General features: G+C 43.8%; 46 protein-coding genes (2 of these 46 only partly in view). 16 read left to right on the forward strand and 30 right to left on the reverse strand.

Going from position 1 to position 57671, the window contains the following annotated elements; translation table 11 throughout:
• Both DN068_RS06810 and DN068_RS06815 read right to left on the reverse strand, forming a co-directional pair.
• A protein-coding gene (locus DN068_RS06810) for a right-handed parallel beta-helix repeat-containing protein (protein WP_110998151.1) crosses the window boundary here: on the reverse strand, nucleotides 1-2567 show its 5' portion. It extends 1027 nt beyond the left edge of the window; only the first 2567 of its 3594 coding nucleotides appear in the window; its start codon is at nucleotides 2565-2567; its stop codon lies beyond the left edge, outside the window.
• A 252-nt stretch (nucleotides 2568-2819) separates the two neighbouring features.
• The gene (locus tag DN068_RS06815) at nucleotides 2820-3257 is read right to left on the reverse strand and encodes a VOC family protein (protein WP_110998211.1); all 438 of its coding nucleotides are present in this window, start codon (nucleotides 3255-3257) and stop codon (nucleotides 2820-2822) included.
• Between the two features lie 141 nt (nucleotides 3258-3398).
• Here DN068_RS06815 and DN068_RS06820 point away from each other — a divergent pair, with 141 nt between their 5' ends.
• Nucleotides 3399-5402 (forward strand): tetratricopeptide repeat-containing sensor histidine kinase, encoded by a 2004-nt coding sequence (locus DN068_RS06820; protein ID WP_165836306.1) that lies wholly within the window; start codon nucleotides 3399-3401, stop codon nucleotides 5400-5402.
• Nucleotides 5403-5825: 423 nt separating this feature from the next.
• Here the strand turns inward: DN068_RS06820 and DN068_RS06825 are convergent, their stop codons facing one another.
• From DN068_RS06825 to DN068_RS06850, 6 genes are all read right to left on the reverse strand, one after another.
• The gene (locus tag DN068_RS06825; RefSeq protein ID WP_110998153.1) at nucleotides 5826-6452 is read right to left on the reverse strand and encodes a response regulator; all 627 of its coding nucleotides are present in this window, start codon (nucleotides 6450-6452) and stop codon (nucleotides 5826-5828) included.
• A gap of 27 nt (nucleotides 6453-6479) precedes the next feature.
• Entirely contained in the window at nucleotides 6480-8558 is a 2079-nt protein-coding gene (locus tag DN068_RS06830; RefSeq protein ID WP_110998154.1) for a gliding motility-associated C-terminal domain-containing protein, read from the reverse strand.
• A 223-nt stretch (nucleotides 8559-8781) separates the two neighbouring features.
• A complete protein-coding gene (locus DN068_RS06835; RefSeq protein ID WP_110998155.1) occupies nucleotides 8782-10590 on the reverse strand; it encodes a tyrosinase family protein in 1809 nt (602 codons plus the stop codon).
• Nucleotides 10591-10626: 36 nt separating this feature from the next.
• Nucleotides 10627-11094 (reverse strand): hypothetical protein, encoded by a 468-nt coding sequence (locus tag DN068_RS06840; RefSeq protein ID WP_110998156.1) that lies wholly within the window; start codon nucleotides 11092-11094, stop codon nucleotides 10627-10629.
• Between the two features lie 12 nt (nucleotides 11095-11106).
• Nucleotides 11107-11550: a hypothetical protein gene (locus tag DN068_RS06845; protein ID WP_110998157.1), complete on the reverse strand. Its 444-nt coding sequence runs from the start codon at nucleotides 11548-11550 to the stop codon at nucleotides 11107-11109.
• A 109-nt stretch (nucleotides 11551-11659) separates the two neighbouring features.
• Nucleotides 11660-12412, reverse strand: coding sequence for a DJ-1/PfpI family protein (locus tag DN068_RS06850; protein WP_110998158.1), 753 nt, complete (start codon nucleotides 12410-12412; stop codon nucleotides 11660-11662).
• A gap of 170 nt (nucleotides 12413-12582) precedes the next feature.
• Between DN068_RS06850 and DN068_RS06855 the strand changes: the two genes are divergently transcribed.
• On the forward strand, nucleotides 12583-13275 hold the full coding sequence (locus tag DN068_RS06855; protein ID WP_110998159.1) for a creatininase family protein: 693 nt from the start codon (nucleotides 12583-12585) through the stop codon (nucleotides 13273-13275).
• 38 nt (nucleotides 13276-13313) lie between these two features.
• Here the strand turns inward: DN068_RS06855 and DN068_RS06860 are convergent, their stop codons facing one another.
• The 4 genes from DN068_RS06860 to DN068_RS06875 form a co-directional block, all read right to left on the reverse strand.
• The gene (locus tag DN068_RS06860; RefSeq protein ID WP_110998160.1) at nucleotides 13314-13742 is read right to left on the reverse strand and encodes a hypothetical protein; all 429 of its coding nucleotides are present in this window, start codon (nucleotides 13740-13742) and stop codon (nucleotides 13314-13316) included.
• Between the two features lie 61 nt (nucleotides 13743-13803).
• Nucleotides 13804-14349, reverse strand: a complete 546-nt coding sequence (locus tag DN068_RS06865; protein WP_110998161.1) for a hypothetical protein — start codon at nucleotides 14347-14349, stop codon at nucleotides 13804-13806.
• Between the two features lie 7 nt (nucleotides 14350-14356).
• Nucleotides 14357-14692 carry a hypothetical protein gene (locus DN068_RS06870; RefSeq protein ID WP_110998162.1) on the reverse strand — a complete coding sequence of 112 codons (336 nt, stop codon included), beginning with the start codon at nucleotides 14690-14692 and terminating at the stop codon, nucleotides 14357-14359.
• Between the two features lie 129 nt (nucleotides 14693-14821).
• Complete coding sequence (locus tag DN068_RS06875) at nucleotides 14822-15601, reverse strand: hypothetical protein (protein WP_123985263.1); 780 nt, start codon at nucleotides 15599-15601, stop codon at nucleotides 14822-14824.
• Nucleotides 15602-15816: 215 nt separating this feature from the next.
• Here DN068_RS06875 and DN068_RS06880 point away from each other — a divergent pair, with 215 nt between their 5' ends.
• Nucleotides 15817-16302 carry a hypothetical protein gene (locus tag DN068_RS06880; RefSeq protein WP_110998164.1) on the forward strand — a complete coding sequence of 162 codons (486 nt, stop codon included), beginning with the start codon at nucleotides 15817-15819 and terminating at the stop codon, nucleotides 16300-16302.
• 78 nt (nucleotides 16303-16380) lie between these two features.
• On the opposite strand, the gene ppk1 is transcribed toward DN068_RS06880, so the two are convergent.
• The 6 genes from ppk1 to rpsA all read right to left on the reverse strand — a co-directional run bounded on the left by ppk1 (nucleotide 16381) and on the right by rpsA (nucleotide 28582).
• The gene (gene ppk1 / locus DN068_RS06885) at nucleotides 16381-18423 is read right to left on the reverse strand and encodes a polyphosphate kinase 1 (RefSeq protein ID WP_110998165.1); all 2043 of its coding nucleotides are present in this window, start codon (nucleotides 18421-18423) and stop codon (nucleotides 16381-16383) included.
• A 20-nt stretch (nucleotides 18424-18443) separates the two neighbouring features.
• Complete coding sequence (locus DN068_RS06890; protein ID WP_110998166.1) at nucleotides 18444-19652, reverse strand: Pycsar system effector family protein; 1209 nt, start codon at nucleotides 19650-19652, stop codon at nucleotides 18444-18446.
• Between the two features lie 27 nt (nucleotides 19653-19679).
• The gene (locus DN068_RS06895) at nucleotides 19680-23339 is read right to left on the reverse strand and encodes a BamA/TamA family outer membrane protein (RefSeq protein WP_110998167.1); all 3660 of its coding nucleotides are present in this window, start codon (nucleotides 23337-23339) and stop codon (nucleotides 19680-19682) included.
• Nucleotides 23336-24190 (reverse strand): SdiA-regulated domain-containing protein, encoded by an 855-nt coding sequence (locus tag DN068_RS06900; RefSeq protein ID WP_110998168.1) that lies wholly within the window; start codon nucleotides 24188-24190, stop codon nucleotides 23336-23338. Before DN068_RS06900 ends, DN068_RS06895 begins: the two co-directional genes overlap by 4 nt.
• Nucleotides 24191-24207: 17 nt before the next feature.
• On the reverse strand, nucleotides 24208-26562 hold the full coding sequence (locus DN068_RS06905; RefSeq protein ID WP_110998169.1) for a hypothetical protein: 2355 nt from the start codon (nucleotides 26560-26562) through the stop codon (nucleotides 24208-24210).
• A 196-nt stretch (nucleotides 26563-26758) separates the two neighbouring features.
• Complete coding sequence (gene rpsA, locus DN068_RS06910) at nucleotides 26759-28582, reverse strand: 30S ribosomal protein S1 (RefSeq protein ID WP_110998170.1); 1824 nt, start codon at nucleotides 28580-28582, stop codon at nucleotides 26759-26761.
• A gap of 236 nt (nucleotides 28583-28818) precedes the next feature.
• On the opposite strand from rpsA, the gene DN068_RS06915 reads away from it, so the two are divergent.
• From DN068_RS06915 to DN068_RS06925, 3 genes are read left to right on the forward strand one after another with little or no spacing between them, the layout of a single operon-like run.
• Entirely contained in the window at nucleotides 28819-29535 is a 717-nt protein-coding gene (locus tag DN068_RS06915; protein ID WP_110998171.1) for a carboxypeptidase-like regulatory domain-containing protein, read from the forward strand.
• Nucleotides 29536-29540: 5 nt separating this feature from the next.
• Nucleotides 29541-29918 carry an energy transducer TonB gene (locus DN068_RS06920; RefSeq protein ID WP_110998172.1) on the forward strand — a complete coding sequence of 126 codons (378 nt, stop codon included), beginning with the start codon at nucleotides 29541-29543 and terminating at the stop codon, nucleotides 29916-29918.
• A 31-nt stretch (nucleotides 29919-29949) separates the two neighbouring features.
• Nucleotides 29950-30954 carry a hypothetical protein gene (locus tag DN068_RS06925; protein ID WP_110998173.1) on the forward strand — a complete coding sequence of 335 codons (1005 nt, stop codon included), beginning with the start codon at nucleotides 29950-29952 and terminating at the stop codon, nucleotides 30952-30954.
• Between the two features lie 625 nt (nucleotides 30955-31579).
• On the opposite strand, the gene asnB is transcribed toward DN068_RS06925, so the two are convergent.
• Nucleotides 31580-33487, reverse strand: a complete 1908-nt coding sequence (asnB, locus tag DN068_RS06930) for an asparagine synthase (glutamine-hydrolyzing) (RefSeq protein ID WP_110998174.1) — start codon at nucleotides 33485-33487, stop codon at nucleotides 31580-31582.
• A gap of 139 nt (nucleotides 33488-33626) precedes the next feature.
• On the opposite strand from asnB, the gene DN068_RS06935 reads away from it, so the two are divergent.
• Together DN068_RS06935 and DN068_RS06940 are read left to right on the forward strand one after the other, a co-directional pair.
• Nucleotides 33627-34382, forward strand: a complete 756-nt coding sequence (locus tag DN068_RS06935) for a tRNA pseudouridine synthase A (protein ID WP_110998175.1) — start codon at nucleotides 33627-33629, stop codon at nucleotides 34380-34382.
• 334 nt (nucleotides 34383-34716) lie between these two features.
• Entirely contained in the window at nucleotides 34717-34911 is a 195-nt protein-coding gene (locus DN068_RS06940) for a hypothetical protein (RefSeq protein ID WP_123985264.1), read from the forward strand.
• 83 nt (nucleotides 34912-34994) lie between these two features.
• On the opposite strand, the gene DN068_RS06945 is transcribed toward DN068_RS06940, so the two are convergent.
• The 3 genes from DN068_RS06945 to fusA form a co-directional block, all read right to left on the reverse strand.
• Complete coding sequence (locus tag DN068_RS06945; protein ID WP_110998212.1) at nucleotides 34995-35624, reverse strand: nitroreductase family protein; 630 nt, start codon at nucleotides 35622-35624, stop codon at nucleotides 34995-34997.
• Nucleotides 35625-35884: 260 nt separating this feature from the next.
• On the reverse strand, nucleotides 35885-36484 hold the full coding sequence (locus tag DN068_RS06950; RefSeq protein WP_110998177.1) for a TetR/AcrR family transcriptional regulator: 600 nt from the start codon (nucleotides 36482-36484) through the stop codon (nucleotides 35885-35887).
• A gap of 468 nt (nucleotides 36485-36952) precedes the next feature.
• Nucleotides 36953-39094 carry an elongation factor G gene (gene fusA / locus DN068_RS06955; RefSeq protein WP_110998178.1) on the reverse strand — a complete coding sequence of 714 codons (2142 nt, stop codon included), beginning with the start codon at nucleotides 39092-39094 and terminating at the stop codon, nucleotides 36953-36955.
• A gap of 411 nt (nucleotides 39095-39505) precedes the next feature.
• Between fusA and DN068_RS06960 the strand changes: the two genes are divergently transcribed.
• On the forward strand, nucleotides 39506-41008 hold the full coding sequence (locus DN068_RS06960) for a trypsin-like peptidase domain-containing protein (RefSeq protein WP_110998179.1): 1503 nt from the start codon (nucleotides 39506-39508) through the stop codon (nucleotides 41006-41008).
• A gap of 57 nt (nucleotides 41009-41065) precedes the next feature.
• Here the strand turns inward: DN068_RS06960 and DN068_RS06965 are convergent, their stop codons facing one another.
• Complete coding sequence (locus tag DN068_RS06965) at nucleotides 41066-42658, reverse strand: T9SS type A sorting domain-containing protein (protein WP_165836307.1); 1593 nt, start codon at nucleotides 42656-42658, stop codon at nucleotides 41066-41068.
• A gap of 294 nt (nucleotides 42659-42952) precedes the next feature.
• On the opposite strand from DN068_RS06965, the gene DN068_RS06970 reads away from it, so the two are divergent.
• Together DN068_RS06970 and DN068_RS06975 are read left to right on the forward strand one after the other, a co-directional pair.
• The gene (locus DN068_RS06970; protein WP_110998181.1) at nucleotides 42953-44089 is read left to right on the forward strand and encodes a beta-ketoacyl-ACP synthase III; all 1137 of its coding nucleotides are present in this window, start codon (nucleotides 42953-42955) and stop codon (nucleotides 44087-44089) included.
• Nucleotides 44090-44108: 19 nt separating this feature from the next.
• Nucleotides 44109-45038, forward strand: a complete 930-nt coding sequence (locus DN068_RS06975) for a hypothetical protein (RefSeq protein WP_110998182.1) — start codon at nucleotides 44109-44111, stop codon at nucleotides 45036-45038.
• Between the two features lie 310 nt (nucleotides 45039-45348).
• Here the strand turns inward: DN068_RS06975 and DN068_RS06980 are convergent, their stop codons facing one another.
• Nucleotides 45349-45618, reverse strand: coding sequence for a hypothetical protein (locus DN068_RS06980; protein WP_110998183.1), 270 nt, complete (start codon nucleotides 45616-45618; stop codon nucleotides 45349-45351).
• Between the two features lie 358 nt (nucleotides 45619-45976).
• Between DN068_RS06980 and DN068_RS06985 the strand changes: the two genes are divergently transcribed.
• Entirely contained in the window at nucleotides 45977-47368 is a 1392-nt protein-coding gene (locus tag DN068_RS06985; RefSeq protein ID WP_110998184.1) for a DUF58 domain-containing protein, read from the forward strand.
• 103 nt (nucleotides 47369-47471) lie between these two features.
• Here DN068_RS06985 and DN068_RS06990 read toward each other — a convergent pair whose 3' ends face one another.
• The 4 genes from DN068_RS06990 to pheT are packed head-to-tail and all read right to left on the reverse strand — an operon-like array spanning nucleotide 47472 to nucleotide 51418.
• Nucleotides 47472-48200, reverse strand: coding sequence for a DUF6048 family protein (locus DN068_RS06990; protein WP_110998185.1), 729 nt, complete (start codon nucleotides 48198-48200; stop codon nucleotides 47472-47474).
• Complete coding sequence (locus tag DN068_RS06995) at nucleotides 48200-48739, reverse strand: DUF6452 family protein (protein ID WP_123985265.1); 540 nt, start codon at nucleotides 48737-48739, stop codon at nucleotides 48200-48202. The genes DN068_RS06990 and DN068_RS06995 overlap by 1 nt, the downstream gene beginning before the upstream one ends.
• On the reverse strand, nucleotides 48732-49007 hold the full coding sequence (locus DN068_RS07000; RefSeq protein WP_110998187.1) for a hypothetical protein: 276 nt from the start codon (nucleotides 49005-49007) through the stop codon (nucleotides 48732-48734). The genes DN068_RS06995 and DN068_RS07000 overlap by 8 nt, the downstream gene beginning before the upstream one ends.
• Nucleotides 49007-51418 (reverse strand): phenylalanine--tRNA ligase subunit beta, encoded by a 2412-nt coding sequence (gene pheT, locus DN068_RS07005; protein WP_110998188.1) that lies wholly within the window; start codon nucleotides 51416-51418, stop codon nucleotides 49007-49009. Before pheT ends, DN068_RS07000 begins: the two co-directional genes overlap by 1 nt.
• Nucleotides 51419-51828: 410 nt before the next feature.
• Here pheT and dnaB point away from each other — a divergent pair, with 410 nt between their 5' ends.
• From dnaB to DN068_RS07025, 4 genes are all read left to right on the forward strand, one after another.
• On the forward strand, nucleotides 51829-53601 hold the full coding sequence (gene dnaB / locus DN068_RS07010) for a replicative DNA helicase (protein WP_110998189.1): 1773 nt from the start codon (nucleotides 51829-51831) through the stop codon (nucleotides 53599-53601).
• A 317-nt stretch (nucleotides 53602-53918) separates the two neighbouring features.
• Nucleotides 53919-55052: a cysteine desulfurase family protein gene (locus DN068_RS07015; protein WP_110998190.1), complete on the forward strand. Its 1134-nt coding sequence runs from the start codon at nucleotides 53919-53921 to the stop codon at nucleotides 55050-55052.
• A 305-nt stretch (nucleotides 55053-55357) separates the two neighbouring features.
• Nucleotides 55358-56158: a hypothetical protein gene (locus DN068_RS07020; RefSeq protein ID WP_123985266.1), complete on the forward strand. Its 801-nt coding sequence runs from the start codon at nucleotides 55358-55360 to the stop codon at nucleotides 56156-56158.
• Nucleotides 56158-56844: a hypothetical protein gene (locus DN068_RS07025; RefSeq protein WP_110998192.1), complete on the forward strand. Its 687-nt coding sequence runs from the start codon at nucleotides 56158-56160 to the stop codon at nucleotides 56842-56844. The genes DN068_RS07020 and DN068_RS07025 overlap by 1 nt, the downstream gene beginning before the upstream one ends.
• A 40-nt stretch (nucleotides 56845-56884) precedes the next feature.
• Here DN068_RS07025 and DN068_RS07030 read toward each other — a convergent pair whose 3' ends face one another.
• A complete protein-coding gene (locus DN068_RS07030) occupies nucleotides 56885-57196 on the reverse strand; it encodes an antibiotic biosynthesis monooxygenase (protein WP_110998193.1) in 312 nt (103 codons plus the stop codon).
• 135 nt (nucleotides 57197-57331) lie between these two features.
• Nucleotides 57332-57671 carry the end of a hypothetical protein gene (locus DN068_RS07035; protein WP_110998194.1) on the reverse strand. 2735 nt of this gene lie beyond the right edge of the window, so the window shows 340 of its 3075 coding nt (coding positions 2736-3075); its start codon lies beyond the right edge, outside the window; the stop codon is at nucleotides 57332-57334.

Here is a 57671-nt window from a genome sequence, read left to right on the forward strand (position 1 = left end):
CTAAACGATCCGCCTGCACATATAGTTGTGTCTGTTGGCTGTTGTAAAATAGCCGGTGGTGCTTTTACCATTAGCTTTACGGAATCTGAATATAAATTTCCACAGACAGCACTGGTGATAATCAGTTTATACCAGCCAGTATCGCTGAATGAAACCGACTTTGTATAGATAGTATTAGTCGCACCATTAATATTCACACCATTTTGCTGCCACTGAAAGCTGAGCCCGTTGGTGCTACTGAGCCCTGCAGAAAATGTTGCCGTACCATTCAGGCAGGTTGTCGCTGCAGTGGGCTGTGCTGTGATTGCCGGGAGACCGGTACATTGTTCATATGGGCCCATATCGATGGCTGTTCCTACCAGGCGGGGGCCATTGCCAAGATCCAGATCAGCACTCAGATTACCCGTGTAGAATGCATTACTAGCTGTGTTGATACAAGGACTTCCAACTAACAGTTTGAAATTACCTGCAGTAGTATCGGTAAACAGAGGATTGGTACTACCGGCAATATTTCCATTTGTTGTATCGTTTTGCCCTTCGATAAGACTGTATTGAGTCACCGCATTAGACGTGGCGATTGGGATCAAATAAATACCAACACCTGAACTGTTACCCCAGATGATGCTATTCTTTACTGTCACGTTGCCCCCCCACTGTAAAATACCGCCGTAACTAGCATTCTTATTATTACTAATAGTACAATTAGTAAAAACAGGAGCCGAAGAGGCTATGTCATAGACCGTTCCCTGGGTGCCGTAATTGCCATTGAACAGACAGTTGGTAAAAATGGAAGAAGAAGAATCGTTATAAACGCCGCTACCCATAAATGCGCTAATGCTAAGACCATTATACGAAATTTTACAATCGGTAAAGGTGGCTGGCGAAGCGCTTATATTGCAAATGCCCGCGCCATAACCCGCACCATTACTTGCAATGGTGCAACGGGTAAACACCGGGGCTGAGGAATTTTCATTACAAATGCCGCCACCATAAGAGCTCGTATAATATTGTTGCAATGCGTTATTCCCGGTAATTGTACAGTTGGTAAATGTGGGCGAAGAAAAATTTCCGTTGTAGATGCCGCCACCGAAATTTGGATAACCGTTGGCGCCAGCCGTGTTGCTGCTAATAATGCAATTGGTAAAAGACGGTGAGGAATGATTGATATTTTTCACGCCACCACCATATTGGTTAGCATAGATCGCAGTAAGGTTTTGAGTAATGGTACAATTGGTAACAACAGGCGAAGAATAGTTTGTACAGATCATTCCACCGCCTTCGTGCAGCAGACTGCCGACGTTGTTACCGATCGTGCAGCCGTTAATAGCCGGGGCGGAGAAAGAATCAAGATAAATAGCCCTGGCGTTATGACTAAACGTGCAACCGGAAATGACTCCGGAGGTGCGACTATAATTAAGTGCATTTCCTCCGTTGTAATTAAAGACGCTATTGGTAATCGTTGGTGAAACATTAGCGCATTGGAAGCCAATGTATGCACTGTAACTGATAGAACAATTATCAAAAACTACACTGGAGGAAGCAAAAGCTGCTATTGCCATCTGGCCGCTATTACTATCAACTGTACTGTTGGCAATCATCAGCAGAGACGAAGAATCATCCCAGACAGCCGCGCCCTGAGCGCCTGAATTTTTATTTATGACCGAGCCGCTAATGGTCGTCGAAGATTTATGAGTTAGGATTCCGGCACCCGCGTTATAACTATAGTAAAGATTGTATGACGAATTCAATCTAATAACACTGTTGACAATGTTGACAGAAGACAGATCATTATAAATTCCGCCGCCCGATCCCACGTTCCCTATAATGTTACAATTTGTCATAGTCAGCGAACTTTGCATATTATATATGCCGCCGCCAAGCGCTGAAGCGGTGAGCAAATTCATCGCGGCGTTGTTAGTCAGCCCACTTCTGACTAAATTGAGCATAGACTGGTAGTTAGATATTCCAGCCCCCTGGTTGGCGCTATTACTGTCCACGAGGCAATTAACCACGATTAGCTGACTACCACGACAGGCAATGCCGCCTCCTGCAGATTGAACAACGTAATTGCCATTTACCGATGTCGAATCCAATCCGTCGGCATAACCGTGTTTTATAGCGAAACTATTAAGCACCGCCGTTCCCAGCGAACCGGACGCCACAACTACATGGTAGGCGTTATCAGTATCGCTCCCAACTATTCCCAGATCTCCGGTCAGAACTGTCAGATTAAAAATAGAATCCCGCTGGGTGACTGCGGTTTCTGTACCGGTAAATCCACCGTACAGTTGCACATCTGCTTTTAGCACAAAAGCGTTGTTGCGGTTGTTGACACTAATGGTGCTTACATTGTTGGCAGGATGTGTTGGCTTGTATCTTCCATTCACCACCCATATCTGATCACCGGCGGAAGAAAGATTGATCATGGCCTGGATGTCATTGGATGCGTTCGACCAGGACGAACCATTTTGCGAACCTGCACCAGAGACTGTTACGTAATGTATTGCAGCGCGGGATATATTGGCAAACGCCAGTAGCGCAACCAGATAGAGTAATTTTTTAAGCATAGATTGCTACTTTAACCTTAATCACCGAATATATTTCAATTCCGGCCGGGCGAAAATAACAAAGTTGTGCGGTATTTTAATTCCACCAATACCGCTTTAGATCATTGTGTGGCTGGATTTCAGCAGCGAGCAAAACAAAAGGCCTGAATCGCTTCAAGCCTTTATGTTGTGTTTTCCTTTTATTGTCAATATGACTTCGAGCACTCATGATAGCGCTGCAATCTTCAAGCTTTTCGCTTTTGGGCTCCTTAACTATTGTTGCGGATTCATTACGTTAAACATCCAGCGGATGCCGAAACGATCTTTGCAGGTTCCCCAGTAACCCCAGAATTCATCATGCGGCGCAACGGCATCGGTAGCGCCTTCAGCCAATGCATTATATAATTTATCCGCTTCTGCTTTAGAATCCGGACTCAGGCTGATCGTAAAGTTGTTGCCTTCTACCAGTTTCTGACCCATGCTCGGCAGCACATCAGTTGCCATGATTTGTGTACCACCCAGAATCGGCAGCGATACGTGCATCACTTTATCCAGCTCAGATTCCGGCAATGGCGGCACGCCTTCTCTTGGCGGCGCATCTTTCATACGCATCATCGGACCCGCAAACTCAGTTCCGAAAACCTTTTTATAATGGTTAAATGCTTCTTCCGCATTACCTGCGAAGTTCAGATAAATGTTAGTCTGTGCCATTTTTTTTTGTTTTTATTGATGATTTTTGATTGTTTCAAATATCGTAATATCCCGTCAATATCGAACCAACATAGAAAGAAAAAATCAGGATTTATCACCTACTTCTCTTGCCTATCCCACATCAAAAAATTATATTTAAAAATGGCTTTACCGACCCTGAAAAATAGTATGTTTTGGACAGCGATCCTGCTGCTGTTTTTCTATTGCGTACCACTGCGTGCGCAAATTCAGGAAACGCCTACCGCGCATGCCTGGTATGCCGATACGGCCTATATATCAGCCCTCTGCACGAAAGCAAAAGCATTCGAAGCAATCAATACCGACAGTGCGCTACACTTCGCCGCAGAAGCCGAACGGATCAGCATCAAAGACCTGTATTATTTTGGAATGGGCGCTGCGCTCCAACGCCAGGCGTCAGTGCACACCATAAAAGGCGCGTATGACGATGCACTGGAGTTAAATAACCGTGCTATTGAATATTTTGTCTGGAGTGCAAAAAAAGGTGAAGGAAAATCGCTCACACACTGGTCTGAAGGAATTGTAAGCACACTTTCGGCATCCGCTAATATCTACCTCACCCTGGGGAATCCGGACAAAAGCATGCAATTGTTTTTCAAGGCACTGCAATTAATAGAGGCCACTGATAATGATCAATACACATTGGCATCTATCTACAATAACATAGCCGGCGTTCACCTGGCCATCAATCAATACGATCGTGCGCGGCCTTATCTTGAAAAAACCGTGGCGATTGCATCAAACAGCCAACCGAACCCCACGCTGGGCATCGCTTTGAGCAATCTATCGCTGGTGTGGCGAGATAAAGGCGATACCACAAAAGCGATGATATATGCGCAGGCCGCCATGAACATTGCCCGTAAAAGTGGTGACCCCAGACAAATGTATGGAGCGTGCATGATGCTGGGTGATCTATACCAGATTAAGGAAAATGATTCCGCAATTCACTATTTCCAGCAAACGATAAAATACGGAGAACGCCTCGGCGCATTTGAACGCTGTGCATCCATTTTTAAAACCGGCAGTACTTATGACCATTTTAAAGATTATAAAAACGGCGCAAAATACCTGAATCGCGCACTGGAAATTGCGGATAGTACTTCTGGCCGCAGACTGAAACTTCATATTTATGATGATCTGTATCGTCACTACTATTTTCTGAAGCAGTATAAGGAAGCCGTGGAATATCAGTATGCCTACTCAGCGTTAAAAGACAGTATTGACGCGGAGAAAAATGCAGCTGTGATCAATCAGCTCGATATCCGCTATAAAACTTCCCGGAAAGATCAGGAGATACAGCACAAACAGATGCTGATTGCAAAACAGAATGCGAGTATAGACCGTAAAAACCGTGTGATTACTGCGGTGACAGCTTTCATTGCAATACTGCTCTGTCTGTTCTGGCTGCGTCACCGTACGTATAAATTCCGCCAAAGAGAACAGACACAAAAGATAACGGAGCTTCGCCAGGAAAAAGAAATTGCAGTGCTCAAAGCCGTTGCAGGAGCGGAAGAAGAAGAACGCAAACGGATTGCGCAGGAACTGCATGATGGTGTGTCGGGTACACTTTCTGTTATTAAAATGCGGTTTAGTGCGCTGGATGCAGACACGCAGGCGGGCACTAAAGAAACCATTCAACTACTGGATAGTGTGATCAATGACATCCGCAACACCGCGCACAATCTGTCGCCTGAAATGATTCTCAGTGAAGGATTACAGGAGGCTGTTACATTCTTCTCAAATGCGGTGAATCAAAGTCAGTCGATACGTATCGGTGTACAGTTTTCGGGGGATATGCAACAATTGCCTCCTGATTTCCAGTTATCAATATTCCGTATTATTCAGGAACTGATTCAGAATGTGATCAAACATGCGCAGGCGAAAAATGTACTCTTGCAACTTGGCTTCTGGGAAAATTTATTCAGTCTTACGGTTGAAGATGATGGAATTGGTTTTGATGCGACGCTGCGTGAATCTAGTTATGACAACACCGCAACTCGTCCACGTAATGGACTGGGACTTGTAAATGTACGCAAACGTGTGAAAGCGCTGCACGGCGAACTCAATGTTGACAGCATTCCGGGCAGCGGCACTACGGTGTATATTGAGTTTGATCTTTCGAACTAAAAGGTGAATGGTCAATTGTGAATGGTGAATGCTCGTGTTTTATTTTTTTGTTACGCTACTGTTATAATACACCGGCGTTTTAAACACGAAATCAGGTTGCGAGGTCGGTGAAAAACTTCCCGCAATGACCTATATTTTGGAACGAAAAAACGCACATACTAAAGCGCAAAATCAGACTACCACTTCGTTCTGCTGGCTTCATCGTCATGACCGTTTTCTGCATGCTTGCGATATAAACCCCGTAACCAACAAGCGATGGGTCATTGAAGACGAGAACGAGATGTAGCAATCTGATTTCGCGAAGGATTAATTATTGTTGCTTTTTATTGTTCAGGGCAAAACCCGGGTTCAATTTGTTTTGTCTTACCGCTCAGGCCTGCCTATTTTCGACGTTAACATCTGATGTTTCAACATTCGTCATCATTACCAAATGCCCATATCCATTGCGGCTTTCACGAGCGTGACTGTATTTTTTACGCCGAGTTTTTGCATCAGATGGAAGCGATGATTTTCTACGGTTCTTTGACTGAGAAATAACAGCTCTGCAATCTGCTCGCTGGTATGCCCTTTAACGATCAGGCTGAGTACTTCTTTTTCACGTTGCGAAATTTTCTGTACGGATTGATCTTTCAACGAATGCGCATCGTTGAAATGCGCGGCCAGTGTGGGATCTATAAATCGTTTGCCGGCATATACGGTTTCAATCGCCGTACGCAATGTTTGTTTATCCGTATTCTTGAGCAAGTAGCCGGCAACACCGATTTTTAGTAATTTTTTTAGGTAAATAAAGCTGTTGAAACCCGTCAGAATCAATATGGTTACTTGCGGATATAATTCGGTAATCTTTTCTGCCAGCGTATCTCCGGTCATATCAGGCATATGGATATCCAGAATCAATACATCGGGCAATTGTTGTTTCAGTCCTGCCAAAGCCGCTACTGCACTGTTGTAAGACGAGATTACTGAAATATGAGCCGCGTCCTGCAACAAAGTAATAAGTCCACCCGCAATCATTTCGTGGTCGTCAACCACACTCACTGTTATTTTCATCGTGATAAATTTAAGAGTTTTCAGGGGCTAGCGGATCAATGTGATATCGCCTTTTCGCTCTACTTTTTGGCGATACTGGCTATCAAAAGACATTACATAAAAATAGGTCCCTATTTCAGCCGGGCTGCCATTGAATGTGCCGTCCCAACCGTCTTTTATATTATATCCCACGTATACAAGCTGCCCCCAGCGATTGAAGATCTGTATCTGGAATCCTCTGGTTTCACAAGATGCGATGGCATGCAGTTGGTCATTTCTACCATCGCCATTTGGTGTAAAAGCATCCGGGATAAATACCGGACAGTCACAAGGCTGATAATTCATCGCTACGGAATACATAGCCGTACAGCCATTCAGCTCGGCAGTGACGCTATAAACGCCAGCTTGTTTGACGTAGTATTCCGGACCAGTATGTCCATCCTGCCATCGATAAGTCATTCCATTGTCCGTCGGCAAACTAATGGTATCAATATCGGCAGTACAAAGTACTTTATTAGGTCCAAGATCCACTACAGGTAACGGATTTACAGTAACGTCAATGGTATCTGCCGCCGTGCATCGCCCTTCTGTAACATGCACCGAGTATTCACCTGTTTTATCAACGGTAAGTGTTGAGGCATTGCTGCCGTTATTCCAGAGATAAGTTGCGTTGGTGCTCGTTACATCCAGTACTATTTTTTCTCCTATGCAAAAAGTTGTGTCGTTGCCGAGGACTACATGTAAACTACTTGTGTCTACATGAAAAGTATCGGTCTGCAGGTGGCAGAGATCCCAGCTTCTCACCCAGTATATCCCTTGCTTGCTTACATCAAAAGCTGGTGTTATAGACTGGTCCTGCCAAAGATAATGGTCTCCCGGCCAGGGACATTGAAGGGTTGCTAATTCTTTAGGGCAAAGCAATGTATCGTGACTATATTCAGCGGTATCGCGATAAGGCCAGTTTACCTTTTGCGGAAATGCCATTCCTGTAGTTGCATTACCATTGAGATTAACGGCATTCGCTACGAAATTACACGCCGCTCCGGCACCATTGGGATTGGTAATACAATCCATTCCACTGAGCGGGATACTATAGCTGCCCACATATATTTTACCGTCGGGCGCCAATCCGACATCGCCTCTCAGAAAAGAGGAAGAGACATTGTATTTAGATGCCGTTATGGCCGTAAGCGTAGGTGCACTAAGGTCATATTGATAAACACCGGAAGCTAGTTCCACCGCATAAAGTTTTGTGTTGTCGGGCGAAAAACAGATTCCGTAAAAGTTATTGAAATCAAAATTAAGATCGTAGTCAATCAGTTTACAATTACCTACTATGCCCGTCGCTGTGTCAAAACTATAAAGTTCTACGGCGGAAGCAACATCCTCGCCCGGCGTAATAGAAACGGTGAAATTGGTGAGTCCGATCAGGCTGTCGTTTGACGACGCCTTCATCACACAGGTTTGGTAAGCGTACAATCCGGTATAGTTTCCGGTTTTGGAATACACCGGGCTGCTGACACCTGCGCCGGTAATGCTGTATGCTTTGAAAACATTGGTATCACGCATGTGCGTGACCAGCCACACATTGCACCGTCTGCCGGGAAATGTGGTAAGCGCAGTCGCAAAACCGGAATCAACGACCACATCTTTCTGCCCCGGCACCACATCACCAAGACCATTATTAAGCGTAACGTCTACGACTGAGTAATAAAGTTTATCATCCAGCTGATTATCCCACGCACCTGGCCAATCGAAGAAATACTGCGCTACATAAAAAACGAAATAGCGATTACTGTCGGCGACAGATGGAACGATAGCTACATTCTGCGATTCATACGCATACGTCTGACCATTCATCAAACCATTACCGTTGGGCATCACATTGTTGTTGCGATCCCATATTTTTAATCCATCACTGTAAAATAAAAGGTTACCGTTTCGGTCTGCCACACTCGCAGCCCCCGCAAGACTGCCGGACATGCTGCTCGGAAATTGCGTGAGCGTATTCCCGTTAAAATTGAAGCCGCCGAGATTGGCGAAAGTCCAGATATTATTTTGTTTCTGGGCCGCAGCCCAACCATGCACCAACAGCAGGCAGACGAATAAAGCAATAACCCTTTTCAAGTATTCAATTTTTTATACATTCAAATTTACTCTGCGCTTGAGGCGGATTCGGTGAGTAGTTGTACTCAATTAAAGAAAAAGTTAAAAATCAGCTGACAGCGTACAATTGACAGTTGACAATAGCTCAGGTGTTTGTCAAGGTTTTTGCCATTTAAATAAAAAATTGCCGGCCTCGCTGTACGAATACAAGCAAGACCGGCAACAATAATACCGTTTCTAAAAACTAACTGATCTGAAGATTGAAAGCGCCGCTATGAATCACAGCTGGTGCTGCAGGAGAAGCTTTAAAGGCCATTGCTTCAAGCATCGGTCCGCCAGGTTCTTTTCTTGCACTCAACAACCTGTTGGCATTTGCCTGGTTTGCTACAGTAAATTTGGCGAACTCTGTTTCGTTACCAGAACGTCCATTGATTTGCACATCAAAAAGTGCACGGTCTATTTCGTCTTCGGTAAACTGATACAGCGTAAATGATGCCGATACTTCAAGGTGCGTCATACAGTTTCTGCAAGCTACGACACGCCATCTGCTCAGTACCGGTTCACTGCCTAAAAAATGGCGCACACCGTCGATCGTTGCATAGGCAGAGAGCACAAAAGAACCGTCAATTTTTGCTCTGTTGATACCGCTGATGCGCAACACCTTATCACTTTTGTGTTCTTCTGGTTTAGCGCCTTCCAAATTCGCAGTTTTCAATTTCGACGCCGGCTGGTCTGTATTATCCAGCGATAAATTATCGTAGGTAAAACCAAGCTGGTCTTCGATGTCAAATGCATCGCTGGAACGATAGTATCGCTCCTCACCATTCTCCTTCATTTTAAAAGGGAACAGCGGTGAATCCATGGTCAGTTCTTCCGTTGGTTCATACCCTACCGGAGGTTGCTGACCGTCACCACTATTATCAGTTCCCGGATATCTGTTGCCAGAATAACCCGGCACTTTAAGATCCAGTTTACCCGTTGATTTATGCTTCACCTGCCACATCCAGAAAATGCGATCCACATTGCAATGATGGAAGAAGAAAATCGGATCGAGACCCGCTGTTTCATTTTCCCCCATATCACCGTTTGAATTTGCAGGAACATTCGGATTCGGAGAGGTAGTATTCGCATCCTGTCCCGGCATATTAATACCGCCTACAGAAAGGTGGATGCTGCCATGTGGCGATTCAAGCGACTGCGCAACGACATTGTTATACTTCACATTGTTCCATTCATTTCTCGAAGTATTATTAGAGAACACCGTGTAGCAAGGAGCATCGAGCGTTTGTTTATAACCGTCATAAACACCGCCTCTGAATTTACCTACTGGCGTCATCGGATTATTAGGATCAAATCCATCTGGTATCTCTAACGAACCGTTTAACCAGCCTCTTACATTATCGTTGAGCAATTTGGTCGTCAGCTTTACATCAATCGTATTTGTTCCCGGAATAAAATACGCGCTGTTGTTCAATTCGGCAGCTGCACGGTCGGTTGGTCTTCCTACCAGGCCAGACAATGGATAGCGTACTGTTTCATAACCTTTGGGTTTAGAATAAGACTGTACTTCCACAAAATCTTGCAGCGCTACCGGCAACGTAAATGACCGCAACGGATTTGGGATCGTCGCACCGGTAGAAAACGTAAAATATTCGTCCGTAAGAATTGGCGGAACACCCAGAAATTCGAGCGTGCCGTCTGGTCTGGTTATTTTATAAGTCTGATCCCAATAAGGCAACATCACGCTTTCGCAACCCGGTACGCTTTGTAATGCTTTCTCCAGTTTGAACAGATATACTCGGTGCCAGGTTGGAAACAGCACGTTTCCGTGATTGCAATAGCCGCCCCAATAGCCACCGTCATAGGCACCTCTTCCAACAAAAGGCTCTCCGTGATAACCGCCAAGCGTCATAAAAGAATTAGGATCATCCGCAGGCAATGCCTTTATAAATTGCCAGGCCACCATCAGCTTCTCCAGCTCTTCGGGTTTACCGTTTTTAAAATCATTGTAAATGTCCTGGAGTGAACGACGTACTCTAAGTGTTTTTTTCATGTGTGATTCTATCTTGTTTGTGTTGAAAATTCCAGCTTACTGGAACTGACTATTTTTTGTGATTGAAAATAATGGTCTGCTTCGCGATAAACTATTCAACAGTGAGCCTGAAATGATCAATATCATTCCCGACATCAGCAACCATTTTTCGGTGGTGAAAAACATTCTGCAAACGAGCAGCGCTACCGCACCTGCAAGGCTGAGCAAAAACGGCGCATAGCCTGCACGCGCTGCTTTGCGGTACAGAAAGAACAGGTGAATACCCAGAAAACCAAACAGCACCGGAAGCAACCAGCCCATGTAAGGCAGTTTGGCTATACTGACCGATCCGAACATACTCAGATACGCAGCCCAGCAAAGCGGGCACTTCGGGAAGAATGCAATAAGCACACTCAGCAAAGTGGAAAGTACCGGATGTGTTTTTACTTTTTTTTCCGGGATTGTTTCTACCAATGTTTTCTTCTCAGCGCAACAACATTTTTGAGGTTGGTTTGATGTGTTCATGGCATCCCATTTTTAGCTGCCCTGATAAACTGCAAAAAAAGAAGCTACTACACCAGCCGGATTCGTTTTACCGTCGCCACCCGGATGAGCGATAGCGCGGGTAACACTGCCCACCAGGGCAGGCACCTGATCAACGCCTTCTGGAATATGCGGCACGACATAGCACAGGTAGTCATATATCCACGGTGCGCCGCTTACAACTCCGCTGCCGCGAAACCACAGCGTTGCGGGATTACCGAGTTGTACCGAACCCTGAAGTTTAAGCTCCCAGCCTGGTCCGCCAATGGTGCCGGTGAGTGTCCCGTCCGGGTGTGTTACCAGCTTTAAAATTCCTTGTCCGAATTCCGGGCAATAAGTGTTGTCGCCCTGTGTGAGATCATGGGAAAGATCGGGATCATTTTTAAAGCTTCTATAAGCCCAATGTCCTGTTCCCAAATACTGATTTGTGATTGCCATTCTTTTTGTTTTTATGGTTAGGAATAGATCTATGCTCTTTTCTCCGAGGCATTAATTTGCTTCAGTGAACTATGTTAAACGATATGTGATAAAGGAATCTTGTTGCTTGCTAGTTAGGCGCGCGCATCGGGCATGTTGGATTGTACACCATAATATGCGCAACAGAATCTGCTACTGTCTGACCTTCAAACTGCGTCACAAGGTAAAGTGCACCGTCTATGCCAGAGGTAATGCCTGCAGTCGTTACAATGTTGCCCGCGGGTACATAACGCACTCCTCCAACCACGTTAACCTGCGGATACATTTGTTGCATATCACTTAATGCGAGATAATGCGTGGTCGCCGTTTTGCCGTTAAGCAAGCCGGTCTTGCCGAGCAAGATGCCACCGGTACACACCGACATTATTTTTACACTACTGTCAGTGGCTTGTTTTTTTACCCAGTTCAGTGCGGTGCGGCTAAATGTAGAATCTTTCAGTAAACCCTCAATGGTGTTCATAGGCGCACCCGGCAATACGACGACGTCCGGCTTGGGACAATCATCAAACGTAAATCGTGGTTGTATGGCTGTAACGCAATCTTCAGTGTAGACAGTCGATCTATCGGCGGCAACCGTGTAGACATAGTACTTGTCGACAACATAGTTGGTTTTCAGAAAAACATCGATCGGACCATTCATATCTACTACTTCAACGCCGTCGTAGATGATAATTGCTACTCTTTTCTTTCCCTCGTAGCTAGCCGTATCGCATGGGGTGCGTTTGCCGGCCGAAGGGTCTTTTGCATTTGCCTGATCTGAATTGCCATTACAGGCCATTAATGCCATTGCACAGAGCAACAGCACGCTTAACGTGTTTTTCATGATAATGGATGTGTGGGTGGTGATACTCTTAAATACTACTTCGAATGTAAATATTTTACAAACAAAAATCAATAGCAAAAAAAGGATTAATAGTTGACAATGGACAGTTGACAGTTACAATTAGCCATTCACCATTGCCATTTCCCGTTTCAGTTTTCCTACCTTTAAACATGCATTTCTCTTCCGCCAACTGGCAACAAATCGAAGCATACCTTCAAAATGATGATCGTTGTATTCTCCCGGTAGGATCAACGGAACAGCATGCGTATCTAAGCCTGAGCACCGATAGTATTCTTGCAGAACGCATTTCGTTAGACGCGGCGCTACCGCTTGGCATTCCTGTTTTACCGACAGTCAACTATGGTGTAACACCTTTGTTTATGGCCTACCCCGGCACCATTACCATTCGTCCGCAAGTGATGATTGAACTGGTAAATGATATATTGGATTCACTGGCGCGACATGGATTCAAACGCGTGCTCATCGTCAATGGACACGGCGGCAATATCGACTTTCTAAATGAAGTGCTGCTTCAATCGAAATCAAAAAACATTCAGGTAAAACTGCATCATTGGTGGAAGGCGCCACTTACAATGCAGAAAGTACTCGAGACTGATCCTGTGGCTTCGCATGCATCCTGGATGGAAAATTTTCCCTGGACACGCATCGGAAATGTGCAGCAACCCGCGCATCAAAAAGAGGCGGTAGACATCGTGAAATTGAAAACGCTTTCGCCTGAAGATGCGAGAATGCTACTTGGCGATGGTAATTATGCGGGCTTTTATCAAAAACCAGACGCTGAAATGCTGGAGATCTGGCATGTGGCGGTCAATGAAACAAGGGCTTTGCTTGAAAACTGGTAATCAATAAAGCCATTGGTATAAAGTAGCGTCATAGCATGCTACGGCTCTACATCACCGGAAAAATTTTTCTTCGTGAAAAAGATAAAACCACCCAGGTTGCCCAACAGTAAAATGAAATATTCAAGTCTGAAATCTTCCGCTTTAGGAAAGGAATAGCCAGTGTTTAATGCTTCAAAATAATTGCCGATCGTCAGCCCATCATAGAATGAATGCACAAAAGCACAGGCACCGATGCTGATCACAATTGCCAGAATTGTTTGAATAGCGCGTCTGGACTGTGGTAATGAAAGCGATAGCAAATATGCGGATGCTACAAACAAAAATGCAGGCACAAAATAAATAAGCGGTATCACCACAAAGCTGAATCCCTGGTCGAATTTGGAATGCTCATAACGCATCGCATACTTTATTAAAAAGTAAGTGAACACCAGAATTAACGCTATTGCAAAACGGGCTTTTCTGCTCATGATCGTCTAAAGTTATTTCCCAAGGCGAAATTAAGATAGCGCAAATCGCCCAGCTCAAAGACTATTTCGCAATTCTGTAATAAATCGTATCAATTTTCATCTGCTTCATCAATGCAGAATCTCTGGCATTCAGACTCTGTAATACCACCATTTTTCCATCATTTGCTTTTGACGGACTGTCAAGCATAGAAAACGCAAAACTGCAAGTCATAATAATGGCGGCTCCAAAAGACAGCACCTGTATTACAGAACACCAACGCACTACCCGACTATAAATCGACAATGTTTCGGGCACTACATGAGGAATCTTTTTACGTGGATCCGATATTCCGGAATTTCTTTTGTCCGCATTTTCATTAAACGTATTTATGGTGCGGATATCAAGCGCGCCGGTTAAATTCATCAATGCGAAAATCCCGAAAATAATAGCAACGACGTACAAGATAAAGATGAGCTTCAATGTGCCACGGTTGTCATAACCATTCAGCTTGTCCATTCCGCCGATCCCGAGTGTAATTACCGCCACAGAAAGCGTAATGATCTGCTTGATCAGATCAGCTGCAAAATCAAATGCTTTTTTCTGGTGTTCCTGCATCTCCGGCATCATTAAAGCTTTAGCAGAAAGGAAAAAAGCCGGGACAAAAAATACTCTTGATATCGTTAAAAATCTTCACTGAAATCTCTGGTGAGTACCGACTTTCATCCTTTGCTTTTTCTATCATTCTATCTATGAGAATGGATAATTTTATTTCGGTGAGATGCCTTACTTCCATGGTGAGATCATTCTCAAACATTTGCCCGATTCCTTGTTCTATATAAGTTTTCAAAACTGGCTCTGTTGCCTGGGAAATAGCTACATCAGCCCTCGCGCACCGGTCGAACACACCCGATAAAAGATAGTCGATATAGGCTTGCTGAAGATTTGTTTTCAATGGCGTCTGAAAATCCATAACAGGGATATTTTAAACCAAAAGCTATGAATTTTATCCATTCAACCCAATTATTTTATGACGTTTATACATTACATTATAAATCAATAAATAACTACAGAAATTTTTGTGCAAAAACGGGTGCATTCATTAGTCATGCTTTTTATCTGGCACAATAAACTCTTTCGCAAACGATTCGTACCAACCGCCTTTTTTCAGCAGATAAGTGAATAGTTCAAAGATGCTCCATCGCTGCGGTGTCATACGGACTACTGTATGCGTTCTCTTTCCGCCTCGATCGGTCCAATGTATTCCTATCGATTCCTTATAAAATCCACAACCACTATGCACAATAGGCGTCAAATCCCAGAATTCATGATGCCTTGCAAATTCATCAAAGTCATACCAGTCTTGTAAAGGCAAGTATTTTCGTTCTTCTTTTTTCTTATCTAATTGCCGGCCCGAAATCAAATACTGTGTATAAACAAGTATCGCTGTATCTGATTTTCTACAAAAAACTAACACATCAAAAGCTAGTTTTCCCGATGTCGAATTTCCATATGAAAGTTGAAAGATTTCATCCGCGTCGATACTGTCTATACCGGGAGGACCGATGATATTCATTTGCGATTTTGCCATGCTGTCCAACCGCAGTGATTCCAGTCGCGTTTGTTGAAAATCCCGCAAAGACGCAGTATCATTTCTATAATAAGCCTTGAAAAATTTGTAATCCCGCTCGCCCATCCGGTAGTAACCTCCATCATCATAATCCTTGAAATAATCCAGCACTAGAGAATCACGTAACGTGTGATGGTCATCACATCTGCAATCTTTGCAGGAACTGCACCATAACATAATTAATGAAACACAAACCATGATCCATGGTCTTAAGATTGTAGCGACGGATTTGATTGGATTTACGGATTTCATGAAGCAAACAAAATAAATGAATTTAAGAAAAACCGACCATTGGTCCGTTACTGTTGTTTCAAAACTTTCATGGCTTGACAGCACGCTGGAAGCGGGATCCATAGCCAAATTACCGGCATGCCGCTTTAACTTTTTAACCGATTAACTTATTAACGTTCTGAGAACACTATGTATTATTAAAAATTTTAATTAAATTAAAGTTAAAATGAACCGATATGAGCAATTATCCCAAAGAAATCGCGGTATTTCATCAGACAATAGAGCGCTTAAAAGGAATCGGAAATGTAGAAAGCGGGATTGAAACGCTCGACGGAATAGAAGGCGATGAACTCAGCAACGCCGAATATCATAACCTTCCAATTGCCACTTTATTGAGAACAGACGGCGGTATTGAAGATGAAGTGATCACCCAATTTGAATTTACGATTGACAAATCGCCTGAAAGCCTGATCTCGCTGGAATTTCTTTCCTGGTTCGTGCGCGATAAATCAAGCGGTGGTATTCCTGTTCAATTGAGAACATTCGCGTTTCCGCCGCAAACACCCGATGGCATTCAGCTCGGTCAGACGCTAAAGTTTTGCATTGATTATTTCATCGAAGATGTAAGCGAATCACTTCAGCCGATTTTAGATAAAATATCTGCGTTGAATAACTCTTTAGAACTTGCGATCCAGATTTATAATATACCGACAAAGAATTGAGCTACCACACTTATCAGTCGGAGCGCAGTCGAAATCCGCCTGTGCTCCGCATCTTCCAACTCGCATATGAACTCACCTTTAGGACTTGGGGCTAAGCTTCTTATAAATTGCCTCCTGCGCTGCAATCCGCTCACCATTCACTTCTGGCATTACCATTTCCCCTGCACTATTAATTAGTCTTGCCTGCACGTTATCGGCAAGCTGTAAATGAATGATCTCGCGAATTTCCTGTTTCAGTTTTTCATCCTTCAACGGAAAAACCGATTCAATACGGCGATGCAGATTGCGCACCATCCAATCGGCAGAACCGAGATAAAACGCTTCCTCACCGTCATTCCCAAAAATGAATACCCGCGCGTGTTCCAGATAACGATCTACGATACGTCGTACGGAAATATTTTCACTCATACCAGGCACACCGGGCACCAGACAACAAATGCTGCGCACAATGAGATTGATTTTGACACCCGCGTTACTCGCTTCATACAGCAGATTGATCATTTCTTTTTCCTGAAGATTGTTCAGCTTAATGGTGATCTCTGCTTTCCGCCCCGCCTGTTGATGCGCCATTTCTCTACGGATCATTTCCTCGAAACGATCCTGCATATTAAACCGTGCAACCATCAGCTTTTGAAAACGAATAAAATCATATTCTTCCGGCTGTTGGCGTGACGGCAAATAAGCAAACAACAGATCTACATCCTGCGTAATCTCTTTGTCAGTCGTCATTAACACATGATCTGTATAAAATCTTGCGGTACGTTCATTGAAATTTCCAGTAGCCAGCAGCGCGTAGTATTTGCTCTTCCTGTCTTCCTTCCGCTTCACCAGCGCTAGTTTCGCATGCACTTTCATATTCGGAATGCTATAAACAATCCGCACTCCAGCCGCTTTCATTTTCTTCGCCCAATTAAGATTATTGGCTTCGTCAAATCTTGCTTTAAGCTCTACGAAAGCTGTTACCTTCTTACCATTCTTCGCAGCACTGATCAATGTGCTCGCAATCTGAGAATCTGCTGCAACGCGATAAAGCGTCACATAAATTTCGGTTACATCCGGATGAATAGCTGCTTCGTTAAAGAAACGGAGTATGTAATCATACGATTGATACGGCAGATGAATCAGTAAATCCTGGTCTTCGATCGCTTGCAATACCGATACTTTGTTCTTAAGCACCGGATGCGGCAAAGGCGGCATAGGCGCATATAGCAGCGACTTGCCTTTGGGATTCGGCAAATCAGCAAGATCTTTCAGATTATGATAACGTCCACCGGCAACCATTTCCGCATCAGTAAGATGAAAATAGGTTTTAATAAAGAATTGTATTTCTTCCGCCATTCCTGATTCGTAGAGAAAACGCGTAGGCAAACTGGTTTCCCGTTTCGAAATCATCTGACGAATTTCATCTTCGAGTTCTGCACTCGTTTCATCCTGAATTCCGACATCGCCATTCAGCGTCATCTTAAAGCTATAGACGCTTTTGATCTGTTTTCCTGGAAAGGCATATTGTATGTTCTGACGAATAGCATCGTCTATAAAAATGATCTGATGTTTACCCTCTATATCTGGCAATGACACAAAGCGACCAACAGCTTCCTGAGGAATATTTAATACCGCATACTGAACCGATTCATGATTCTGCAACTGTATAATAAAATAAAGTCCATTGTTATGCAGCATTACAGGCTCATTACCTTCCAGCAATACCGGCTGCAGGTAAGACAAAATCCTGGTATGAAAAAGGTCGTTGATTATCTGCTGATGCACCGGAGCAACGACTTCATTATAATACAGATGAATATTCTCTTTTTGCAGTGCAGGCAATAATTGCTGCGTCAGAATGCGACCAAAATCTTCCTGTTGTTCCCGAACCATCTGCTGTATTTTCTGCAGTAGCGCTTCGTCGGATTGTTCTTCTGTTGCCAGCGCCGGATTTTCCCGCAGTGCCAGCAATGACGGATATCGTACCCGGAAAAATTCATCCAGATTAGATGAAAAAATAGACAAGAAACGAACACGATCATAGACCGGAACATTTGTATTTTCTGCTTCCTGTAACACGCGGTGATTGAATTGCAACCAGCTTATATCTCTGTTGAAATATTGATATCCCAAAGCCATAATTAAATTTCAGGCGCTTATTATCTGATGATGATTGCCAAAACAAATGAAAGAGACGAAATGACGAAGCCAAACATGAATACATTGTAAGCTATACGCAGCAATTTATACTTGCGACCAAGCACCACACCCAGATTATAAATATCGCGTGTCATGCTGCCATAAAGGAATTCAGAGTCTTTCATCATTTCATTAATACCCCATTCATAATCGTCAAGACTCATCCTATAAAAATTTCCGAAGAACAAAAGATTGGCGCGCTTGCTGGTAATATCTTCTTTGGTAAAAGTGCCCTGCGTTACATTTGGCCGTGTCACCAGAATAGCAAACACAATTGAAATCAGCGATGTTGCCATCGTTAGAATCGCAGGAATAATGAGATTGGTATTATCCTCGAGCTTGCGGAACAATAAAGAAACCAGCACTGATACGATAATAGAATTGACTGTGATCATGATATGTGCTTTATTGTCTGCCATCTCACTCAGTCGCAGGTGATTGGTAGATGTAGTGCGGAACATAGTTTCAACGCCACGTTCCGGCTTCATCCCCTTGTCTTTCTTTTTATGTTCTTTATCCTTTTCTTTTCCTTTTATCTCGCTATTTGTTTCCATTGCTTTATGTTCCTTTTTATCCAGCTTTTCGCGGAGTTTTTTAATATTTTCTTCCTTGCCCTGCTGTAGTAAAGTGCGGGCATAATCTGTATGGTATTGCTGGCGTTGCAACATTTCTATATTACCCGCATACCATTTATCGTCGGGCAAAGCGCAACCAAGTCTGGCCTCTACTTCCTTGCGCACTTGTTTATTTGTCTCCTTAAAACGTTCCGTACCCATATGAAAGAGATCTGCATCACAAATAATCTGCTCTATCAGTGTATTGGGCGACTGCGGTAACCTCGTAGCCATAATACAGCCTTTCACTTTCATGATAAGCGACTCAGCAGCGTTTTGTTCCCGCAGCCATTTTTCTGCCAGTGCCGCGCCACGCATTTCATGTTGTTCGGCAGCACCTGTAAGGTATCCGACATCATGAAACCAGGCCGCCACATACACTGCTGTGTAATCTTCCTCCTCCAGCTGATAATGATCACTGATCTGCACGGCCGCCTGCACTACTCCTTCCACATGACCGAGGTTGTGGTACGGAAGCTGCGTTTCAGCAGGTGCCGTTGCGTACAGGTTGCGAACATAAGCTGCGACCAGGTCCATCAATGCGTTCGTATTCATGATTCGATTGTTTTTTCTGTTGAAAATTTAAAACCGGTACCCAATTCTGAAATAAGGATAAACACCTTCGGTAGAAAAACCGAGCATTGCATTAACCAGCAGCAATTTTGCCGGTGTTATATAAGCGCCAAAACCATAACCATCATGCCATTTAGCCGATGACTCGTCTTTCACCCAAACACGTCCCACATCGTTAAAACCAAGCACGCCTACCTGTCCAGGAAAAAGATAGGACGCAAAATCGAACAACTTAATCCGCAGCTCAATATTGTGGTACAACATCGAAGTCCCCGCAAAACGGTAGCTGCGAAAGCCGCTCAGATTCTCTTTTCCGCCGAGATACAAGTATTGAAAAAATTCGGGCTCCCCCATCAGCACACCACCGCCTATGCGGTTTGCGATCACAACACGCGGATCCATATGAAAGCTGATAAAGAAACGCATATCGGTCTGCAACACACCCACAGTCTTCTCTCCTTCGTTCAGCTGTTGTACACCCGCAAAGGTGGTACGCCAGAAAAATCCGCGCGTCGGTTGTACTTCGTCATTGCGTGTATCTATTTCGTAACCGGCATTCAGACCCAGATAAAATTTATCATTGAACAAATCATCTTCAGGGTGCTCTGCCTGATAGACATTGATATAACGACCTTCATTATCAGATTTATCCATCTTGAAATATTGCGAAGCAATCCCTGCAAAAACCTTTAAAGGTTTGCTCAGCTGACGTTGCAGATTGATCTGCGTACCAATCAGATTATAACGGGTTCGATAGTAACGAATGGCATCATCGCCTTCCTGATTAAATTCTGACTCATTACCGACACCAAAGAAATTGGAAGTATTGTCAGGCGCTTTTGCGTTGACATTAATATTGAGATCGTTCTTTCCGATCAGCTTTTTAAAGTCACCATTATAACGGACAAATGTTGCATCGGTAGCAAGCGAATGACCAATCATCAGATTATGCATCTGCGCATACGGCTCCTTGCGAAAACCTTGTTTAGTATACTTCAGACCAACCCCAAGTAACACCCCATCGTCGAGATTATAACCGGCGGTTGCCTGTGGCATCAATACATTATACTTAAAAGATTGTCCGTTAAATTCATTAACCGCATGATTGTCTTCCGTACGAATACTTGCCTGGCTCCGCGATGGATAATCGTTTTCTTTATCAGAACGATCGTAAATAACCAGTTTGGATTTATTGCGCAGCTCAGATACTACTCTAAAACTATCTTCACCGCCGCCGCCTATCATCCGCACTTTGATCGGAGATTTTTCCGTACCGCTCACTTCAAACACATCTTTACCACCACGACCGTATAAACGTACTTCCTTCGTTTCGCCCTTCTCAAACCTGCGTTCAAACATCTGATGTCCTGCCGTACCATCCTTTTTTATTTTGTAAACACTTACGGTTACGTCACCATTGTCTTCATGCACTATTTGAAATAATTCACGTTTATCTGACCCGGTTACATCTACAGCTTTTGCCAGGAAACGATAATATTTTAAACCTTCGGGCAATAAAATATCTCTACGCGATTTCAAATAATCTTCCGTCATCTTGCCGCATTCTGCATACACAGGCGCAGGCATTTGCAACACAGCTTCATGAATTATACTGTCAGTCATTTCCTGCTGCAATTGACCGATTACTTTCTTCCAATCTGCTTCATTCAGCTCGCGCAAAAAATAACGGTCAAAATAGCGGGCATTAAACATCGCACCTTCCACGTTTGGAATATTTGGTTTAAACCCTTGAAACTTCGGCATAATCCATTTACGCGCGGCAATCCATGGAATCACACCAGTATTCACAAAATAAGTCTGGTCGCGGTCGCGGGGAATCGGATAAAACTCATCGCGGCCTTCCTTATCTTCTTTTTTACCCCAGCGCCACTGGTCTTCATGCCGGTCCCAATCAGAGATCAACAGATCCAGCATACGTGCTTTCAGCACTGCTTTTTCGTCAATGCTATTATCGTTGTCATCTTCTAGTTTATCTAATACTTTCGGCGTATTGTAAGTCTTTTCATTCTTTCCGCCGCCGGGTTCCCGCTCTTCAAAAATGCAGACGCTTCCGCCAAAATCGTTTTCATACATCCCTAATGCCGGATCATGTGGCACGTATACGACCTGCGGTTCGGCATGCGGTACTTTCGCAGCTGTTGCCAATATAGGCACCGTCAGCGGAGCATAAGGATTGGCTGCAGAGATCTGATCCTGCACCACGTCTTTGGCTACTGTTTTGCGCAGGTCTTCAGGCAATGCTTTCTCAGGATCTTTTTGCAACGTACGCAACACCCATTCCTTGCCAGACGCGTCTTTCATGCGTAGCGACTTTGTCTGTTTACCTCCGCCTTTTTGCAATATGGTGAGCCCACCTTTTTCTTCGGTGATATGAAACACTTTCATGCTTACGGGTGTTGCCCATATTTTACGGTAATTTTCGCCAAACCAAAAGCGGTGTGCATTGCCGACCTGATCATATTCTGGCGCAATCGTCGCAATAATACTATCTGCAACTACCTCAGTGCCACTCACAGGAAGATTGGGACGCAGCGTTACAGGCTGGCGCGTAATTGCCGGCGACAAATAAGAAAATGCTTCTTTCGCTTTGCCGGATTCATCTACCTCATAAAAACGGATTTTTTCAGTGCCGTCTTTCATATAAAGTATCTCAGCAAAGCCCCGGCTGCTCGATGCAAACAATGTATTCTTTGCAGTCTTTACCCGTTCCTGATTAATACCAGAACCACTTACAATATAGTTACGGTCTTTATCACGAATCAATTGCAGGTTGTGATCGTGCCCCCCAACGAAAGTAACATCTGGTGCTACTGCCAGCGCATCTTCGATACCACTGATCATATCTTTATACACCGGATTTTTCAAATCCTGCACATTACCAAATCCGCCACGTACAATCGGATAGATGGAACCGAGCACTGGCAAAGGGATGTAAAGGTTATCCTTCAGATCTGTAAAGGGAAAGATATGCTGTTTCCAGGTGTAGTAACCGCCATGAATACCATGACTGCGCATCGGTTGATGTGACGCGAAAATGATTTTCTTATTCCGGTTACGATATGCGATATCGTGCAGCTTCACCAAAACTTCGTCGTTTGTTTTACAAGCGCAATCACTCTCAATGCCGGGCTTTTCATAAGGCTGTAACCACCATTGTGTATCCATCAGAATGATTACGGTACTGTCGTCAACCGGAATTTCCTCCGGCCCCGGACAACCATCTACCGGCAAAAAATGTACATTGGGCCATTGCCAGTCATTCACTAATTGTCCTTGTCGTTTGATTCGCTCCAGCCCCTCCTGGCCACTTTTCTGCCAGTCATGATTACCTGGAATTACGTAGACATTGGCTTTATAATGAAAAAACGGTTTCAGCTGTTTGGTGAGAATCTCGACGCTTGCTGCGTAATTCTTTTCGTCTTTATCAGGCAACCCTTTGGGGTAAATATTATCACCTACAAACAAAATCGTTGTATGCAGATCACCGCGATCAATCATATTAGCCAATGCATCGGGCACAATACTTTTACCATTGTATAATTTTCCGGCATCACCAATAATAAAAATCCGCTGTCGAACTTCTCCATCCTGCGCCACAACAGCATTCCAGCAAAAAAAGAAAATAACAATAAGTAGCGATCTTATCATGGACGACCATTTTTAGATTGATAAGGGAACACCACTATATTCGGTTGGGCATCAGCGGCTTCATTGGAGATATACATATTGCCTCTGGGATCAAATGCAAGTCCTTCCGCCTGGCGACAAAGTTTTGGATCCAGAAAATAAACACCTTTTACTTTGAGTGTTTGTTTATCTAGTACAACCAGCAATTTTTCTATCGAAGCCAAAACATATAATTCTCCGGTGATCGGATGAATAGCCGCAGCAGAGGGATGAAAGGACTTAAGTTTTATTTTGCCCACGCTCGCCACATCGCTCCATCTCACCTGAAAAACCGGTGCTGCTACAAATTGTTTACTAGCCAGGTCAAACGCATAGCCATAGGCCGTTTCTTCTTGATGATCTTTCTTCGCATTTTTTACGATGAGTACAATGCGGTTGTTGGCCTTATCCAGATACATCGCTTCAAACTCAGTTGTCTTGCCTTCGTACTTGTATTTATTTACGTCTTTAATCCCCACTCCGTCATAAGTCATCTCGTATAAATGGCCATCGCTGCGCAATACATACCAACGGTCATCTGTCACAATACATTCCTCGTAATCGCCTTTATCGCCGAATGGCAATTCCTCACGAATCCGGAATGCTGCCGTATCAATCACATAAACTTTCCCCTTTTCGTCATTGATGGCAATAAAAGCATGGATTTTTCGCTCATAATCCAGACCTGAAATTTCGTCAAGCCCCTTCTCAAGAATCACTTCCCTGGCCTGTTGCCAGGAATAGCCAGCAGGAACGGTTGGCTTCGCGCCAGTGTTAGCAGAACAATATGGCAGTAAAAAAAGTAGGAATAGCAGTAGGTAATTTTTGTTCATGGTTCAGTCGTTCATTGTCAAAAATTCAAATTAATAGTAGCACGCATTGCCTTCATTCCTGTAATGCCCTGCATTTTTTCCAGTTCAAGGAAACTAATATCGGGCAATAGCCGTCCTTCTTTAATCAGCTCCTGCAGCTGGGCACGATACGCAACTGCTTCCCGGTTATGTGCATACACAATGGCGATGGTTCCCGGCTGTGTAAGTCGCTCCTCACTGTTTAAGATACGCGCTTTATCGATTCTTTTTTTGATCACTTCATAGCGGATACTATAAGCGCCCTCCACATCAAACCGTTTTTCATCGATTCTGAAATTGATATTTACGGGATGCATGTGTGCAAGTATAAGCTGTGTGGTTGACAATTGATGGGGCAATTCTCCCTTTATACGATGCGCTGCGATGGCCATGTCCACCATCATACGCACCTGCCAGTTCTGTATTTTAAAAATGGCGTCGGTATCATAGGTCTGCCAGGGCGCAATGCTTTTTCCTGAATAAAGATTATACTCCCATCCATCGGTTTTGAATTTTTCAAGATAATGCGGAATGCTTTCCTGCAAGCGGTCTTCTGCTTCGTCTAATACAATTTTCAACGTCGCGTTAATGCGTTGCAGACTTTCTTCGTAGCTATTTCTCGCACGATAAAATATCCCCGTTTCTGTTGCAATTCTTCCTGCATAGTCGAGCGCTTCCTCTTCGCTAATGTAACTTCCCTCCTTCAACCGGCCGATAAATTGCAGACTATCGGTCTCTAGAAACTGTGTCAGATCCGCTTCTTGCTCTATAGTCAGCGAATCCGTAATCTGTGATTGCCAATACCGGATTTGCAGCAGCAGTTCTATTATTTCATCCTTGATCTCGTTTCCGTTTACATTTTTCAGTAAATGCGATAAATAATGAAGTTGATTCAAAAAGTCTGTACGCACAGCCGTTGAGCGCTCCTGCGACGAGTTTCGGATATCTACCGCTGCATAAAAAGGATAAAGATTTTCAAAGCTGATCGTTGGCGTAGCTATATCGGAAAAATCATGGCGGTTCCGTTGTAATGCGTGCCAGGCAATATCGTTAAACTTCCAGGCAACCGATGGTTGTATCGCAGTATATCGCTCTTTGATAAACGACTCCATCAGTTCCTTAAAATGATTTTGCTGATAAACGATAAACTCGCGGAACAATGGCAACACCTTTTCCATCTTGCGAACGAGATTGCCTTTGATGACAACCATGTTCTGGCTACCCACTTCGATCAACCCCATTAGTTTTTTCTGATGCCAGACAGGAAACACAGCGAGTGTCTGTAAGCCCATCCTGTTCAGCATCTCGGATTCATCTGATGTTTCACCGTCTGCGCAAATATTACGATACACAGAATGCTGAAATTTTTCTCCTGCAGATGCTATAAACTCGTTAAATAATTTTTCTCGCGCTGCCGCAGTATATCCATTTTGCAACCCGCGGAAAACAAGACTCGTTTTCTGAAAAATACGATCGTCATAAGCATAGCCTCGGTTCAGCGACACAACTGGCACCATACCAACTTCCAAACCTTCCTGTCCGAGATAAGAAAGTGTCGCATGCTTCATCCGTTCAAAAGCGTACACTTCATCTTGTGTATGCATATTGGCTACAATTTCACGTAGCGAATGCAACGCTTCTTCTTCGGTTACATCTTTCAAGGTGAAAATAAAAAAGCCCTCCATTCTGAATTGTTCCAGCGGAATCGGATGTTCCAGACAACGGTGAACAGTAAGAATATCTGTTGCATAATCGATCCATTCCTGCTGCAATGGCGGCAGCTCCCCATCTACTTTTATATCAACAAACTGCTTGTTGATGCTCATCCGGTAATAGGCTCTGATTCCCCCGGTTGCTCTGGTTTGAAAGATGGTCAGTGCTTCCCGCGGTTCTAACTCAGTAAGGCCGTAACATTTCCTCAGAATCTCCCGGTAGGTCATCCGGTAATTTTCTTCCAGGGTAGTTTCGATATCAAATGGTTCTAATCGAAAGGTATCGTCCGGATTAAAGAGTATTTGTTTGAAGCCGTCAGAATAACTGAAAAAACGGATGGGAGAAAGAATACCTATAGCGTCTTCAATTTCTGTATCACGCGGAAAAAGCGGAAAGAGATTGAGCTCTAGCAGATCCAGCACGTCTTTGATCTCTGAAAGTTGCTTCAGATCCGATATTGGATGTTTCAATCCCGGATGATCTTTAATTGCATCTCTGATCGATTCGAAAAACAAACGGTGCTCTTTGATCAGGCATTTGTCGAGATATGCCTCCAAAGCCCGTAAATAAGGCTCAAAGGAAAGATTGAATCTTATGATCGGTCCTTTCTGAAAAGTGGAATCAATGGTGAGGATTTCCATGACAATAAAGATACAAAACTCACCCCATCCCTAAAGGGTGTCTCACAGCGAGAAATACCCCATCCTAAAGGGAGTCTCATCGTGGGAAATATACTTGCGTCGGGAGTCCTCCTCCTTTGGAGGAGCTAGAGGAGGCAAAAAAAAACGCCTCCACAATGTGGAGGCGTTTTCAGTATTCTAAAAGTGGAGAACGTGATTATTTATTTTCACCTTCTTCTTCCGCTTTCTTCATTTTATCTTTCAGTGCAGCCAGTGCGCCGAGATCACCAAGTGTTGGTTTTTCTACTTTGCTCTGAACATTTTTCACTGCTTTTTTAGTATTCTCAGCGTCAGCTTTAGCTTCTTTCTTAGCAGCTTCTTTCTCTTCTATTTTACCTTGTTCCCAAACTTTGCTGTGAGATACCATGATACGCTTGTCGTTGCGATCGAATTCGATAATAGCGAAAGGCAGTGTTTCGTCAGCCTCTACATTGCTACCGTCTTCTTTACGCAGGTGACGTGCAGGTGCATAAGCTTCGAGGCCATATTGCAGCTGAACTGTAGCGCCTTTGTCATCTTTCTTAGTCACAGTGCCTTCGTGGATAGAACCGATTGGGAATACAGTTTCGAAAGTATTCCAAGGGTCGTCTTCCAGTTGTTTGTGGCCCAGTGCCAGTTTACGGTTTTCTTTATCGATGCTCAGGATTACCACTTCGATTTCATCACCAACTTTAGTGAATTCGCTTGGGTGGTTGTAGCGCTTGATCCAGCTCAGGTCGCTGATGTGGATCATACCGCCGATACCTGTTTCCAGTTCAACGAACACGCCATAAGGAGTGATGTTTTTCACGATACCTTTGTGACGGCTGTCAACAGGGAATTTATTTTCGATAGTTTCCCATGGATCTTCAGTCATTTGCTTGATAGACAGGCTCATTTTGCGCTCGTCTTTATCCAGCGTTACAACAACTGCTTCGTATTCATCGCCCATTTTGAAGAATTCCTTCGCATTGATTGGCTGAGAAGACCAAGTGATTTCTGAAACGTGTACCAGACCTTCTACGCCAGGCAGGATTTCGAGGAATGCACCGTAATCTTCGATGTTTACTACTTTACCTTTTACTTTAGCACCTTCTACGATTTCTGCAGGCAGATTATCCCAAGGATGCGGAGTCAGTTGTTTCAGACCGAGGCTGATGCGTTTTTTCTCATCATCGAAGTCGAGAACAACCACATTCAGTTTCTGGCCATTTTCCAACACTTCGCTAGGATGCGTTACGCGGCCCCAGCTAATGTCAGTGATATAAAGCAGACCGTCAACACCACCGAGGTCGATGAATGCACCGAAGTCAGTAACATTCTTAACAGTACCTTCCAGTACCTGACCTTTTTCCAGCTGGCCGATGATCACGCTACGTTGTTGTTCGATGTCGCTTTCGATCAGCGCTTTGTGAGACACAACAGCGTTGCGGATAGCTTCATTGATTTTAACAACTTTGAAGTCCATTGTTTTACCAACATACTGATCGTAGTCAGTAACTGGTTTAACGTCGATTTGAGAACCTGGCAGGAAGGTTTCGAGGCCGTAAACGTCCACGATGAGACCACCTTTAGTTTTGCTGGTGATAGTACCAGTAACAACTTCGCCGGTTTTGTAGAAATCAACGATTTTTTGCCAAGCACGTGCTGCGCGCGCCAATTTGCGGCTCAGGTGCAGGTGGCCATTGCGGTCTTCTTTTTCCACAACCATTACTTCCACTTCTTCGCCGATTTTTACATCTGGCATGTCGCGGAATTCGTTGAGGGAAACAAGTCCGTCAGATTTGAAACCGATGTTGATGATGGCGTCAGTTTTAGTGAGGCCTACAACTGTGCCTTGCAACAGTTCGGATTCTTCGATAGATTTGAATGTGCTATCGTACACTTTGTCGAGTTGCTCACGCTTTTCTTGTGGATAAGAAGCAACATTGCGTTTGTCAACACTCCAATCGAAATCGTCGTGAGCGTTGTTTTGTTGAGAAATGATTTGGTTTTCTTCCAAGTTTTAAGTCCTCCTTTTAATGGAAATTTTGAGCCGCGAAGGTACGCATATATCAGGAACGCAAAAAAAAATATTTCTAATCTTTTGATCTTAGCCCTCCAATTGTAACCCTACGGTCAATTTTAGCCAGTAAAGGTACACCAATCAACCCTCAATAGTTATATTTAATTATGATATCTCCCGTAGACCATATAAAATTATCAATACCAAACCCTTGCAGCGAAAACTGGAACGAAATGACACCCGACGAAAAAGGTCGTTTTTGCCAGAAATGTGCGAAGACGGTGATCGATTTTTCGCAATTATCAGACGAAGAATTAGTTACAATAATTTCACGGCAAAAAGGGGAACTCTGCGGCCGTTTTCTCGAAAATCAGCTTTCCCGGCCAATTGTTTTACTTCAGAAGCCCTCCTTATATAAAAGGTATAGCTCCGGAAAAATGGCTGCGGCATTTTTGCTATTGCAAATGTTTGTTTCGGATGCGAGAGCCCAAAAGAAAACAGCGCACACCACTCAAAGCACTCCAAAACCAGTTACGGGAATTATTACGATAAAAGGTGTACTGCTGGATTTTGAAACCCAAAAGCCGATTGTTGGCAGAAAGGTTTATTTAAATAATGACTCAACAAAAAAATTAAATACAACCACAACCGACCATAAAGGAAATTTCTCGTTAAAGGTTTCCGTTGCGCAACTAAATGGCGCTTTCCTTTCGTTTGATCAAAATAACCTGGAACATTTTATTCCGGACGAAAAATTGACTACATCGGGCAGCAATATAATTAGCCTCCGTCTTTATCAATATCTGGTTGTGAAAATGCCAGTGACAACCATTCGATATGTGCGACCATCTGATGAAAGGATGATGATTCAAGGGGCGGTAATCTCCGAACCAGGTCCGTCAAACTTTCGCAAACTGAATCAACTAAACCTCAAAAAAGAAAAACATTAATAGCGATGAAAATAATTTCAACATTATTAATTTCTTTTTGCTGCATTCCGGCCTTTGCTCAAAAGCATAACGCATCAACCAAAATTACACGCGCAGCAAGTTTTCGGGGAGATACTGCTATGTTTCAAAATTATATTCAGGATCACACCCGCTATCCGGAATATGCAAGAGAGCACGGTATCGAAGGAACTGTTATTACGAGAGCGGTCGTCAATGAAACCGGACAAATAGAACAGATCGCGGTACTCCGTGGCATTGGCGGCGGATGCGACAGCGAAGCAGCGCGTGTTGTAAAAGGAATGCCGCCCTGGCAACCTGCGTTATATCAAGGCAAACCGGTAAAAGCTGTCGTGGCCATCCCGGTTAGCTTCAGGCTCGAATAGTTTTTTTATCTTAGTCACACAAGTTAACCGCATGCAACTGGACGATCAGGAAAGGAAAACCGTAATTAAGGCACTGGAAGAATGGCAACGGACGGGCAAGTTATCTGTTGAACAAAAAACAGACCTGGAACAAACTTTAGAAATAAAGAACAATGACCGTCAGCAGATCGCACGATACTTTTTTATCATCGCCGTTTCCTCCATGCTGCTTGCATTCAGCTCCATTTTCATTGACGACAAGCTACTGGAAACCATCAAAAAATATTTCTCGCTCAGCAACCTCACCATTGCATTTGCTGTTTCTGCATTGACCATCGTCTGGTTTTATTATGTGCGTAAAAAACGCCACCTGCTGCACGAATTCACTTACGAAGTCTTTATGATCGTTGGTGCACTCGGTTCACTTACAGCCCTCGTTTATTTCTGTAAAGATTATACCGGCGTCGCGCACTACACTTTTGTTTTGCTATTGGCAACAACATTATTGTTTATACTTAGTACCGCTTTTCGTTCCATTGCGCTGTGGACGGCTGCCCTGCTTTCCTTCTGCGGCTGGTTTGGTGCGTTCACCACCTGGCAGGGACAAGACAATGCATTCTTAGGGATGAATTACCCGGTGCGGTTTGTAGTCTTTGGATTATTGCTATTGGGGATTTCCTGGCTGCAAAAAAGCATTGCGCGATTACAATTTACACAACGCATCACTTATCTCTTCGGACTCATCACATTTTTCACCGCCATGTGGGGTATGTCGATCTTTGGCAACTTCACACATTTCGATGCATGGGAACAAGTTCGTCAGACGCATGTACTCATCTACGCCATCGCATTCGCCATCGTTGGATTCGTAGCATTTTTCTTCGGCATCAAATACAAAGACGAAAACACTCGCGACTTCGGAATCTTCTTTCTGCTGCTCAATCTCTACACCCGCTATTTCGAATACTTCTGGAACACGATGCACAAGGGCATTTTCTTTTTGATTTTGGCGGGATCGTTTTGGTTGCTGGGAAAAAGACTGTTACGGAAGGGGTAGCTTTCTCTCGCAGCGCTCACGGAGGCACAAAGATGTTTTGGTGTACCCATTATTACGCGAGACTACTCCTCCGTCGAGGTGACAAACCCGAGTAAACTGAACGTCGTGCCTTTGTGTCTCCGTGAGAAAAATTTTGCGCCTTAACGTGAAGCAAATCGCGCTGGGAGTTCTCGTCCTTTCTCGCAGCGCTCACGGAGGCGCAAAGATGTTTTGTGCACACTTTATTAGGTGAGACCTCTCCTACGCGCCAATGACACATTTAAAATTGAGTTCAATTTCAAGGCTCTTAGTTTGGCAGCACAGTAGCAATGAAGCTCCATCGAGCGACCGTCTAAGCCACGGAGTGATCTGGCTTAGACTGCCCTTTTTTGCCTACTTTTTTTGGCATAAAAAAAGTAGGAGCATGATGGTTCGAAGCCAGATTTGAAGGACTATTGCTAAATCAAGGTGGTATTGTCTTTTGATTGTGGGCACCGAATAATTAGTCGAAGTGACAAACACGGGTATTAAATAATTCCGTAAAAACATAGCGCCGTGCCTTTGTACCGCCGTGAGCTGCTTCGACTCCGCTCTGCATGACAAATCACACAGAGAGTTCTCCTCCTTCAGAGGAGTTAGAGGAGGCCTAGAGGTATTTTTCCAGCCATACTTCCGTTGTGACAAGCTGCCAGATCTTCGAGAAGTAAATACTTTCACTTTTACGCGCCCACCATTTATCGGCATCAGAAAGATCAAGGATACCGCGTTGTTTCAGCTGATCTATTTTCTTTCGGGCAAAATCTTCAATAACGGAATTCTGCTGCAGCCACTGTTGTAACGGCAGTTCAAAGCCCTTCTTCGGCATCGAAAGATTTTCCGTAGTAATGTATTTTGAAGCTACTTCGCGCAGCAATGGTTTGTTTGTTTCACCGTTGTAACGGATATGCAAAGGCAGTTTAGCCACCCATTCAATCAATTCATGATCAAGCAACGGATAACGCATTTCCAGGCTGTGCGCCATTCCCGTAAGATCATCACGATAGACATGGTGCGCACCGATGTAATATTTCAGATCATAATAAAACAATGCTTCCGGAACGGACAAATTTTCAACCGCGGCATCAAACGGTAGAAGTTTCGCAACATCAGCTTTTCCTTTCAACATCCGTGCAATCTCACTGTAACGCATACCCAGTCTTGCGTGCGTGAAATATTTCAACACTGTATCGGTGCTCATGTAGTCGATTGCCTTCGTCAGAAATTCACCAACCGAAGGCAAAAATTTACGAATAGGAAAGATTTTTTTCCGGCGTTCCCATTCTCTATAATTCAGGTAATAATTGTAGCCGCCAAAAACCTCATCACCTCCTAATCCATTTATCACAACCTTATAGCCTTCTTTGTGCAAATAATCCGATGCCGCTAAACCAGGTTCCAGACTCACGTACGGCTCTTCGTAGTGCTGCAGCGAAGCTTCGAGATTACCGATGATTTCTTCTGGCTTGATGATGTGAACATGATGAACGATGTTCAGCTTTTTCGCCATCGCAATCGCCTGCGGCAATTCATCCATACCTTTTCCTGTGCCGTCAAATCCCAGCGAATAACTATGAAAATCGGGATGCTGTTTGGAACAAAGCGCTGTCAATGTTGTAGAATCAATACCACCACTCATCAACGAAGTCACAGGTACATCTGCCTGCATTTGCATTTGCACAATTTTTTGCAACCGGGCGTCAAGTGCTGCAACTGCATCTTCTTTCGAAATCTTCAATCGCTCGCCACCAACCGGAATCTGCCAATAGCATTGCTCTTCTACCCTTCCCGACCGCATATCGATCCTCATCCAGCAACCTGGCGGAATGGAATGAATATTTTCAAAACAGGTTTCAGGCGGAGCAGACGACTGATATAAAAAATTGCTGGCTAATCCCTGAAAATTAATACTTCTTTTTACCCAGGGCGCCTGCAAAATGGCCTTAATTTCGGAGGACCAGGTAAGCCCTTTTTCATCGCGATGGTAGAAAAAAGGTTTAATCCCTACTCTGTCACGAACCAGGAATACAGACTTTTGCTTTGCATCATAAATCGCAAATGCAAACATGCCATTCAGGTATTTGGGGAGCGAATTTCCCCAACGCCTATAGCCATGTAAAATGACTTCAGAATCACTTTCGGTACGAAAATGGAAACCGGCAGATTGCAATTCCTTGCGCAGTTCTTTGTAGTTGTAAATTTCGCCGTTGAAAGTTAAAACATGTGATCCGTCTTCGGAAAACATCGGTTGGTGACCGGCTGCAGAAAGATCAACAATGGAAAGTCTCCGAAAGCCGAAGCCCAATTTTGTTTTCCCGCCTGCGGCAATGGATTTGGTCTCATTTTTTACCGCGGCAATAGAATCAGTTCCGTGAAAATGTCCCAGTTGGTCCGAGCTATCCAGCAACATATAGCCTTCATCATCCGGGCCACGATGGCGGATCGCGAAAGTCATTTTTTCCAATACCGAAGCGTCTGCTGGTTCCTGAAACCGGACAAAACCACAAATACCACACATGAAATTAACTCCTGAAAATTCTATTTATTTGCACCGGCAATTTAAAAACCTGCCGGAACGACGAAAAACAGTGCCAAAATAGGCATTAATCCGCATAAAAAACGGAGCATCGTCGCCGGTATTATCAGGCAAGATTTTTATGAAGCGGTATTTTTTAGAAGTAATGTACAATGGTACGGCCTTTCACGGCTCGCAGCTGCAGGGCGATATTCCAACGGTTCAGTTAGCGGTCAATAAAGCATTGGCCACACTGATGCGCCGTCCTGTAGAAACATTTGGCGCCAGCCGCACCGATGAAGGCGTACACGCGCTGAGCAATTTTTATCATTTCGATAATGACGGAGCATTAAATCCGCAGTTGCTTTATAAAATGAACGCCATTCTGCAGGATGCCATTAGTATAAAAGCCATTTACGAAGCGCTGGATCCCGAAACCAATGCGCGTTTTGCTGCTACCAGCCGTCAGTACCGTTATCGCATTTACGGAAAGAAAAATCCGTTTCTACACGAAAGAGCCTTATATCATCCTTATCGTCTAGATAAAAATGTACTGGATCAAACAGCAGCCGCACTCAAAGAATACAGCAATTTCGAAACATTCTCCAAACGCAATACACAAACCAAAACCTTTATCTGCAACATCATGGACGCGCATTGGGAAGATCATGGTAATGAATTGCATTTTGTGGTAGAAGCCAACCGTTTTTTACGCGGTATGGTGCGGGGCCTGGTTGGTACACAATTGCAAGCTGGCCGCGGTCGTTTTGACGTCGACGGTTTCCGCAAAATCATTGAGGCGCAGGATTGCACCAAGGCAGATTTTAGTGTTACGGGGCACGGACTTTATCTGGAACAGGTTAAATATCCATCTGGTCTGCTCGTTCAAATTCAATAAAAGTCAATTCGGCAAAAGTTAAAGGGTTAATCCGTCAAAAAATAAACAGTTAAAAAGGTAATTGGATAAAAGGTTAAATCAGTCAAACAACGACCGATTTAACCCTTTGACACTTTAACCAATTAACCATTTTACACACCCAAAAAAACTTATTAACATTTTAACTCTTTAACCTATTGACATAGTTGGAAGATTCATATTTTCATTTTAATTTTATGTCAGTTTCCCCAGAACATATATTCATTGTAATCTTCCCATTTGAAACGTAGCAATTCATTATTATATAAACTACGAAATGGCTACGTACATTATTAAGAACACGAAATCACGAATCATGGCAGAAGATTCGTGGGAACTGGTAAAGCAAATGAACAAACTTTCTGCAATGCCGGCTGACAGCATCAATCAGTTTATGTCAGATTATGCACGACGGATCATGTTGCGCAACGGTAAAATGATCAGTACAAACGACATCAATCTATTCGTCACACACTTGATACAGATTGGCGAAATTGAGCAAGTACAATAAAAAATGCCCTCAACAATGTTGGGGGCATTTTCGTGTTATCAATCTACAACCGTATCAATGTTTTAATCTATTAACCTTTCAACTTAGTTCAGCGAAATCACCAATTTATCAGAAGCACGGCGCACTTTAGCCGCATTCGCAAGGAAATCAGCTTCTTCGTTACGATAGCCTAAAGGCAGCAATGTCACGCTTTTCAGACCTTTTTCTTTCAAACCTAACAGTGCATCCAGCTCATCACTATTAAAACCTTCCATTGGAGTAGCGTCTACTTTTTCAACCGCAGCAGCGGCAATAGCTGTACCAAATGCAATGTACGCCTGACGTGCAGCCCACTGGTGGTTTACATCCTGCGCACGATCCGTAACACGAAGCATTGTGTTTTTGAAATCGTTCAGCGTTTCCGCCGGAACACCGCGTGTTTCTATGATATTGTCGATATAGTCCTGGATATGACTTTCGTTGATTTCAGTCCATGCTGCAAAAATCAGCAAGTGCGAGCTCTCTGTAATCTGAGGCTGATTGAAAGCAACGGATTTGATTTTTTCTCTCAATTCAGGATTCTCTACCACAATAATAGAATAAGGTTGCAAACCCATTGAAGACGCCGACAAACGGGCAGCTTCAACGATTCTGTCTACTTTTTCCTGAGGAACAGCTTCACCGTTCATGCGTTTGGTGGCATAACGCCAGTTCAATGCTTGTAAGAAATCCATGTGTTTTGTTTTTGTTTTTGAAGAATTTTTATTGTTTAATTTTTGATGAGTTGAAATCCGTTCACCATAAATCAAGAACCATTCCAACCTATTAACGTATTAACTTACCAACTTTTCAAGACACCATTACAAAAGCTAACAGTGTTAATTTATTTGTTCTAAAAAAATGGCTCATCGCCATTCTTATTATTATCTTTTATGAAGGTTTTACACAACGACGTATTAACCTTTTAACGTTTCAACCTATTAACCGTCGACGTCTACGCCAAAGACGAGATGAATCCCGAAATCGCATCATCCAGCACCATTCTGTTCATCTCTTCTGATGAGTTCACATTGCCCATCATATTGATGGAAATCAGCCCATGCATAATCGACCAGTAAGTATGAAACTTCAAGAATGCATTCGTCCCAGGATTTTTACCCGCCAGGATTGCGTCCTGAATTGTAGAAATCACCAAACCCGAATAAGCCTGCAGTTCCGGAACTTTTTTCACTGTATCACAAGATGGCATACCCAATCCGTACATCAACTGGTAGTATTCGCGGTTATTAAACGCAAATTCCCAATACTTTACGGCCATTTCCCTCAGTTGATCTGCTGCTGTTTCACACTGTGATTTAGCAGCTTCCAGATCCGTTCTCAATATCACAAAGCCCTTACGGGTAAATTCGAGCAGGATTGCATCCTTATTTTCAAAATGGTCGTAGATCACCGGAACACTATATTCAATAGCATCAGCAATTTTACGAATAGAAAGTGAATGGACACCTTCTGCAGTGATCAGGTCCCATGCCGCATCTAAAATCGCGGCCCTCACCTCTTCCTTTTGTCGTATTCTTCTTTCTGCAATTCCCATATCGTCTCCTTTTTTCCTAACAGCGTTAGCAAAGTTAAATCGATTATTTGATTGACAAAGCTAATCTGTTTAATGGAAGGATAGCTAAAACTTATATCACAAGTTATAAGTTATAGGTTTTGAGTTATAAGTGCTCATTCGCAATTAATTCAATTAGGATTCACGGTTTACACCAACATCACAGCTCCGGTTAAACATAGTTGCGACGCTCCGTTCATCTTCAGTCTTACTATGGGCTTCCCGCTACGTGTTTTTTGCCATGATGCAAACGCGAAACCAGATTGCGACGTCGTCATTCTTCCTCCTTGCAACAACCCCTAAAACACAAAACTGTGCTGTTCAACGAGAAACCTTTTCAAACCCCGAGCAAACACTCGCTGGAAATTCTCCTCCTCTGGAGGAGTTAGAGGAGGCCCAATAAAAAAGCCGGTCCTTTCGGAACCGGCTTTTCAAATATTGAAACCTTAATTAGGCGTTTACTTTACCTTTTGTTTTTGCGATTACTTCTTCCTCTACGTTACGTGGAGCTGCAGCGTAGTGGCTGAATTCCATTGTAGAAGATGCACGGCCTGAAGACAGTGAACGGAGTTGTGTTACATAACCAAACATTTCGCTCAGCGGAACTTTAGCTTTGATCACCTGTGCATTGTTACGAGTATCCATACCTTCCAGCATTGCACGACGACGGTTCAGATCACCTGTAACGTCACCCATGTATTGGTCCGGAGTGATAACTTCTACTTTCATGATTGGTTCCAGGATCTGTGGCTTAGCCTTGCGACCAGCTTCACGGAAACCAGATTTAGCACAAAGTTCGAATGACATACCATCAGAGTCAACTGCGTGGAATGAACCGTCGAAGATACGCACACGCATATGTTCTACAGGGAAACCAGCCAGAGGACCAGTAGTCATTGAAGCTTCAAAACCTTTCTGGATAGGTCCGATGAATTCTTTTGGAATAGAACCACCGAAGATATCATTGATAAACTGGAAGTTACCTTTACCTTCTGCAAGGAAAGCTTCGTCAGCAGGGCCGATTTCGAACATGATGTCGGCGAATTTACCACGACCACCAGATTGTTTTTTGAACACTTCACGGTGTTGGATCATCATCGTGAATGCTTCTTTATAAGCAACCTGAGGAGCACCCTGGTTTACTTCTACCTTGAACTCGCGACGCATACGGTCAACGATGATTTCGAGGTGGAGCTCACCCATACCAGACAGGATTGTTTGGCCGGTGTCTTCGTCAGTTTTAACGCGGAGTGTTGGATCTTCTTCAACGAGTTTAGCGATAGCCATACCCATTTTATCAACGTCAGCCTGAGTTTTAGGCTCAACAGCGATAGAGATTACCGGTTCTGGGATAAACATGTTTTCCAGAACGATCGGGTGTTTTTCGTCGCAAAGAGTATCACCAGTTTTGATGTCTTTGAAACCTACAGCCGCACCGATATCACCAGCTTCGATGAAATCAATCGGGTTCTGTTTGTTTGCGTGCATCTGCATGATACGGCTGATACGCTCGTTTTTGCCAGAACGTACGTTCAGAACGTAAGAACCTGCATCGAGGTGACCAGAGTAAGCGCGGAAGAACGCCAGACGACCTACGAAAGGATCAGTCATGATCTTGAACGCCAGGGCAGCAAATGGTTCTTTTGCATCTGGTTTACGGATGATTTCAGCACCAGTATCAGGATCAGTACCTTGGATCGCTTCGATATCTACAGGGCTAGGCAGGTAGCGGATTACACAATCCAACATTTTCTGCACGCCTTTGTTTTTGTAAGAAGAACCACACAGCATTGGGATAATGCTCAGGTCGATTGTTGCTTTACGAACTGCTTCGTGGATTTCATCTTCAGAGATGCTGTTCGGATCTTCGAAGAATTTCTCCATCAGTTGGTCGTCGTATTCAGCTACTGCTTCTACGAGCGCTGCACGCCATTCGTTAGCTTCAGCAACCATGTCAGCTGGAATTTCACCTTCAGTGTAAGTCATACCCTGAGTTGCGTCATCCCATACGATTGCTTTCATGGTGATCAGATCAACTACACCTTTGAAGTTGTCTTCAGCACCGATAGGCAGCTGCAGTGGAACTGATTTTGCACCCAGCATGTCACGTACCTGCTGAACTACCATCAGGAAGTCTGCACCGATACGGTCCATTTTGTTTACGAAACCGATACGTGGTACACGGTAACGGTTTGCCTGACGCCATACTGTTTCAGACTGAGGCTCAACGCCATCTACAGCTGAGAACAAAGCAACCAGACCATCCAGTACACGCATAGAACGCTCTACTTCTACAGTAAAGTCAACGTGACCCGGAGTATCGATGATGTTGAATTTGTATTTTTTAGAATCTGCAGTCGGGTTACCCTGGATTGTAGGGAAGTTCCAAAAACAGGTTGTTGCGGCAGAAGTGATCGTGATACCACGCTCTTGCTCCTGAGCCATCCAGTCCATTGTAGCACCACCCTCGTGTACTTCACCAATTTTGTGGTTTACACCAGTGTAGTAAAGGATACGTTCAGTAGTAGTGGTTTTACCGGCATCGATGTGCGCCGCAATACCAAAGTTGCGCTGTAAGCGTAAGTCTGCCATTGTTATAATTATTATTTTGTTTTAAAACGGTGGGCAAAGGTATGGATTAAAAATGATAATGTAAAAATACGGTGAACCATTCATTCTAAAATAATAATAAAAAAACGTTAACCCACATTTCATATTCATAGTATATCCAAATATGTACTGACAATCAATCGGCAACAAACAGTTGACAACTACCAGCAGAGAATGGACAGTTGACCATTGATAATTGACAAGCACTCCACGTTTAACTGCTTTAACGTATAACTCATCCCCCACAACTCATAGCCATAACTTATAACGTATAACCTACAATTTATCGGCATAAGTTTTAACTTTATAATAGCTGACAGACAACGCTTTTTAACAAATTTCTTCAGGGCATCGCAAGTATATTTGGTAAACAATTAAAATTTCATTTCAGCTATGAAATCCAGATTCTTCCCGGTTATTATCACAGCTGCACTCACATCACTATTAACATTATTCGTTGCAGCGAAATTTCAGAACCACATGCCATTTATTGCCGGCGAAAAGCAGGCACAGCTCCCCGTTAACTACACCAGTTTCGACAATTCCAGCCGAGCGGGCGCTACTCAGGTAGATTTCCAGAATGCAGCCGAGAGTTCGGTAAAAGCGGTCGTGCATATTAAAACAGCGACAAAAGCACGAGCGGTCGTAGCGGAAGATCCATTTGGCAGCGACATGTTCGGCAACTTGTTTGGTCGAAGGGAATATCTACTGCCGCCACAGATCGGTTCGGGTTCGGGCGTGATCATTTCCCCCGACGGATATATTGTCACCAATAACCACGTCGTTTCTGGTGCAGATCAGGTGACGGTAACATTTAATGATCGTTACACCTCTACCGCAAAAGTGATCGCTACGGATCCTTCTACTGATATTGCCCTGTTAAAGGTGGAAGAAAAAAATCTGCCTTATATGGAATTCGGCAATTCCGATGATGTACATCTTGGCCAATGGGTGCTGGCTGTCGGTTATCCATTGTCACTCGACGCTACAGTGACCGCGGGTATTGTCAGTGCGAAGAGCCGCTCTATTGGCATCAATCGCACGCAGGCATCCAACGCCATTGAGTCGTTTATCCAAACGGACGCCGCGGTAAATCCGGGCAACAGCGGTGGCGCACTGGTTAATACAAGCGGGCAGCTAATTGGTATCAACTCCGCGATCGCCTCGCCTACAGGAAGCTATGCTGGCTACTCTTACGCGATTCCTGCAAATATTGTCCATAAAGTAACAAACGATCTGATGAAATATGGCTCTGTGCAGCGTGGCTATCTTGGCATTCAATACCTTGATCGCCGCAACATCTCACCAGAGCAACTTTCCAGCCTCGGTATCGATAAAACGGAAGGCGTCTATGTAGCCGATGTAATTGCGAACGGCGGCGCCGCAAAAGCAGGTATTCAGAAAGGTGATTTTATCACACAGGTAAATGGTGTTACTGTTCGTACAGAACCAGAACTGCTGGAACAAATTGCCCGTTACAAACCGGGCGACAATATCAGCGTGAGCTACCTGCGTAGTGGAAAAACTGCAACTTCGACAGTAGAACTTAAAAATATGCGCGGCACTACCGGCGTCATCAAAAATGAAAGTGGCAGTATGAAATTACTGGGCGCCAGCTTTCGCCAGTTAGCCAATGATGAAATGAAAAAATATGGCGTAAACGGCGGAGTAATGGTAACGGACCCGGGTAATGGCACATTGGCTCGAAGTACACAAATTCAAAAAGGTTTTGTAGTTACTGCCGTAAATGATCGCGACATAAAAACGGTCAGCGATATTGCGCAAATTCTCAACCAAACCAACAATATCCAGATCGCCGGTTTTTATCCCGGCCGAAACGGAATGTATTATTACGGCATCAGTAATATAGATGCAAATGCAATTAATGAGCAATAATTCATTTTACAAGAAAGAAGGCGACTGAAAGAATCGGTCGCCTTCTTTGTGTTCTTGCTAGTTCATACCATGCTTTATTAGCTTTTCGCGCAACAATTCTTTACCCTGTTGTGTTACGAACACCAGATAAGAACCTTCCGGCAAATCAGACAAATTAATCCTACAAGCTTCCTCCATATGAGATTCATTTCTGACTAATAAGCCTGCGGCATTATAGACCTGTACATTATAAGGCATTTCACTCTTCGGGAGACCAACGATATTAACGAAACCACTTGTTGGGTTGGGATAAACAACCACTACCCCATTTTCTTTTACTCCAGGCACCAGCGATTCATTTGCTATAGTACCCGTTCTTCTCTGCGCAGCCTGCGTTGTAGCTGGTTCCAATACCATTGAATTTACATCCAATTCTTTACCCGTTGCCGAAGTATAGGAAAATGCATCATTGAGATTCACTTCCGGCGAGACTACGTAAATCGTCGCGAGGTTTGCTTCTACGCCCGGATCTACAATTCCAGTTATCGCTATCGATTTACCAGTAACCAAAGAGATACCCGGATTGCTGGTTGTATAAGCTGCATTTCGCTGCGACTGAATTCCAGAAGTACCAGCTATAGCCTTATCCGCACCATAATGATCGCTAAACAATACAGAATTGTCCTCTTTTATCGATTTTTTATAATCCCCGCTAGCCAGCAAATCTTGTTCTGTTCTGCTCTTCCAGCAATTAGCCTTGATTTCATCCATAATTACCGACATGCTACTTACTTCGATGCTCCCCGAGTAAAGCAACTTCTTTCCGGGATCTGTTAGCGCTACAACAGCATCAGGTATCTGAGAATAAGTACGAAGCCCTTTCAATGCACCAGTAACATACGCGCCCGACGACGTTTTCTTTAATATAGGACCTCCTGAAGCGCCGGTCGATGTATTTTGTCTTGAATCTAACGACAACATGTAGTAGTTATCCCGGAACATATCATGAAATGCGTACTTAACAGAATCTATGATTCGCTGCGCCAGCTTGTGAGGATGACCAACAGCGAAAAAACGATCGTTTATGGTAAAAGAATTTTCAAAAGAATATCCGAGTGTACTAAAATTTTGAATAGGCAAAAAATCTTCATCTACTAGCAATAAAGCGATATCTGCTGTTCCGTCATTATCCTGAGAAAATTGATATGCGACCAACTCGGCTGGCAATGTCGCTGAATAGGACGATAAATTCTCATTGTAAATGATATTAAAAGGAGCCGGACGACCCCAATATTTAAAATAGCTCTCAAGACTGACTTTACCGCCAATAGAAGGCGTTCCGGAAAAATAATTATTTATGAAATGCGCCGATGTACAGAAGCACTTTTTCTTATCAGACCTATACGTGTTGATGAAGAAGCCCGTCGCTGCTTTTAAGAAGCTATCAGGCGTCACATAAGAAAGGGCAACTACCGCAGTACTTGCGGTGTCTGCACCCGAAGTAGTCGTAAGTAACGGGAACAAATACGCATAATAATCATAGAACGATCCTCTGGGCGCCTGTGGAGGCTGCGCCGATGCCATTTGCGGTTTCTCAAAAAACAAAAGTATCAGCGTGCAGATAAGGATAAGAAAGCGTAATCTCTGTTTCCCGCAATTACGTATTTGCATAAATACAGTTTGACATTTTATCATAGAAGCCTGGTTTAGTATTAACAAGGCCACAACAAAAAGAATGCCAAAAAATAAAACAACATACTAATGTATACCTATTTCCAATAAAGCACGTTAGAAGATATTCCGTCAAGAAACTACGCCATTGCGGCACTAAGCAAAAAATTTTATTCGCATGAAAAAGCAAAAACGAAAAAAATGTTTATTTTTCGATACCGCTATGGCGTTACACATCTTTGCGGGAAACGCTCTTTATCGCTACTTTTACAAATTCAAATTCAAATTCAGACTGTGAGATCCGTTTATATTACAAGGGTATCGAAATTTTTACCCAATGAGCCGATTGGAAATGACGAAATGGAAGGAGTACTTGGAATGGTTGGTGACAAACCTTCAAAAGCACGGGCAATTGTATTGCGCAACAATGGCATCAAGCGTCGTTTTTACGCATTAAAAAATGGCAAACGTACGCACAGTAACGCGGAACTTGCATCGATTGCAATCAAACAACTGTTTGATGAAAAGCTCCCGATCAGCAAACTGCAGGTCCTCACTGCCGGCACTACTTCTCCTGAACAAATTTTACCATCGCACGCAGCAGCTATTCATGGTCAACTGGGCATCAATCAGCGCCTGGAACTGATCTCTGCAAGCGGCGCCTGCTGCAGCAGTATGCAGGGGCTCAAATATGCATTCATGGCTATTCGCAGCGGCGAGGCAGATGTGGCTGTAAGTGTGGGTTCTGAACGTTTTTCAAGCTGGCTGACTGCTGACCGTTTTCAACCAGAGGTGGAAAACCTGATGCAACTCGAGGCAAATCCTTATATCGCATTTGAAAAAGATTTTCTTCGCTGGATGCTGAGCGATGGTGCTGGTGCAGCTTTACTACAGCCAACACCAAATGAAGAAGGTATTTCTTTAAAGCTGGAATGGATTGAAACTACTTCTTTCGCTAACGAACTGGAGACTTGTATGTATGCCGGTTCTGTAAAAAATGAAGATGGTTCTATCACTGGCTGGAATGATATGGATGTACCGGAATGGACGAAGAACAGCGTGTTTGCACTGAAACAAGACACTCGTTTGCTCGGTGAAAACATTGTTCCGAAAGGTGGCGTTTATCTGGCAGAACTGATGGAAAAACACGGTCTGACTGTGGATATGGTAGACTACTATCTGCCGCATATGTCGAGCGAATTTTTCAAAAAGCAGATCTTTGAACACCACGAACGTATCGGTATGAATATTCCGTACGAGAAATGGTTTTACAACCTGCCACAAGTAGGCAACGTAGGCAGTGCGTCTCCGTTCCTGATGCTGGAAGAACTATTTCACAGCGGCCGCCTGAAAAAAGGTGACCGTCTGCTCGTAATGGCTCCGGAAAGTGCTCGTTTTTCTTATGCTTACTTATACTTAACGGTAGTTTAATCGCCGTTTAAATCTACTCATGAAACCACGCATTCTCGTACTTTACTATTCGCAATCCGGTCAGTTGCGCCAGATTCTTGATAATATCACCAACGATATCAAGGATGATGTAACACTGGACTATGGCGTCATTGAACCAGAAAAACCGTTTCCGTTTCCATGGAAGGCCTATACTTTTTTTGATGCGATGCCGGAAACCGTTGAGCGGATTCCTGTTTCGCTGAAACCGCTGCCACAGAACATTTTCCAACAGCAATACGATCTCGTAATTATCGGCTACCAGCCTTGGTTTTTGAATCCGTCACAGCCTACTACGTCTTTTCTGAAAAGTGAAGATGCAAAGAAACTGCTGAAAGGAAAACCAGTGATCACGGTTGTTGGCTGTCGCAATATGTGGCTGCACGGGCAGGAAAAAGTGAAGGAAGACCTCTTCAATATTGGCGCGAATCTCGTGGGCAATATTGTGCTGGTTGATAAAAATCCGAATCTGACTTCGTTGCTTACAATCATCCGTTGGCAGTTTAAAGGTCAGAAGGAACGCTCTAAATATCTGCCACCGGCTGGTGTGCAAGATGCAGACATCAAAGCGGCACACCGTTTTGGCAAGCCGATTCTGGAAGCCTTACAACAAAACAAACTGGACCAACTGCAAAGCACCATTCTCGGCGATGGCGCGGTTGAGCTGAATCCGGGACTGGTTTTGCTGGAACAACAAGGGATTAAAAACTTCCGTTACTGGGCGAAATTCATCCGCGAAAAAGGCGGCCCTGGAGATCCGAACCGTGCCGGTCGTGTGACGATGTTTAAACGTCTGCTGTTGATGGGTATTTTTGTACTCTCACCTATTAAAGGTATTTCTGCGAAAATTAAATTGCAGCTGAACAAAAAAAGCCTCGCACGCGATGTGGACTACTTTAAACAAGTTGGCTACGAAGCAGGGCGAATTTAGTTATTGGTAATTTTTGATTGAATATTTGAGATTGTCCACAATATTCTAAATCCCGTTTGAATTTTTCAGGCGGGATTTTTGCTTTATGTAATTGTTCCTTCGCGAAATCAGATCCCCACTTCCCGTTCCTCGTCATCGGGATGACACTCGCGAGTGTGGTCCATTGCGGGTTTCACATAGCGTGTATAAAAAACAGGATCATCACGATGAGTCTCGTAGGGCGAAGTGGTGATCTGATTTCGCATTTAATACTCGCATTGATTCCTACTTTTCATTGGTACAAAAGAGAGGCGTCACGAAATAATTGGTACTAATCCCAACTAATTCCGTATTTCAATCTTTGCTGCTTTCTTGATTTAATAATTCTGCCGAATGCATCGCCTTGTGGGAGCACTTTCACGATTCGTTTTGCAGGAATAGAATGAGATAAAACGATTTGATAATCTTCAAAAGCATACATCATCAAATCAAGATCATTTAATGCTGCGGCACGTGGAGATTTGCGCACCACTTGCTCGACCAACTCCATCAAAATCGCATGGTATTGATCATGTTTCCCGACAGCCGCGCTTACAGGCACTGCACTACCATCTCAAACAGCAATTTTTTGTTTTTCTCGCAACGCCACAACGCTCACAAATAAGTTTCCCGCAGATTGCTTTCCGCCGGCGGGATAAACTCAAACCTCGCAACGTAAGAGACAAAGACGCAAAGCACTCATTCCGCATTCACAATCGGTCATAACACCATTGACGTTTGATATTTCACGTTTGACCCACAAAAACACATTCATTACATTAAAACACATTGCCCACATTAACCCTTTACCCATTTACCCCGTTGACCAATTAACCAATTTTTTACCTTTAACACCAGCTTGACAGGTATTTCCTTATTTTCATTTTCTGCTAATTTTATCGGCAGATAAGACATGCTGCATGGATCGTAAACAAATCATCAGAAAACTCCGTTACTATTTTCAATACATCCCTTTTACATTGAATACACTGCTTTATGCAGCGGCATTCTACATTGCCTGGCATTTGCTCTACAGGCCTGCTCCCAAGAAATTAGAAGAAGATACTGATTCATTCCGTCAGATCGTTTTGCTGATGGCTAAGATGGCGTTCTGGTTCCTGTTGGTATTTGTAGGCGTATCTATCTTAAGTACAATTATTTCCTGGATTTATTATAAATGGCTGCAGCAAAAACACAGCAAACGTTTGCAGGTAGCATTTACCAATGAAAGTAAAAAGGGCAAACAAAATCGGTTGTATATGGAAGCTTCGCTGGAAGGTGCTTTCCGGCCGATACTCGGGTTTGTAAATGGTCGTTTATTCTACGATGATTTATTGCTGACCGATAAATTCGCACTGCTTTCTAACAAAAGAAAGGAAAACAGCATGAAGCGTGTGGCCATTTCAGGTAAAAGCCGCATGCAATTACCCGACATCAAGGAATATCAACTGAAAGGTGGCTTCGTTTATTTCGAAGACATGCTCCATATCTTCTCCCTGGCTATTCAGCAGCCGGTTAGCGGACAATTTTATCAGCCACCAACTTTACAGGAAGAACAGGAGCAGGACGTATTTCCGAAGAAGACAGAAACAACAGATGTGCGCATCGATCAATTGCGTCGTGTGCAGGGAGATTTTTTCAACTATAAAGATTTTGAAACGGGCGACGATGTGCGTCGTATTGTTTGGAAAGTGTATGCCCGGAACCGCGATCTGGTGGTGCGTGTACCGGAATTATTTGAACCTTATGCTTCGCATGTATATTTCTACGCTTCGTTTGAAGCTGCTGTAAAACAGCAATGGCTGAATGATGATTACCTGCGGGAAATGCTCAATTATTACAAGAACAATGTCTGGACAATTTACGATGCGCTTTCTAAAAAAGAATGGGACATCCGCTATATCCCAGATCAGCATTTTACTTTACCAGAAGAGCTTTCGCCGAGAGATCGCGCGAGTCGTATAATCAGCAACAGTGTATGGCAAAAAGGCCAGAATCTGGGTCAGTATTTTAATGCACGTTATGGTACGGCACTCTGCATTTCATCTTTAATTGACCTGAATGAATTACAGCAGATACTGGATAAATGCGATGGATCTACAGTTATTTACTTTGTGAAACTATCTCGTACATTCCGTCATTTCGTGGCGTGGAGCCTGTTAAAACGCGTTGTCTTCCTTCCGCCCAAAGACCGGCTAAGTAAGCTGCGCACCAAATGGACATTCGCGCCAATGCGCCTGCAATTGCAAAAACGGGAGAAAGAAATTGAGGCCATGCTCCATAAAGCAGCAGCAACGACGGGGATTATTTAAATTCAAAAGTCAAAACCTAAAAGTTTTCTTATAACGGCACGGTAACGCAAAGCCTAAAGCGCAAAAACTATTCGCGATATTGCAAAACGCTCGTTGGACAATATTAAGCTTTCGGCTTTTTTTTCCAGCGAATCGCGTAACTCACATAAAAGTTAAAATCGAAGATGGTGTTTTTATCGCCTTTACCGTAACCTGCGATATATGCTGGCGGCAATTCTTTGAGCGCACCTTGATTGAGGAGAAATTTGCCGCGTATATTCCAACCCAGAAACCAATGCTGCAGCAATTCTACCCGTACGCCACCTGTGATTTCCATCCAGTGCGCCATCAGGCTTTTCCCGGGCACCGAGCCAGAAGTCATGCCCCACATTGGATCCTCCGTTGTATAAGTGGCATCGCTGCGCTGAATGAATGCAACACCATAACGCGCACCAATAAACGCCATATCCCAGTCTTTGCCGGTAAGCCTCTGCAGCATACATTTATCGACGCCTACTCTGAAAAATGAATTGGTACTGGTATAATTCAAATCATCGTAAGGCACTTTAGCGCTACCCCAGCCGCCTTCAACAGCTGCATACACCTCATTTCCGATATAATAATCCGCCTGAAACTCATAGCTCCTGCGATTATCATAAACCAGATTCTGAATCGGACGTGAAACATCGACACCAAAACGAAGCTGATGCGGCAAATCAAATTTCGGTGCTTTTCTGCGATGCGTCGTAGTGTCTGCAGCCGCAGTATTTGCAGGTTGCTGCTGCGCAAACAGGTCCATTGCCGGAATCAACAGCAACAGGAAGAAAAAGAATATTTTTTTAAACGAAAGCATTAAGAATTTTTGTGGATATAGATTTTCAGGTTCTCGATGTTTGCGTTTCCGTTAATAGTTCCGCTACTGAGCACTACCGAATCGATAGCATGAATATTGTCGGCAAAACCATGTCTGGTTGATTTAACGTTGTTGATACTATAGTAGTACGTATAACCACAGGCATTGGAAATAAACTTAAGCTGGCGGTAATAATAAAACGTAATTGTATCCCGGCGATCCAGATAAGCGGAATCCGGCACGAAATACCAGCTGCAGCTGTCTACCGTCGGATTGAGCGTAATTTCATTATAAAACTTATTTACATTTTGCCCCGCGGAATAACCTTTCTGAGGCGAATCTGCCGGTCCGAGAATCGGATTTAAAAGGAAGGTATCTAATACAGCCGTTCCAGTATCGGCAAAACGATATGCGCCCGCACGTACATACACAGTAGTGGGCGTCAGGCAGGGATCACGCTGCGTTTCGCAGGCAACCAGTCCCAACGTAAGCAATAACATAATGACTCCTGTAAAAAGGCTTCTGTCTTTCTTAGTCATTCAGTGCATTCAGTATTTGATCAATAGAGCCAATAACCGTATCAAGCTGCTGGCGCACCATTGCGCGCTCTTCTGGCGCAGTGATTACCTGTCCGAACTGCATCAGTTGAATTTGTTCTTCTTGTGTGGCCAGTCTTGCGTTCTGAATATCGATGGTCTGCAATTGCACTTTAACTGTTTCCTTCAGACGGGCATTTTCCGTCTGAAGGAGTGAGTATTTTTTCATCAACATATCCAGCTTGTCACGGAGCAATTGCAATTCCTGCATTATTCACGGATTTGAGCTTGTAATTTATTTTTATAAGCCTGCATCAGGTCTTTCATCACTGTTTCGATTTCTATATCGGTCAGTGTGCGGTCCTGAAGCTGGAAGGTGTAACTTAAAGCGTAAGATTTTTTACCAGCACCGAGTTTTTCACTTTCGAAAACGTCAAACAGATCGAATGACTGAAGGAAAGCAATTTTCTGCTGTTCGGTAATTTTCTTCACCTCATTATAAGTAACCGCCTTGTCGAGTACAATCGCCAGATCACGCTGTACCGCCGGGAATTTCGGCACTTCGGTATAAACGATTTTATTAGCCGCCGCCGCAGTCACCCACAAAGTCCAGTTGATCTCTGCGTAGTAAACCGTTTGTTTAATATCAAACTCGTGCAGGCGTTTTGCCGTCACTTCCGAAATGGTAACCAATACCTGATTTTTCCATTTCCAGATAGCAGTCAGACTACCGTTCAGTTCTTCATAAGAAAGCTGAGCTGATTTAACCCCGTTTTGCGAAAGCAAAGTCTGGATCACACCTTTCAGATAAAAGATATCCGAAGCAAGCGATTTCTGATTCCACTGAGCTGTTTGCATATTACCCGTTGCCCAGATAGCCAGCACCATTTGCTCATCGTATTTCTCTTCGGATTTGCTGTAAGTCTTACCCAGTTCAAACAACAGCAGATCAGAATTCTTACGGTTCACGTTATAGGAAATCACTTCCAGACCACTTTCCAGCATCGCAGGACGCATTACATCCAGCTCATTGCTGAGACTGTTGAGCATGCGCACCAGGTCTGTACGTTCCGGATAGTATTTGCTATTGACGATCGAGTTGGTAACGATTTCCTGGAAACCCAGACCACAAAGCTCATCCGCGATCTTCTCACGTTGCTTGCGATCATTTGGCAATGCTTTAGTCAGGGAAATATTCAAACGTTCCGGAATGGCTACATTGTCCAAACCATCGATGCGCAGCACTTCTTCAGCGATGTCTGCAGGTTGCAGTACATCTGTTTTGTTGGAAGGCACGAGCACAGTCAAACCAGCTGCGTCTTCTTTCTCTATCACGAAATTCAGCGCCAGCAAGATTTCTTTGATCGTTGCAGCAGAATAGTCTTTACCGCAAACCTTATTAATATATTCGTAAGTGAACGAAACATGCACCGGCTCTAAAGCGCGTGGATATACGTCGATCACATCAGAAGCAATTTTACCACCCGCAATTTCCGCAATCATTGCAGCTGCACGTTGCAAAGCAGGCAATAAGTTATTGCTATCCACACCTTTCTCAAAATGAGTAGCCGCGTCTGTACGCAGGCCGTGATGCAGTGAAGTACGACGAATAAACGTTGGGTGGAAATATGCAGATTCGAGGAAAATACGCGTAGTAGCTTCGGAAACACCGCTATTGGCGCCGCCGAATACACCAGCGATACACATCCCTTTTTCAGCATCGCAGATCATCAGATCGTGCCCTTGCAGTGTACGTTCTTTATCATCAAGCGTAATGAATTTGCTGCCGTCGGCTAAAAAGCGCACATGCACTTCGTTTCCGGCAATTTTATCGGCGTCGAAAGCATGCAGCGGCTGACCAAATTCATGCAGCACATAATTGGTAATGTCCACTACGTTATTGATCGAACGAACTTCAATCGTATTCAGATATTGTTTCAGCCATTCCGGCGACTCGCCCACTTTTACGTTATCGATGCAAATGCCCATATAACGCGGACAGGCTTCCGCTGCTTCTACAAAAACACCCATTTTCATACTTCCCGAAGAAGCAGGCAAAACGATTTCCGGTTGCTTCGGACTTACTTTCACACCGCGATGGTGGGTTAAGTACGCACAAATGTCACGCGCCACACCGATATGACTCATCGCATCGGAGCGATTTGGCGTGAGGCCTATATGAACTGCAAAATCCGGTTCCGGAATGTTAAAATATGTTTTTGCCAGCAGACCAACAGGCGTATCGGGCGGCAATATCAGAATGCCGGCATGACTTTTACCCAGGCCAATTTCGTCTTCTGCACAGATCATACCTTCGCTATCCGCACCGCGAATCTTTGCTTTTTTGATGAGAAATGGTTCGCCTTCAGTGGGATAAACAGTAGTACCAACCGTTGCCACCACTACTTTTTGTCCGGCAGCTACATTTGGCGCACCGCATACAATATTCAGCGGGGCTTCTTTGCCCACATTTACAGTTGTAACACTCAGTTTATCAGCGTTCGGGTGTCTTTCACAGGTCAGCACTTCACCGATCACCAGCCCTTCCAGGCTTCCTTTTACAGCTTCTACAGTTTCTACAGCTTCTACTTCCAGACCTATGGATGTCAAAATCCGGCTCAGTTCTGCAACAGGCAATGCCTCGGGCAAGTACTGCTGCAGCCATTTGTACGAAATGATCATTTACTCGGGTAAAATTTTGTGTAAAGATAGCCTTTGGCAATAGGAAAATGAATCGTTTTTATGAAATTCAAGTTTGCCGAAGTTATCAACATTAACTGTGTATAACTATGTGTAAATCCTGTCAATATTTCCACATCATTGTGAATATAGCCCATAAAAGCCGATCTTCGCGTGAAGAAGTTTGGGGAAAACATGTGGATGGATGGATTATAACTATATACTTCCGTTTTTTTTGCACTCTGATTTTTCGATTATACATTAGCCGTTCGGCGCTCGGTTAACCTTCCCTTAATACAGGGTTAACATTGCGGAAAGCATGCTTTACGGACCGCTTTTTGAACCTGTTTTTACCACTGCACCTGAAACTATAGAAGACACTTACTAACAAACAATTAGATTGTTCATTTACGATGGCAGTAAACATTAAGAAGGATTTTGGACCAGCCAGGAAAACGAAGCCCGATCTCAGCACCCTAGTATATGGCAAAGTTCCGCCGCAAGCCCCTGAACTGGAAGAAGCAGTTCTCGGCGCAATCATGCTTGAAAAAGACAAGCTGGCGGAAGTATTGGAAATTATACAGAGCGAAGATTGCTTTTATGTAGACGCCAACCAGAAAATATACGCCGCCGTTCGCCGCCTTTTTGATAAAGGTATGCCGGTAGATCTCCTCACAGTAACAGAAGAGCTGCGCAAAAGCAACGAACTGGAAATTGTAGGTGGCGCTTATTATCTCACCAAACTGACCATGAGCGTGGTTTCCAGTGCGCACGTCGAAGCGCATGCCCGCCTTGTGATGGAAAAATTCATTCAGCGCGAACTGATCCGCATCTCCGGCTCTGTGATCGCTGATGCTTATGAAGACAGCACAGACGTATTTGATCTCTTAGATAAAGCGGAATCCAACTTATACGAAATCACGGACAAACACCTCCGTAAAAACTTTAAGAGCCTCAAGGAAGTAATGGTTCAGACGATCCATGAAATTGAGGAAGCCAAGAATAAAAAAGAAGACGTAACCGGCGTTCCAACCGGATTTACGAAACTAGACCAGCTGACTGCCGGTTGGCAGAAAAACGCACTGATCATCGTGGCAGCACGTCCGGCCGTGGGTAAAACAGCATTTACGCTGAACCTGGCGATGAACGCGGCTATGAATGCCAGCAAACCTTTCCCGATTGCATTCTTCTCCCTTGAGATGGGCGCAGGCGAACTTGTAAAAAGGATGCTTGCAGCGGTAACGGAAGTTAGCATGGATGCGATCACAAAAGGTCGTATGCAGGAACACGAATTTGTGCAGCTGACGCAAAGAATGAACAAACTGGCGTCTGCCCCGATCTATCTTGATGATCAGGCAGCGCTCAATATCTTCGAATTACGTGCCAAAGCACGCCGTTTGAAGCAAAAACATGATATCCAGCTGATCATCATCGATTACCTGCAGCTGATGTCGGCCTCCGTAAATGGCGGCGGTAACCGTGAGCAGGAAATCAGTAAAATCTCCCGCGATCTGAAATCACTGGCTAAAGAACTGGAAATTCCGATCATCGCGCTGTCTCAGTTGAGTCGTGCGGTAGAATCGCGTAAAGAATCCAAAGTACCACAGCTGAGTGATCTTCGTGAATCGGGTGCGATCGAGCAGGATGCGGATATGGTTATGTTCCTCTACCGTCCTGAATATTACGGCATTAATAACGATGCAATGGGCCAGCCAATTGAAGGTGAAACCCATCTGCATATAGCTAAAAACCGTAGTGGTTCAACCGACACCATTAAAGTGCGCTTTATTAAAGAATACCAGAAATTCGTTGACATGCCGGATGATGACTTCAGTGGTTTCAACAATTTCAGCGGTGGCTTTAATGGTGGCGGCGACTTTAACGGTGGCGCCGGTGGCAACTTCGGCGGTGGCGGCGGAAACTTTGGTGGCGGTGGCAATAATTTCGGTGGTGGTGGTGGAAACGGTGGTTTTATGCCACAATCAGACAATCCACGTGCCGGCATGAATCCAAGCCGTGACGCCAGTGATTTCGGTGGTTCTAAAATGTTTATCCCCGGTGGTTTCCAGACTTTACAGTCTAAAGCAAACGATATGAATTGGGACGATGACGATCCTTCGATGGGTGGCGGCGCTCCGTTCAAAATGGGAAATAACCGTCCACCGGATGATGATACTCCTTTTTAAGCTGAAAGCTTAACGCCTAAAGCTCAACACTTCACATTTTGACGCACGCATATTTTTTAACGCTCAAAACACAAAGCCCGACACTGTGTTTTGAGCTTTTTCTTTTTGAAACTCAGCTTTAGGCCCTGAGCTTTAAGTCTTCAAAACAGAACAGTACATATTTTTAATTTAATCTTTGAGTTTCAACTTTACGTCGGGCAGCTTTAGGCATTAAGCGTTAGGCTTTTAGCTATCTATTGAATTTTGAATTTTGCCTTTTGACTTTATTAAGTATTACGTAAATTTGTACCCTTTAAAAAAATTACCAATTCGCTAAAATGCACCGTATTTATTTCGACAATGCCGCAACTACTGCACTGGCTCCTGAAGTACTGGAAGCCATGATGCCTTTCCTCACTGAAAAGTTTGGTAATCCTTCGTCCATTTATTCTTACGGGCGAGAGAGCAAGATGGCAATTGAAGCGGCTCGTAAAACGGTAGCACGCATTCTGAATTGCAACCCGGGTGAAATTTTCTTCACTTCAGGTGGTACAGAAAGCAGCAATACGGCAATCAATGCGTCCGTAAATGATCTTGGCTGCAAACACATTATCACTTCTCCGATCGAACACCATGCAACGCTGCATACGGTAGAAAACCTGGAGAAAAAAGGCATCGTACGCCTCAGCATCGTAAAGCTGACAGATAAAGGCCATATCGATATGGCAGACCTGGAAAGTCTGCTGGCGAACAGTCCGGAAAAAACGCTGGTAACACTGATGCATGCCAACAATGAAGTGGGCAATATCCTTGACATTCAGGCGGTAGGTGAACTATGTAAAAAATACGACGCGATCTTCCACAGCGATACGGTACAAACAGTGGGTCACTACCCTTTTGATCTGAAAAACACTTACGTTCATTTTATTAATGGCGCAGGACATAAATTCCACGGTCCAAAAGGCGTTGGCATTCTGTACGTAAATGAAAACATTCAGATCAAACCATTAATCAACGGCGGTTCACAGGAACGTAACATGCGTGCCGGTACTGAAAACCTTTATGGCATCGTTGGTTTTGCGAAGGCTCTGGAAATGGCTACAGAACATTATAACAACGATAGTGAATACATCCGTGGACTGAAATCTTACATGGCAGAACAACTGACGCACACATTTGCGGGCGTTAGCTGCAACGGTGATACCAACGGTCGTAGCCTGTACACGGTATTAAATGTGTCATTCCCGAAAACAGACAAAACGGACATGCTGCTTTTCAATCTGGATATGGCCGGCATCTGCGTAAGCGGCGGCAGCGCCTGCAGCAGCGGAGCAAGTTCTGTAAGCCACGTAATCAAAGCTTTGTACAACGGTAAATCTGAAACGATGGTGCCAATCCGTTTTTCTTTCTCTAAACAAAACACGAAAGAAGAGGTGGATGCTGTCATTGAAAAGTTAAAAGACCTGATTTAATACATTTTTAAAAATAGCCAAAAGCCGTCCCCACAGCGATTGTTGGGACGGCTTTTTTTATGCTTTAGCAGGGAAACAATCCTCACAATTTCCGCAAGGATTGTTTAATGAAATGCAATGTTGATATGGCTTACAGCAGCAATAAAATATAGATGGAATGGTTAATGTAAATGTCCGTTGAATAATTATCCCCCGCAACGTGAGAAATAGCAGCACTATCCGGTATTTTTCACGGGACATTATACACGTTTGCTTTTCTAGAAAACATCCTGCACTTTTACAATACAAACCAACCACAAACACACATGTCTATGACTCTGGCCATGACGGCCTCCCAAACGAATGCAGCAAAGTCAGATTTTGCGAACCGCTATTATGTATCCGGTACTGGTGATACAAACTTCAGCAGCCAGTTTAGTGTATTATGGGATGATTTCTATTTTGCCGTACAGCAAATCATCTTTGCCCTGGGTTGTGACGAAAAAGACGTGGTCCTTCAGTTCTTTCACCGTTATGATGCCAGTGCCCAATCCTGGTTTCTGACCATGGGCGGCGGCGTGATGAATGGTACTCCTGTAACGAAAGTCGGCAATGACAACGTTTATAACATAACCCCGGGTGATGTACGTTATGATCTGAGCAACGACGGCGTTAACCCTTCTTCGTTTGACGGAACGTACGCTGACGATTATTTTGACAATTTCTATTATCGTCCGCTCGACACTACCTACCTTCCATTAAGCGCAGATACCAGCCACACCACTTATGTAACGTCTGTTACTTTTGACTGGCTGAAAGAAATTTACCAGCTTTATCTAGACAATTTACCGACAACACCGGCAACCATCAATCTGGTTTTTGCGAGCATTTCATATGATTGTCCACAACCAGGCAATCCTTACAGCAATGTAGAATGGCCGCACTCCATTTGTATGTTTATAAACATAGACGGCGATGACGCTTTAGACAATTCACCTGCGCCTATAGGTGCTATGTTTAAAATGCGCGCAGCCGATTGCGGCACTAATCAGCCGCCAATGATACTTCAATACATTATGCCAACTGCATTAACCGCAACGCAAGGCGAGAAACCGGTAGTGGGATAATGAACTGGATATTCTACAGCAAGATATTTCTCCTGATATTGGAGTCTATTGCTTTTGTGACAGCATTGTGTACTTTCAAGTACCACAATGCTGTCTTTCGTTTATTCTTTTTTGACTTGCTGTTCATTTTTCTGCTAGAGCATGCCGGCATGATTGTTGGTGAGATTTCGCCGAACTCAAGGTTTACCCATTCTATATCGAATCTTTTCCTGCTCGCAGAAATTCCGATCATTTATCTCTGTGCCCTGAAACTAATTCCCAGTCATTTTTTCCAGCGGCTGGCAAGCGTTAGCATCGCTCTGTTTTTAGTGCTCTGGGTGAAAAACGCGTACGAGAGTAAATTTTTTATACTCCCGACATTCCCGACGATGCCTTTTCTCTTCGGATCGATTTTTGCACTGATTATTTTCCTAGTCATTCTCATCCGCATGATTGGCCGAGATAACATCTTCAAGCAACCGCTGTTCTACTTCAGCCTGGGCATGCTGATTTTCTACGGCTGTACGATACCCTACATCGGCGTGGTTAACTATTTTGTAAAAAAAGACAACAACATTCTGCTCAAACTCGTGCAGATACTTTTCGTAAGCAATTACATCCGTTATTCTCTTTTTGCGATTTCCTATATCGTTCTGGCACGCCAGCAAAAAGCAAGAAAATTGCAGGAAACAATCGCGACAGCCTAGTGAAAATGACCGGAAACAACAAGAAAATTGCGACAAAATATTAGCCGAAAATATCGGTGGAAACATCAACCGTTTTCATTATTTCTACTTTGTGCGAATGGCCGATATCGCTTGCGTCCCTTCTTTCCTGGAATAATTTAAACGAGGGTACGGCAAGGATTTGTTTTTGCGCCGCTTCATTTTGATAGTGTGCTAAATGGAGAAAGGTTTTTCCGTCTTCCAATAAGTATACGTTGTAGCGAAACGGAACATGCTTCATTTCTTTAAAATCCTGCATAAATCCATTGATGTTTTCCAGGTTCTGCTGAACGAATTCGGATTTTACTGTGTAAGTTACTTTTACGGTTATCATATCTGATCATTTTACTTGATGAACGTTTCGATACTATAACAAACGAATGCCCGGAAACAGGACAAAGAATGTCCGGAAATGATCAATATTTTTTTCGCCTTGTTTGGCGTTCACCGCTGCAAGAACCAAACGCCGTTATTTCAAACTCAAACCCAGATACCAAACCGGTTCTTTACTAAACGTTCCCGGCCAGCCTACTTGTACGCTGATTGGATAACCTGCCAATGTTGTTCGTGCGCTTAAACCATAGGCAGTTTTGAAGCCTTGCTTCGTATCATTCCAGGTTTCTTTAGCGGTCGCAATGTCAGAGAAGATGCCCAGCTGCAGATTATTAATACTCGATAACGGTGTTTCAATTGGAATCAATGTCTGAAAGACCGGAAAATACAGATCCGCATTGAATACCGCATATTCGTTACCGTACAGACTGTTTTGATAATAGCCTCTGAAAGGCGTTACCAACGTAGTAAACGCA

The organism is Taibaiella soli (assembly GCF_003236175.1).
In the GTDB taxonomy this organism is placed as follows: Bacteria; Bacteroidota; Bacteroidia; order Chitinophagales; family Chitinophagaceae; genus QKTW01.

What these genes read in the sequence shown, in the direction of transcription:
- DN068_RS06815 (WP_110998211.1), bottom strand. Translation starts at nt 3,257, where the DNA reads ATGGCACAGACTAACATTTATCTGAACTTCGCAGGTAATGCGGAAGAA.
- DN068_RS06820 (WP_165836306.1), top strand. Translation starts at nt 3,399, where the DNA reads ATGGCTTTACCGACCCTGAAAAATAGTATGTTTTGGACAGCGATCCTG.
- DN068_RS06825 (WP_110998153.1), bottom strand. Translation starts at nt 6,452, where the DNA reads ATGAAAATAACAGTGAGTGTGGTTGACGACCACGAAATGATTGCGGGT.
- DN068_RS06835 (WP_110998155.1), bottom strand. Translation starts at nt 10,590, where the DNA reads ATGAAAAAAACACTTAGAGTACGTCGTTCACTCCAGGACATTTACAAT.
- DN068_RS06840 (WP_110998156.1), bottom strand. Translation starts at nt 11,094, where the DNA reads ATGAACACATCAAACCAACCTCAAAAATGTTGTTGCGCTGAGAAGAAA.
- DN068_RS06845 (WP_110998157.1), bottom strand. Translation starts at nt 11,550, where the DNA reads ATGGCAATCACAAATCAGTATTTGGGAACAGGACATTGGGCTTATAGA.
- DN068_RS06850 (WP_110998158.1), bottom strand. Translation starts at nt 12,412, where the DNA reads ATGAAAAACACGTTAAGCGTGCTGTTGCTCTGTGCAATGGCATTAATG.
- DN068_RS06855 (WP_110998159.1), top strand. Translation starts at nt 12,583, where the DNA reads ATGCATTTCTCTTCCGCCAACTGGCAACAAATCGAAGCATACCTTCAA.
- DN068_RS06860 (WP_110998160.1), bottom strand. Translation starts at nt 13,742, where the DNA reads ATGAGCAGAAAAGCCCGTTTTGCAATAGCGTTAATTCTGGTGTTCACT.
- DN068_RS06865 (WP_110998161.1), bottom strand. Translation starts at nt 14,349, where the DNA reads ATGATGCCGGAGATGCAGGAACACCAGAAAAAAGCATTTGATTTTGCA.
- DN068_RS06870 (WP_110998162.1), bottom strand. Translation starts at nt 14,692, where the DNA reads ATGGATTTTCAGACGCCATTGAAAACAAATCTTCAGCAAGCCTATATC.
- DN068_RS06875 (WP_123985263.1), bottom strand. Translation starts at nt 15,601, where the DNA reads ATGAAATCCGTAAATCCAATCAAATCCGTCGCTACAATCTTAAGACCA.
- DN068_RS06880 (WP_110998164.1), top strand. Translation starts at nt 15,817, where the DNA reads ATGAGCAATTATCCCAAAGAAATCGCGGTATTTCATCAGACAATAGAG.
- ppk1 (WP_110998165.1), bottom strand. Translation starts at nt 18,423, where the DNA reads ATGGCTTTGGGATATCAATATTTCAACAGAGATATAAGCTGGTTGCAA.
- DN068_RS06890 (WP_110998166.1), bottom strand. Translation starts at nt 19,652, where the DNA reads ATGAATACGAACGCATTGATGGACCTGGTCGCAGCTTATGTTCGCAAC.
- DN068_RS06895 (WP_110998167.1), bottom strand. Translation starts at nt 23,339, where the DNA reads ATGATAAGATCGCTACTTATTGTTATTTTCTTTTTTTGCTGGAATGCT.
- DN068_RS06900 (WP_110998168.1), bottom strand. Translation starts at nt 24,190, where the DNA reads ATGAACAAAAATTACCTACTGCTATTCCTACTTTTTTTACTGCCATAT.
- DN068_RS06905 (WP_110998169.1), bottom strand. Translation starts at nt 26,562, where the DNA reads ATGGAAATCCTCACCATTGATTCCACTTTTCAGAAAGGACCGATCATA.
- DN068_RS06915 (WP_110998171.1), top strand. Translation starts at nt 28,819, where the DNA reads ATGACACCCGACGAAAAAGGTCGTTTTTGCCAGAAATGTGCGAAGACG.
- DN068_RS06920 (WP_110998172.1), top strand. Translation starts at nt 29,541, where the DNA reads ATGAAAATAATTTCAACATTATTAATTTCTTTTTGCTGCATTCCGGCC.
- DN068_RS06925 (WP_110998173.1), top strand. Translation starts at nt 29,950, where the DNA reads ATGCAACTGGACGATCAGGAAAGGAAAACCGTAATTAAGGCACTGGAA.
- asnB (WP_110998174.1), bottom strand. Translation starts at nt 33,487, where the DNA reads ATGTGTGGTATTTGTGGTTTTGTCCGGTTTCAGGAACCAGCAGACGCT.
- DN068_RS06935 (WP_110998175.1), top strand. Translation starts at nt 33,627, where the DNA reads ATGAAGCGGTATTTTTTAGAAGTAATGTACAATGGTACGGCCTTTCAC.
- DN068_RS06940 (WP_123985264.1), top strand. Translation starts at nt 34,717, where the DNA reads ATGGCAGAAGATTCGTGGGAACTGGTAAAGCAAATGAACAAACTTTCT.
- DN068_RS06945 (WP_110998212.1), bottom strand. Translation starts at nt 35,624, where the DNA reads ATGGATTTCTTACAAGCATTGAACTGGCGTTATGCCACCAAACGCATG.
- DN068_RS06950 (WP_110998177.1), bottom strand. Translation starts at nt 36,484, where the DNA reads ATGGGAATTGCAGAAAGAAGAATACGACAAAAGGAAGAGGTGAGGGCC.
- fusA (WP_110998178.1), bottom strand. Translation starts at nt 39,094, where the DNA reads ATGGCAGACTTACGCTTACAGCGCAACTTTGGTATTGCGGCGCACATC.
- DN068_RS06960 (WP_110998179.1), top strand. Translation starts at nt 39,506, where the DNA reads ATGAAATCCAGATTCTTCCCGGTTATTATCACAGCTGCACTCACATCA.
- DN068_RS06965 (WP_165836307.1), bottom strand. Translation starts at nt 42,658, where the DNA reads ATGCAAATACGTAATTGCGGGAAACAGAGATTACGCTTTCTTATCCTT.
- DN068_RS06975 (WP_110998182.1), top strand. Translation starts at nt 44,109, where the DNA reads ATGAAACCACGCATTCTCGTACTTTACTATTCGCAATCCGGTCAGTTG.
- DN068_RS06985 (WP_110998184.1), top strand. Translation starts at nt 45,977, where the DNA reads ATGGATCGTAAACAAATCATCAGAAAACTCCGTTACTATTTTCAATAC.
- DN068_RS06990 (WP_110998185.1), bottom strand. Translation starts at nt 48,200, where the DNA reads ATGCTTTCGTTTAAAAAAATATTCTTTTTCTTCCTGTTGCTGTTGATT.
- DN068_RS06995 (WP_123985265.1), bottom strand. Translation starts at nt 48,739, where the DNA reads ATGACTAAGAAAGACAGAAGCCTTTTTACAGGAGTCATTATGTTATTG.
- DN068_RS07000 (WP_110998187.1), bottom strand. Translation starts at nt 49,007, where the DNA reads ATGCAGGAATTGCAATTGCTCCGTGACAAGCTGGATATGTTGATGAAA.
- pheT (WP_110998188.1), bottom strand. Translation starts at nt 51,418, where the DNA reads ATGATCATTTCGTACAAATGGCTGCAGCAGTACTTGCCCGAGGCATTG.
- dnaB (WP_110998189.1), top strand. Translation starts at nt 51,829, where the DNA reads ATGGCAGTAAACATTAAGAAGGATTTTGGACCAGCCAGGAAAACGAAG.
- DN068_RS07015 (WP_110998190.1), top strand. Translation starts at nt 53,919, where the DNA reads ATGCACCGTATTTATTTCGACAATGCCGCAACTACTGCACTGGCTCCT.
- DN068_RS07020 (WP_123985266.1), top strand. Translation starts at nt 55,358, where the DNA reads ATGTCTATGACTCTGGCCATGACGGCCTCCCAAACGAATGCAGCAAAG.
- DN068_RS07025 (WP_110998192.1), top strand. Translation starts at nt 56,158, where the DNA reads ATGAACTGGATATTCTACAGCAAGATATTTCTCCTGATATTGGAGTCT.
- DN068_RS07030 (WP_110998193.1), bottom strand. Translation starts at nt 57,196, where the DNA reads ATGATAACCGTAAAAGTAACTTACACAGTAAAATCCGAATTCGTTCAG.